55 protein-coding genes, 2 pseudogenes and 1 riboswitch (2 of these 58 only partly in view) are annotated in these 55,788 nt (G+C 55.3%); of the genes and pseudogenes, 18 read left to right on the top strand and 39 right to left on the bottom strand.

What is annotated here, in order from left to right:
* From hisZ to ACTQY5_RS00875, 4 genes are all read right to left on the bottom strand, one after another.
* On the bottom strand, positions 1-51 hold the 5' end (the start) of the coding sequence (gene hisZ, locus ACTQY5_RS00890; RefSeq protein WP_154488366.1) for an ATP phosphoribosyltransferase regulatory subunit. The gene continues 1,125 nt to the left of window position 1, outside the view; the window shows 51 of its 1,176 coding nt (coding positions 1-51); its start codon is at positions 49-51; its stop codon lies off the left edge, out of view.
* A complete protein-coding gene (locus tag ACTQY5_RS00885; protein WP_022487858.1) occupies positions 48-350 on the bottom strand; it encodes a YerC/YecD family TrpR-related protein in 303 nt (100 codons plus the stop codon). The genes hisZ and ACTQY5_RS00885 overlap by 4 nt, the downstream gene beginning before the upstream one ends.
* A gap of 238 nt (positions 351-588) precedes the next feature.
* Positions 589-2,535, bottom strand: coding sequence for an oxidoreductase (locus ACTQY5_RS00880; protein ID WP_308664663.1), 1,947 nt, complete (start codon positions 2,533-2,535; stop codon positions 589-591).
* Positions 2,536-2,650: 115 nt separating this feature from the next.
* The gene (locus ACTQY5_RS00875) at positions 2,651-3,514 is read right to left on the bottom strand and encodes a LysR family transcriptional regulator (protein ID WP_441368656.1); all 864 of its coding nucleotides are present in this window, start codon (positions 3,512-3,514) and stop codon (positions 2,651-2,653) included.
* A 1,075-nt stretch (positions 3,515-4,589) separates the two neighbouring features.
* A riboswitch (SAM riboswitch) is annotated at positions 4,590-4,700 on the top strand.
* A 72-nt stretch (positions 4,701-4,772) separates the two neighbouring features.
* On the opposite strand from ACTQY5_RS00875, the gene ACTQY5_RS00870 reads away from it, so the two are divergent.
* Both ACTQY5_RS00870 and ACTQY5_RS00865 read left to right on the top strand, forming a co-directional pair.
* The gene (locus tag ACTQY5_RS00870) at positions 4,773-5,810 is read left to right on the top strand and encodes a methionine ABC transporter ATP-binding protein (RefSeq protein ID WP_302158357.1); all 1,038 of its coding nucleotides are present in this window, start codon (positions 4,773-4,775) and stop codon (positions 5,808-5,810) included.
* Positions 5,800-6,462, top strand: coding sequence for a methionine ABC transporter permease (locus tag ACTQY5_RS00865; protein WP_154488370.1), 663 nt, complete (start codon positions 5,800-5,802; stop codon positions 6,460-6,462). The genes ACTQY5_RS00870 and ACTQY5_RS00865 overlap by 11 nt, the downstream gene beginning before the upstream one ends.
* A 43-nt stretch (positions 6,463-6,505) precedes the next feature.
* Here ACTQY5_RS00865 and ACTQY5_RS00860 read toward each other — a convergent pair whose 3' ends face one another.
* From ACTQY5_RS00860 to cpaB, 10 genes are all read right to left on the bottom strand, one after another.
* Positions 6,506-6,862 carry a DUF192 domain-containing protein gene (locus ACTQY5_RS00860; RefSeq protein WP_022487374.1) on the bottom strand — a complete coding sequence of 119 codons (357 nt, stop codon included), beginning with the start codon at positions 6,860-6,862 and terminating at the stop codon, positions 6,506-6,508.
* Positions 6,863-7,356: 494 nt separating this feature from the next.
* Positions 7,357-8,286 (bottom strand): type II secretion system F family protein, encoded by a 930-nt coding sequence (locus tag ACTQY5_RS00855; protein ID WP_012938530.1) that lies wholly within the window; start codon positions 8,284-8,286, stop codon positions 7,357-7,359.
* A gap of 2 nt (positions 8,287-8,288) precedes the next feature.
* A complete protein-coding gene (locus tag ACTQY5_RS00850) occupies positions 8,289-9,689 on the bottom strand; it encodes a CpaF family protein (RefSeq protein ID WP_012938531.1) in 1,401 nt (466 codons plus the stop codon).
* A gap of 51 nt (positions 9,690-9,740) precedes the next feature.
* A complete protein-coding gene (locus ACTQY5_RS00845) occupies positions 9,741-10,172 on the bottom strand; it encodes a TadE/TadG family type IV pilus assembly protein (protein WP_012938532.1) in 432 nt (143 codons plus the stop codon).
* Between the two features lie 134 nt (positions 10,173-10,306).
* The gene (locus ACTQY5_RS00840; RefSeq protein ID WP_281739133.1) at positions 10,307-10,525 is read right to left on the bottom strand and encodes a Flp family type IVb pilin; all 219 of its coding nucleotides are present in this window, start codon (positions 10,523-10,525) and stop codon (positions 10,307-10,309) included.
* A gap of 85 nt (positions 10,526-10,610) precedes the next feature.
* Complete coding sequence (locus tag ACTQY5_RS00835; protein WP_441368655.1) at positions 10,611-11,576, bottom strand: type II secretion system F family protein; 966 nt, start codon at positions 11,574-11,576, stop codon at positions 10,611-10,613.
* A gap of 72 nt (positions 11,577-11,648) precedes the next feature.
* On the bottom strand, positions 11,649-12,752 hold the full coding sequence (locus ACTQY5_RS00830) for a response regulator (RefSeq protein WP_441368654.1): 1,104 nt from the start codon (positions 12,750-12,752) through the stop codon (positions 11,649-11,651).
* Positions 12,753-12,765: 13 nt separating this feature from the next.
* Positions 12,766-13,581, bottom strand: coding sequence for an AAA family ATPase (locus ACTQY5_RS00825; protein ID WP_441075241.1), 816 nt, complete (start codon positions 13,579-13,581; stop codon positions 12,766-12,768).
* Between the two features lie 45 nt (positions 13,582-13,626).
* Positions 13,627-15,399, bottom strand: coding sequence for a type II and III secretion system protein family protein (locus ACTQY5_RS00820; protein ID WP_329777356.1), 1,773 nt, complete (start codon positions 15,397-15,399; stop codon positions 13,627-13,629).
* Positions 15,400-15,401: 2 nt separating this feature from the next.
* Positions 15,402-16,388: a Flp pilus assembly protein CpaB gene (cpaB, locus tag ACTQY5_RS00815; RefSeq protein WP_022487383.1), complete on the bottom strand. Its 987-nt coding sequence runs from the start codon at positions 16,386-16,388 to the stop codon at positions 15,402-15,404.
* A gap of 290 nt (positions 16,389-16,678) precedes the next feature.
* On the opposite strand from cpaB, the gene ACTQY5_RS00810 reads away from it, so the two are divergent.
* Both ACTQY5_RS00810 and ACTQY5_RS00805 read left to right on the top strand, forming a co-directional pair.
* Positions 16,679-18,262, top strand: coding sequence for an NAD(P)/FAD-dependent oxidoreductase (locus ACTQY5_RS00810; RefSeq protein ID WP_441368653.1), 1,584 nt, complete (start codon positions 16,679-16,681; stop codon positions 18,260-18,262).
* A complete protein-coding gene (locus tag ACTQY5_RS00805) occupies positions 18,252-19,937 on the top strand; it encodes a hypothetical protein (protein WP_441368652.1) in 1,686 nt (561 codons plus the stop codon). Before ACTQY5_RS00810 ends, ACTQY5_RS00805 begins: the two co-directional genes overlap by 11 nt.
* A 438-nt stretch (positions 19,938-20,375) precedes the next feature.
* Here the strand turns inward: ACTQY5_RS00805 and ACTQY5_RS00800 are convergent, their stop codons facing one another.
* From ACTQY5_RS00800 to ACTQY5_RS00780, 5 genes are all read right to left on the bottom strand, one after another.
* Positions 20,376-21,719 (bottom strand): pilus assembly protein TadG-related protein, encoded by a 1,344-nt coding sequence (locus tag ACTQY5_RS00800; protein WP_441368651.1) that lies wholly within the window; start codon positions 21,717-21,719, stop codon positions 20,376-20,378.
* A gap of 36 nt (positions 21,720-21,755) precedes the next feature.
* Entirely contained in the window at positions 21,756-22,394 is a 639-nt protein-coding gene (locus ACTQY5_RS00795) for a prepilin peptidase (RefSeq protein WP_441368650.1), read from the bottom strand.
* A gap of 620 nt (positions 22,395-23,014) precedes the next feature.
* On the bottom strand, positions 23,015-24,934 hold the full coding sequence (locus tag ACTQY5_RS00790) for a PTS fructose transporter subunit IIABC (RefSeq protein WP_441368649.1): 1,920 nt from the start codon (positions 24,932-24,934) through the stop codon (positions 23,015-23,017).
* A gap of 1 nt (position 24,935) precedes the next feature.
* Positions 24,936-25,838: a 1-phosphofructokinase gene (gene pfkB, locus ACTQY5_RS00785; RefSeq protein WP_288274301.1), complete on the bottom strand. Its 903-nt coding sequence runs from the start codon at positions 25,836-25,838 to the stop codon at positions 24,936-24,938.
* Positions 25,839-26,167: 329 nt separating this feature from the next.
* Positions 26,168-27,019, bottom strand: a complete 852-nt coding sequence (locus ACTQY5_RS00780; protein ID WP_302158281.1) for a ChbG/HpnK family deacetylase — start codon at positions 27,017-27,019, stop codon at positions 26,168-26,170.
* 215 nt (positions 27,020-27,234) lie between these two features.
* On the opposite strand from ACTQY5_RS00780, the gene ACTQY5_RS00775 reads away from it, so the two are divergent.
* Positions 27,235-27,840, top strand: a complete 606-nt coding sequence (locus tag ACTQY5_RS00775; protein ID WP_154488769.1) for an ECF transporter S component — start codon at positions 27,235-27,237, stop codon at positions 27,838-27,840.
* A gap of 481 nt (positions 27,841-28,321) precedes the next feature.
* Complete coding sequence (locus ACTQY5_RS00770) at positions 28,322-29,290, top strand: lactate/malate family dehydrogenase (protein WP_441368648.1); 969 nt, start codon at positions 28,322-28,324, stop codon at positions 29,288-29,290.
* A gap of 31 nt (positions 29,291-29,321) precedes the next feature.
* Here the strand turns inward: ACTQY5_RS00770 and ACTQY5_RS00765 are convergent, their stop codons facing one another.
* Positions 29,322-30,602, bottom strand: coding sequence for a M18 family aminopeptidase (locus ACTQY5_RS00765; RefSeq protein ID WP_441368647.1), 1,281 nt, complete (start codon positions 30,600-30,602; stop codon positions 29,322-29,324).
* Positions 30,603-30,727: 125 nt separating this feature from the next.
* Here ACTQY5_RS00765 and ACTQY5_RS00760 point away from each other — a divergent pair, with 125 nt between their 5' ends.
* The gene (locus tag ACTQY5_RS00760) at positions 30,728-32,176 is read left to right on the top strand and encodes an amino acid permease (RefSeq protein ID WP_441368646.1); all 1,449 of its coding nucleotides are present in this window, start codon (positions 30,728-30,730) and stop codon (positions 32,174-32,176) included.
* Positions 32,177-32,524: 348 nt separating this feature from the next.
* Here ACTQY5_RS00760 and ACTQY5_RS00755 read toward each other — a convergent pair whose 3' ends face one another.
* The 7 genes from ACTQY5_RS00755 to ACTQY5_RS00725 all read right to left on the bottom strand — a co-directional run bounded on the left by ACTQY5_RS00755 (position 32,525) and on the right by ACTQY5_RS00725 (position 42,006).
* Positions 32,525-33,835, bottom strand: a complete 1,311-nt coding sequence (locus tag ACTQY5_RS00755) for an aminopeptidase C (RefSeq protein ID WP_441368645.1) — start codon at positions 33,833-33,835, stop codon at positions 32,525-32,527.
* Positions 33,836-33,862: 27 nt separating this feature from the next.
* On the bottom strand, positions 33,863-34,783 hold the full coding sequence (locus tag ACTQY5_RS00750) for a DMT family transporter (protein WP_022486631.1): 921 nt from the start codon (positions 34,781-34,783) through the stop codon (positions 33,863-33,865).
* Positions 34,784-34,811: 28 nt separating this feature from the next.
* Positions 34,812-36,449: a DUF4153 domain-containing protein gene (locus tag ACTQY5_RS00745; protein WP_441368644.1), complete on the bottom strand. Its 1,638-nt coding sequence runs from the start codon at positions 36,447-36,449 to the stop codon at positions 34,812-34,814.
* A 447-nt stretch (positions 36,450-36,896) separates the two neighbouring features.
* A complete protein-coding gene (locus ACTQY5_RS00740; protein WP_308664540.1) occupies positions 36,897-37,265 on the bottom strand; it encodes an endonuclease domain-containing protein in 369 nt (122 codons plus the stop codon).
* An 847-nt stretch (positions 37,266-38,112) separates the two neighbouring features.
* Positions 38,113-38,361: a YdbC family protein gene (locus ACTQY5_RS00735; protein ID WP_308664539.1), complete on the bottom strand. Its 249-nt coding sequence runs from the start codon at positions 38,359-38,361 to the stop codon at positions 38,113-38,115.
* A gap of 145 nt (positions 38,362-38,506) precedes the next feature.
* Positions 38,507-40,249 carry an ABC transporter ATP-binding protein gene (locus ACTQY5_RS00730; protein WP_441368643.1) on the bottom strand — a complete coding sequence of 581 codons (1,743 nt, stop codon included), beginning with the start codon at positions 40,247-40,249 and terminating at the stop codon, positions 38,507-38,509.
* Positions 40,249-42,006, bottom strand: a complete 1,758-nt coding sequence (locus ACTQY5_RS00725; RefSeq protein WP_441368642.1) for an ABC transporter ATP-binding protein — start codon at positions 42,004-42,006, stop codon at positions 40,249-40,251. Before ACTQY5_RS00725 ends, ACTQY5_RS00730 begins: the two co-directional genes overlap by 1 nt.
* A gap of 108 nt (positions 42,007-42,114) precedes the next feature.
* Here ACTQY5_RS00725 and ACTQY5_RS00720 point away from each other — a divergent pair, with 108 nt between their 5' ends.
* From ACTQY5_RS00720 to ACTQY5_RS00705, 4 genes are all read left to right on the top strand, one after another.
* Positions 42,115-42,969, top strand: a complete 855-nt coding sequence (locus tag ACTQY5_RS00720) for a LysR family transcriptional regulator (RefSeq protein WP_022488287.1) — start codon at positions 42,115-42,117, stop codon at positions 42,967-42,969.
* 227 nt (positions 42,970-43,196) lie between these two features.
* Positions 43,197-43,421 carry a type II toxin-antitoxin system RelB family antitoxin gene (gene relB / locus ACTQY5_RS00715; RefSeq protein WP_022488288.1) on the top strand — a complete coding sequence of 75 codons (225 nt, stop codon included), beginning with the start codon at positions 43,197-43,199 and terminating at the stop codon, positions 43,419-43,421.
* 1 nt (position 43,422) lies between these two features.
* Positions 43,423-43,686, top strand: a complete 264-nt coding sequence (locus tag ACTQY5_RS00710) for a type II toxin-antitoxin system RelE family toxin (protein WP_022488289.1) — start codon at positions 43,423-43,425, stop codon at positions 43,684-43,686.
* A gap of 449 nt (positions 43,687-44,135) precedes the next feature.
* Positions 44,136-44,840: a DUF2249 domain-containing protein gene (locus ACTQY5_RS00705; RefSeq protein ID WP_154488279.1), complete on the top strand. Its 705-nt coding sequence runs from the start codon at positions 44,136-44,138 to the stop codon at positions 44,838-44,840.
* On the opposite strand, the gene ACTQY5_RS00700 is transcribed toward ACTQY5_RS00705, so the two are convergent.
* Entirely contained in the window at positions 44,764-45,231 is a 468-nt protein-coding gene (locus tag ACTQY5_RS00700) for a low molecular weight protein-tyrosine-phosphatase (RefSeq protein ID WP_154488278.1), read from the bottom strand. The two genes, ACTQY5_RS00705 and ACTQY5_RS00700, sit on opposite strands and share 77 nt — an antisense overlap.
* Before the next feature lie 300 nt (positions 45,232-45,531).
* On the bottom strand, positions 45,532-45,993 hold the full coding sequence (locus ACTQY5_RS00695; RefSeq protein ID WP_022488291.1) for an Lrp/AsnC family transcriptional regulator: 462 nt from the start codon (positions 45,991-45,993) through the stop codon (positions 45,532-45,534).
* A gap of 136 nt (positions 45,994-46,129) precedes the next feature.
* Between ACTQY5_RS00695 and ACTQY5_RS00690 the strand changes: the two genes are divergently transcribed.
* The 3 genes and pseudogenes from ACTQY5_RS00690 (at position 46,130) to ACTQY5_RS00680 (ending at position 48,080) form a co-directional block, all read left to right on the top strand.
* Positions 46,130-46,990, top strand: coding sequence for an MBL fold metallo-hydrolase (locus tag ACTQY5_RS00690; protein ID WP_154488276.1), 861 nt, complete (start codon positions 46,130-46,132; stop codon positions 46,988-46,990).
* Positions 46,991-47,539: 549 nt separating this feature from the next.
* Positions 47,540-47,809 (top strand): type II toxin-antitoxin system RelB/DinJ family antitoxin, encoded by a 270-nt coding sequence (locus tag ACTQY5_RS00685; protein WP_154488275.1) that lies wholly within the window; start codon positions 47,540-47,542, stop codon positions 47,807-47,809.
* Positions 47,802-48,080 (top strand): annotated as a pseudogene (locus ACTQY5_RS00680) (type II toxin-antitoxin system YafQ family toxin). The gene ACTQY5_RS00685 and the pseudogene ACTQY5_RS00680 overlap by 8 nt, the downstream one beginning before the upstream one ends.
* A 405-nt stretch (positions 48,081-48,485) precedes the next feature.
* Here the strand turns inward: ACTQY5_RS00680 and ACTQY5_RS00675 are convergent.
* Both ACTQY5_RS00675 and ACTQY5_RS00670 read right to left on the bottom strand, forming a co-directional pair.
* Positions 48,486-48,776, bottom strand: a complete 291-nt coding sequence (locus ACTQY5_RS00675) for a hypothetical protein (protein ID WP_229778480.1) — start codon at positions 48,774-48,776, stop codon at positions 48,486-48,488.
* 69 nt (positions 48,777-48,845) lie between these two features.
* Positions 48,846-48,953, bottom strand: a pseudogene (locus ACTQY5_RS00670) (ATP-grasp domain-containing protein); the annotation flags it as partial.
* A gap of 321 nt (positions 48,954-49,274) precedes the next feature.
* Between ACTQY5_RS00670 and ACTQY5_RS00665 the strand changes: the two are divergent.
* Genes ACTQY5_RS00665 through ACTQY5_RS00655 form a run of 3 tightly spaced genes read left to right on the top strand, consistent with a single transcriptional unit; the run spans position 49,275 to position 49,917 of the window.
* Positions 49,275-49,502, top strand: a complete 228-nt coding sequence (locus ACTQY5_RS00665) for a DUF1659 domain-containing protein (RefSeq protein ID WP_441368641.1) — start codon at positions 49,275-49,277, stop codon at positions 49,500-49,502.
* 14 nt (positions 49,503-49,516) lie between these two features.
* Positions 49,517-49,765 carry a DUF2922 domain-containing protein gene (locus tag ACTQY5_RS00660; protein ID WP_441368640.1) on the top strand — a complete coding sequence of 83 codons (249 nt, stop codon included), beginning with the start codon at positions 49,517-49,519 and terminating at the stop codon, positions 49,763-49,765.
* Positions 49,766-49,767: 2 nt separating this feature from the next.
* Positions 49,768-49,917 carry a YvrJ family protein gene (locus ACTQY5_RS00655; protein WP_441368639.1) on the top strand — a complete coding sequence of 50 codons (150 nt, stop codon included), beginning with the start codon at positions 49,768-49,770 and terminating at the stop codon, positions 49,915-49,917.
* Between the two features lie 131 nt (positions 49,918-50,048).
* Here ACTQY5_RS00655 and ACTQY5_RS00650 read toward each other — a convergent pair whose 3' ends face one another.
* Entirely contained in the window at positions 50,049-50,849 is an 801-nt protein-coding gene (locus tag ACTQY5_RS00650) for a DAPG hydrolase family protein (RefSeq protein ID WP_441368638.1), read from the bottom strand.
* 107 nt (positions 50,850-50,956) lie between these two features.
* Between ACTQY5_RS00650 and ACTQY5_RS00645 the strand changes: the two genes are divergently transcribed.
* Positions 50,957-51,511 (top strand): TetR/AcrR family transcriptional regulator, encoded by a 555-nt coding sequence (locus ACTQY5_RS00645; protein WP_022488297.1) that lies wholly within the window; start codon positions 50,957-50,959, stop codon positions 51,509-51,511.
* A 92-nt stretch (positions 51,512-51,603) separates the two neighbouring features.
* Here the strand turns inward: ACTQY5_RS00645 and ACTQY5_RS00640 are convergent, their stop codons facing one another.
* From ACTQY5_RS00640 to ACTQY5_RS00610, 7 genes are all read right to left on the bottom strand, one after another.
* Complete coding sequence (locus ACTQY5_RS00640; RefSeq protein WP_326831123.1) at positions 51,604-51,906, bottom strand: nucleotidyltransferase domain-containing protein; 303 nt, start codon at positions 51,904-51,906, stop codon at positions 51,604-51,606.
* Positions 51,885-52,211 (bottom strand): hypothetical protein, encoded by a 327-nt coding sequence (locus tag ACTQY5_RS00635; RefSeq protein WP_229778485.1) that lies wholly within the window; start codon positions 52,209-52,211, stop codon positions 51,885-51,887. Before ACTQY5_RS00635 ends, ACTQY5_RS00640 begins: the two co-directional genes overlap by 22 nt.
* 261 nt (positions 52,212-52,472) lie before the next feature.
* Entirely contained in the window at positions 52,473-53,177 is a 705-nt protein-coding gene (locus tag ACTQY5_RS00630) for a radical SAM protein (protein ID WP_195839634.1), read from the bottom strand.
* A gap of 298 nt (positions 53,178-53,475) precedes the next feature.
* Positions 53,476-53,778, bottom strand: a complete 303-nt coding sequence (locus ACTQY5_RS00625) for a peptide deformylase (RefSeq protein WP_441368637.1) — start codon at positions 53,776-53,778, stop codon at positions 53,476-53,478.
* 261 nt (positions 53,779-54,039) lie between these two features.
* Positions 54,040-54,624 (bottom strand): hypothetical protein, encoded by a 585-nt coding sequence (locus ACTQY5_RS00620; RefSeq protein ID WP_441368636.1) that lies wholly within the window; start codon positions 54,622-54,624, stop codon positions 54,040-54,042.
* A 390-nt stretch (positions 54,625-55,014) separates the two neighbouring features.
* Positions 55,015-55,257 (bottom strand): hypothetical protein, encoded by a 243-nt coding sequence (locus ACTQY5_RS00615; RefSeq protein ID WP_154488269.1) that lies wholly within the window; start codon positions 55,255-55,257, stop codon positions 55,015-55,017.
* 94 nt (positions 55,258-55,351) lie between these two features.
* Positions 55,352-55,788: the 3' portion of a hypothetical protein gene (locus ACTQY5_RS00610; RefSeq protein ID WP_441368635.1), read on the bottom strand. The gene runs 106 nt beyond the window's last position; 437 of the gene's 543 nt are visible here — the last part of the coding sequence; its start codon lies off the right edge, out of view — the gene reads right to left on this strand; the stop codon is at positions 55,352-55,354.

Here is a 55,788-nt window from a genome sequence, read left to right as displayed (position 1 = left end):
CAGGATATCTTTGGTCCCGTAAGGGATCCGCAGTGCAGTACTGTTGCTCATTTCTCTTTAGCTCCTTCAGTCAAAATGGGGATCAGGGTTCGGTATCCACCTGCTCCATAGTTCAGACAGCGATTTACCCGGGATACCGTAGTGCTGCTGGCGCCCGTATCTTTGACGATCTTTGCATAGTTTTCGCCCCGGTGAAGACGCACCGCCACTTCCAGCCGCTGGCTCAGAGCCTTCAGCTCGTTGGGGGTGCAGATGTCTTCCAGGAAGGCCAGGCTCCCGTCCACATCCTTCAGCAGAGTGAAAGCCTTGGCAAGCTGTTTCAGTTCCCGTTCGTTCAATCCGGCTACCATGATCGTAACCCCTTTCTGTATCATAGGAATCCATGCGGTGCCGGTGTTCCGGCACAACCGCTTTACTGATTTAATACTTTACTACGATGATGCGATAAATGCAAGTAGTTTTTTTGAATTTGTGAAAATTTTTTTGGCCGGCCAGCCCGTCCCGGCCTCCGGTTTTCTCCATTAAAAAAAGACCTGGCAAAAACCAGGTCTTTTCCATAGGCCGCTGACCGTTGACAGCTGACCGCCTTTAAATATCCATCCCCGCCCAGTGTCCCCAGTACACTGCATTGGTGATGGTGGATACTTTGGCGGCGTCTCCGATGACTCTTACGAAGGGGGCACAGTCCCGTAAAGCATCCACCACATCCGTCCGGGAGCGCTGGCCCAGAGCGCAGATCACCGTATCCCCGGGCACCAGCACCTGGGCCCCGGAGGGATCCGTACACAGGATCCCTTCTTTGGTCACTTCTACCCCTTTGTAGCCCGTATGGACCCTGGCGGTTTTGGCAATCTCCGCCAGCAGCAGGGGACGATGGCGCACATTGGCGTCCGGAGCCAGGGTGGGCCGCATTTCCACGATTTCCACCTTTTTCCCTTCCCGTCCCAGGTGGATGGCACATTCACACCCGGCCAGGCCGCCGCCGAACACCACCACATGGTCTCCCACCTTGTCCTTTTCCCTGTAGTAGTTGTTCACGATCACCACATTGTCCCCGTCCAGGCCCTTGATGGGCGGCACCAGGGGCCGGGAACCGGCGGCGATGATCAGGGCATCGGGCTTTTCCGCCTCCACGGTTTCCGGGGTGGCTTCCGTGTTCAGCCGGATCTCCGCCCCTGCCTTCCGGGCCAGCAGCTCGTAGGTATGGGCCAGTTCGTACATCTCCCGTTTGAAGGGAATGGCCTGCTCACTTTTCAGGATGCCCCCCACTTCTCCTTCTTTTTCCATCAGGATCACCCGGTGGCCCCGGCGGGCAGCAGTATAGGCAGCGTACAGGCCCCCAGGGCCTCCGCCCACCACAACCACTTTCTTCTTCACCGATGCCGGCTGGACTTCTGTCCCGTCCAGCTCCCGGCCAATCAGGGGATTCACCGTGCACCGGCGGGTGCTGGTGGCCGCCCGTTCCGCCATACAGGTGAAGCACCGGAGACAGTGGACGATTTCTTCATCCCGGCCTTCCTCGATCTTCCGTGGCGTTTCCGGGTCCGCCAGCAGCTGCCGGGCCATGTACACCACATCCGCCTTCCCGGAAGCGATGATTTCCTCCATCATGGCCGGATCCGTCAGGCCGCCGATGGTGGCCACCGGTTTGGACACATGCTTTTTGATTTCCGCCGCCAGGTACACGTTCCGGCCGTGGTCCTCGAACATAGAGGGATGGGTGATCCCGAAGGTCTTCTGGTAGGTGCCGGCGGAAACATGGATCAGGTCCGCATAAGGTTCGATGGCCTGGGCAATCTTCACCCCTTCGTCCAGTCCGTAGCCTCCTTCCGCAAATTCCGCCCCGCTCATCCGGAATTCGATGGGGAAAAAGGGCCCTACCGCAGCCCGCACCGATTTCAGCACTTCCACTGCAAACCGGGTCCTGTTTTCCAGGGATCCCCCGTATTCGTCCGTCCGGTGGTTGAACAGCGGGGACAGGAACTGGTTGATCAGCCACCCGTGGCCCCCGTGGATCATCACCATTTCAAAACCCGCCCGTTTGGCCAGGCTGGCGGCATGGCCGTAGGCTGCCACAATGTCGTCGATCAGATCTTTGGTCAGAGCCCGTACCGGCACCCCGTCGGCCCGGACCCCGTCGCTGGGGCCCCACTGGTGGAGATTGTGCTGTTTGGTCTTGTCCGTCATGTAGGTGCCGGCAAACTGGCCGGAATGGGACAGTTCGATGGAAGGGATGGCTCCGTGCCGGCGGATGGCGTCGGCGGTATAGGTGGCGCAGGCCAGGGAATTCAGGATGCTTTCATCCAGATGATAGGCGTGGGAACCGTCGGTGGCCGGATGGACCATCAGTTCCGAGACGGTCACCGCCCCGGCCCCGCCTTTGGCCCGGAGTTCGTAAAAAGCCGTGGATTTGGGGCCGATGCACCCGTCGTTGGTAATATCGGTACCGCCCATGGGAGCGGAAAAGATCCGGTTCCGGAAGGTGGTGCGGCCGATGGTGATGGGGGTGGACAGATGGGGAAATTTGCGCAGCATGGTATAGTGCCTCCTAAAATATTTTCCAGTTTTTTCCGCCTTTCACCCTACCATAAAAAAGAAGCTGCCGTCCAGCAAAGAAACAGCAGTAGATATAAATAAATCATTGATAGGACTATTTCCCCTGGGGGCACACCGCCAGCAGTTCCTGAAACAGGGGTTCTTCCGCCCGGTTTTGGGGGCACACAAAGGACACCTGCCAGGGGGAGGTCTCCCGGAGGGGAATCTGCCGGAGAGGAGCCTCCACCGGATGGATGGCCGCGTCGATGCCGATGCCCCGGCCTTCCTGGCAGAACTGGTAAATCAGGCTGCTTTCCATGGTCTTCACTGCAAAATGTGGGGTAAAGCCAAAATCCCCGCACCGTTCCACCACATTGTGGTAAATGGAAAAATGCTCGTTCAAACACAAAAGAGGCTCCCCCTTCAGGTCTTCCAGGGACAGGCTGTCCCGGTCATAAAGAGGATGTCCCGGGTACACCACCGCTTCCACCGGCGCCTGGAACAGTTCCCGGCGGAAGAAACCTTCCGGAGCCCGGGACCCTACACAGAATCCGCAGGACAGGGTCCCTTCCCGGAGCAGCTCAAGGATGTTTTCGTTGAAATCCTCCGCCCATTCCAGCCGGAATTCCGGGTGCCGGGCCGCTGCGCCCTGGAGTTTCTCGATGGAAATCACATGGAGCACCCCGCAGGCAAATCCCACCCGGAGCCCCTGCTGCTGGCGCTTCAGTTCCTGGATCCCCAGCTGGAGCCGGAGCAGCTGGGCGGAGAAGGAACGGCTGTGTTCATAGAAATAATCCCCCTCCCGGGTAGGCACCACCCCTTTGGGAGTACGGACAAACAGCCGGGCCTGGAGCTCCCCTTCCAGCACCCCGATGATCCGGCTCACCCCCTGGGGCGTCAAAAACAGCACCTTCGCCGCCTGGTGGATGCTCCGTTTCTCATAAACCTGCAGAAAACACCGGATAGCCCGGGTATCCATGGCAATCCCCTCCTTTGGGAGGATTGTAACACGGGTGGAAGAGGGTGTCAACGGAATGGGGACAGGTGGTTGATAGGTCTTAGTGTAAAATAGTTCTCGGTGAAATGAATAATCCCTTATAAACTTGCAAAAAGGAAGACCTTCATCCTTTATAGTATTAGTTACCACACCACTACAGATAGGAGAGAAGGTCTTCCGTGAATTTCATTGTATAAGAATTCATTAACTTAATAAAGGGGTGTTCCAACGGGCAGCAGTCCCATGGGACAGTTGGGAACAGCACTGAACTGGTGATAAGGACGGTCCCAAAGTCCGCCCTGTGAGGGGCGTAAGCAGGCGCCCGACGCTTCAGCGGCGTTGGCGGTCGCTTATGCCGTAGCTGGGGACCGTGCGGAGCACGGTGGTGGGGGCATCGGCGACAGCCGATATTTTGCAGGACCGGCCGAAAACAAGAAAGCGTATGGTAGGAGCAGGAATATGATGATTTCAGTTTTCGTTGCTGCATTCCCAGCTGATGAGCCCGTACCACCGTCAAGGTATTCGGTCCTTTCAGGACCTCATGCCCCCACCACCGGGCAAGCCCGGTCCCCCGCCCCTGCAGGGCGGACTTGGCCTCCGGCCTTGCTGGTACTTTGTACGAGTATACATCGATTCTCCGGGAGCCGGGAGGGCAGGCCCAGGAGGAGTCGGCGGGACAACATCGGGTGTTGTCGCTCCTGGGGTGGAGCACGCGGGCGATAGGGTCCGGCTTCCTGGTCCGTAGCCGCTGCCTTTGACCGTTAGGGCAAGGCGATAGGCTGTGAGCCTCCCGCCAGGGACGAACGGGTCTGCCCTCCCGGCGGAGAGCCCTCGCGGGTGTATGGGTATAGAAGTTTTTGCCCTCTGGGCGGCCGGGACGGGTTTGCCTTCGGCAACCCCCTACATCGTTGGGGTCAGAGATTCGTACATCTGGCGAGCCGCCGGTTGTGCGACCTCTACGGGCCCCTGCTCTTTACTCTTCACTCTTTACTCTGCACTTATGCCCCAATTCCCATTGACAAACTGTACTTTATACGGTATCATTTAATACGCACAGAATTCATCCAGAGTAACGGAGGGACTGGCCCTATGAAGTTACGGCAACCATCAGCGGCTTTGGCCGGCTGAACGGTGCTAAGTCCATCAGGCGTGGCCTGAAAGATGAAGATGAGTGAGCCAATCTGATTCCTCTTCATTGCTGATGAAGAGGAATTTTTATTTTTTACGGAGGTGAACCCCCTTGATAGAACTCCAGCACATTGACAAAGTCTATCATACGGCTTCAGGGGACCTGCATGCCCTGAAGGATATCAATCTGACCATCAACGAAGGCGAGATCTTCGGCATCATCGGCCTGTCCGGGGCCGGCAAAAGCACCCTGGTCCGGTGCATCAACATGCTGGAAAAGCCCACCAGCGGCAAAGTCATGGTGGACGGCCAGGAAATGACCGCCCTGGGCGAGGAACAGCTGCGGAAGGCCCGGCAGAACATCGGCATGATCTTCCAGCATTTCAACCTGCTGTCCAGCCGCACCGTATTCGGCAACATTGCCTTCCCTCTGGAAATCCAGGGAATGGACAAAGCCGCCATCCAAAAGAAGGTGGAACCCCTGCTGGACCTGGTGGGCCTGAAAGACCGGGCGGACCACTACCCCAGCCAGCTGTCCGGGGGCCAGAAACAGCGGGTGGGCATTGCCCGTGCCCTGGCCAGCGACCCCAAGGTGCTGCTTTGCGATGAAGCCACTTCCGCTCTGGATCCCCAGACCACCGAAAGCATCCTGAACCTGCTCCGGGACATCAACAAACGGCTCCACATCACCATTGTCATGATCACCCACCAGATGAACGTGGTAAAGGAAATCTGCGACCGGGTGGCCGTGATCGAAAACGGGGAGATCATCGAACAGGGGTCCATGGTGGACATCTTCACCAATCCCCAGAAAGCCACCACCAAAGAATTCGTGGCCAGCATCCAGCACAACGACCTGCCTGATTTCGTCAAGAAGCTGGACATCCACAAGGACTACAAAGCCGGGGACAAGGCCCTGGTGAGCCTGAGCTTCATCGGGGACAGCGCCGGAGAACCCATTGTATCCGTGCTGATCAAGGAATACGACACCAATGTGAACATCCTGACGGCCAACATTGAAACCCTGCAGGATACTCCCTTCGGGACCCTGCTCATTGAAGTGGAAGGGGACGAGGACCATTTGAAAAAAGCCCTGGATTACCTCCACGAAAGAAAAGTGAAAGACGAGGTGATCGGTTATGTCTCCTAATATGATCCATCTGCTGATCAAGGCCCTGGGCGAAACCCTCTACATGGTAGCCCTGTCCGCCGCCATTGCTTCTCTGTTCGGGATTCCCCTGGGGGTCATCCTGACCATTACCGGCAAAGGCCACATCAAGGAAAATGCGGCTCTCCACAAGACCCTGGGCTCCATTGTGAACGCTCTCCGGTCCGTGCCCTTCATCATCCTGATGGTGGCCATTATCCCTATCACCCGGATCATCGTGGGGTCTTCCATCGGCACCACCGCCGCCATCGTGCCTCTGACCATTTCCTGCACTCCGTTCATTTCCCGGATCATTGAATCCTCCCTGCTGGAAGTGGATCCCGGGGTCATCGAAGCGGCCCAGAGCATGGGGGCCTCCCCTCTCCAGATCATCTGGAAGGTGCTGCTGCCGGAAGCCATGCATTCCATTGTGCTGGGCATCACCCTGGCGGTGATCAGCCTGATCGGTTCCAGCGCCATGGCCGGTGCCCTGGGGGGCGGCGGCCTGGGTGACCTGGCCATCCGTTACGGGTACCAGCGGTTCCAGGCGGATACCATGGTGGCCACGGTCATCGTCCTGATTGCCCTGGTCCAGTTGGTCCAGACCATAGGGAACAAGATTTCGGCGAAGCTGAACAAGACGAAGATCAAATAAAAAAATCCCACCCCTCGAGGGTGGGATTTTTTTTGCCCGGGACTCACGGCTCGCGGCCTGCGGCCTGCAATCCTACTTTCAGCCCCAGCCGCTCTGCCTCTCCTGCTTTCAGTTCCAGTACGGAACTGGCTTTCAAACAGGCGGAAAGGCCCAGCCACGGATGAAGGTTCCGGACGATTTTCACGATTTCCATATTTTTGTTGAAATACACTGCATCGATGGCAAATCTCATGAAGCACATATGGATGCTGTTGGTGGGGTTCAGCCACAGGCCGGCGGCCGGAGGCAGCGGCTTCCGCAGCATAAGCCCCCGGAACCGTCCCCACCAGGTGTCGGCGATTTCCACATCAATTTGTATTTGGGAACGGTCCCCGAAGGACCAGGTTTCATGGTTGGACAATTTGGATTCTCCTTGGAGGGCTGCTGAAAGCAGCGCCCAGCTTGCAGTCAATAGTCAGCAGCAAAAGGATACCATCTGCCAGAGGCAGATGCTTTTGAACAAAAACGCAGCCGTACGGCTGCTAACCCACCACCATTGCGCAAGCGCAACGGTCCCCCGCCCTTGTAAAGGGCGGATATACGCTCGGGCTGACGCCCATTGCTTTTGGCCGCCAGTACAAAACCTGTGTGCCTTAACACGAGGGACTTTATGTCCCAAGTTTTTATCCGCCCTTTTCAAGGGCGGATATACGCTCGGGCTGACGCCCATTGCTTTTGGCCACCAGTACGAAACCTGTGAGCCTTAAAACGAGGGACTTTACGTCCCAAGTTTATATCCGCCCTTTTCAAGGGCGGGGGACCAGCCGCAGGATGGTGGTGGGTTAGCAGCCCCCGCTGCGTTTTTCTTCATAGGAACCCGCCTGCCGCGGGTTCCCTCCTTCTGCTTCAGCCCCCTCATTTCATCCCCTGCATCAGAGAAATCAGCGACGGCAGGAGGACCACTACGAATATGGCGGGGAAAATGCAGAACACCAGGGGGAAGATCATCTTCACCGGTGCCTTCATGGCCTGGGTCCTGGCCCGCTGTCTCCGCAGGTCCCGCATGTTGTCCGCCTGGATCACCAGGGTATCGGACATGGAAGCTCCCAGCCGTTCTGACTGGACCACGGACATGACGAACAGGTACACATCCTGCACATCACACCGCCTGGCCATCAGCTGCATGGACCGGCGGCGGGTCATGCCCATCCGCACATCCCGGAGCATCCGGCGGAATTCATCGATCAGAGGGCCTTCCATCCGTTCCACCACTTTTCGCATGGCCCCGTCCAGCGACAGACCGGCCTGGACGGAAATGGACAGCAGATCCAGCACATCCGGCAGCTGCCGGATAATCTTCGTCTGCCGGTTCCGGATGATATGGTTCAGCACCCCGAAAGGCAGCATGGCTCCGAACAGCAGACATCCCCAGATCAATACAAGGCCCCCGAAGGTGCTCATGGGATGGCCGGTGGTGTACCGGAACCCCTGGAACCCCCAGAAAATCATGGAAACGAACCAGATGCCCACCAGGGTCCGGGGCTTCCAGATCCCCTGCTTCCCGGCCAGGATGATCCGCTGTTCCATCATCTGGGGCAGGGCTGAAGGAGCGAATTTGGAGAAAAAGTCCATGGCCTGGGCCAGCAGCCGGCCAATGGTCCGCTGGTACAGGGGGATCTTCTTCAGGTCATTGGGATTGTCCTCTGCTTCCTGGGGCTTTTCTTCTTCCCGGAAGGTTTCCAGCCGGCGCTTCACTTCTTCGCCCTGGATCTTCTTCAGGGCCAGCACCGACAGGGATAGATAGAAGAACAGCGCCAAGGCAATGGAAAGAGACAGTGCCAGCATGGTCAGTCACCTTCTTCCCAGTCAATCCCCGGCCGGGCCTTCTGCATAAAGGCCGGATATTCCACATTGTGAGATTTGAACTTGCTCAGGAACTGGGGCTGGAGCCCGGTGGGACGGAATTCCCCCAGAGCCTTGCCGCTTTCGTCAAACCCGGTCTGGACATACCGGAACAGGTCCTGGAGGACGATCACATCCCCTTCCATCTTCTGGACTTCCGTAATATAGGTGATTTTCCGGGATCCGTCCTGGATCCGCTCCTGATGGATGATCAGGTCCAGAGCCGAAGAAATCTGGTCCCGGATGGCCCGTACCGGCAGGTCCAGGCCGCTCATGAGCACCATGGTTTCCAGACGGGACAGTACATCCCGGGGGCTGTTGGCGTGGGCGGTGGTCAAAGACCCTTCGTGGCCCGTATTCATGGCCTGGAGCATGTCCAGGGCTTCGCCCCCGCGGACTTCCCCTACGATGATCCGGTCCGGGCGCATCCGCAGGGAGTTCTTCACCAGGTCCCGGATGGTCACGGCCCCTTTGCCTTCAATGTTGGCAGGCCGGGCTTCCAGGGTCACCACATGGGGCTGTTCCAGCCGCAGTTCCGCCGCGTCTTCAATGGTCACGATCCGTTCATCATGAGGGATGAAGGAACTGAGCACGTTCAGGGTGGTGGTTTTACCGGAACCGGTACCGCCGCTGATCATTACATTCAGTTTGGCATTCACGCAGGCCCGGAGGAAAATGGCCATTTCTTCCGACAAAGTGCCAAAGGATATGAGATTCTCCACAGAAAGTGGCGTCCGGGAGAATTTCCGGATGGTCACACAGGGGCCGATCAGGGAAAGAGGCGGGATCACCACGTTCACCCGGCTGCCGTCCTGGAGACGGGCATCCACCAGAGGCGAGGCTTCATCCACATGCCGGCCGATGGGGGTGACGATCTTGTCGATGATGGCCATCAGATGATTGTTGTCGTGGAACTGGGCTCCCGTAAGGTGGAGTTTCCCCATCCGTTCCACATAGATCTTCTTGGGCCCGTTCACCATCACTTCGGTGATGCTGTCGTCCTTCAGGAAGGGTTCGATGGGCCCCAGGCCCAGGATTTCGTCGCAGATGTCCGATACCAGCCGGGCCCGTTCCCCCCGGGGCACCACAAAGGGATTGTGCTCCAGCACCCGCTGGACATAGCCGGAAATCACATTTTCGATTTCCTGGCGGCTGTGGGTGGCAGAATCCAGTACCCGCTGCTGTTCCGCACTCATTTCATCCACAATGGCCCGGTGGACGGTAACCTTCAGGTTCTGGTATTCTTCTTCCCGGGCATCTGCCGCCCGTCCGGCAAATATGGGATTCTCCCGGACCTCGGGCTTGCCTTGTTCAGTTTTCCGTCCCAGCCGTTCCAGCAGTTTCAACGCCGTATCCCCCTTGTTTCCGCCAGGTCCCCGGATCCGGCGGTTCATTTCTTATTTTTGCTGATTTTCGTCGTACATGGTGTAGGTAGCCTTCATGGTCTTCAGGTCGCTGCCCTGGAGCAGCCCTGCCCAGGCCAGGTTGGAAAAGAAAGCCCCCTGGGTTTTGATGGGGGCCTGCACCGTCACCGTCACCGAAGGAGACCCATCCACCGTAGTCTGCTGGATGGTGATGTTGTCCACACTGGTCAGATTGTACAGGTTCCCCACAGTTTTGTATTCGTCGAAGTTCCGGTTCCGCACATTGTCCCAGTTGTCCCCGGGCTCCCGGACCACCGCCTCCCGGGCCACGGACCGGGCCACATTGTTGAAGGTGATGTAATCACTGAAGAACATCCCGAAAGCACACATGGCAAGCAGGATGAGAAAAAAAAGAGGGACCAGAATGGCAAATTCGATGATATCCTGTCCCCTTTGCCGTTTCATGGTGGTTCCCCCTTTCGTTGTTATTTTTCTACTGTTCTTTCGAAAAGGCACCAGCCGGAGCTGACGCCCTTTCGAAAGAACTCCTGCAAGAGCAGGAGTTCTTTGGCTGTAAAACCAATGCGACAATCAATAGATCATTGCCCTTTAGAGTTTTTAGCTGCCTCTGTCATCAGGTTGCCGGCATTGTTAAATACATTGTTGATTTGACCAGCCAGGTTAGTCTGCTGATAAATCAGCCAGCCAATCCCAACGATGATGGCCAGCATCAGGGCATATTCCACCATGTCCTGGCCTTTTTCACCCAGACGGGGTTTAATGTACATATCGTACATCATCTTTGCCATGGTAATCATAGTTTTCACCTCCTTGAGTAAGTTTGTACAATTGCAGTATTTATAAAAAGGGAAAGTCCCTTTTTACCAAAATTCAGGGGACATGTTAAATCTTGATGTCCACGATCCGGCTGATAATCAGGTAGCCAATGATTTCCATCACCACGGCTGCCCCAATGGCCATTTTGCCAATGCTGGTGGTCAGCAGGGGTTTCAGGTATTCCGGAGAACTTATGGCAAAAAACAATCCTAAAGCCACAGGAATACAGGTCAGCACAATTCCGGAAAGTTTTCCCTGGGCCGTCAGTGTCCCCACTTCCCGGCGGAGCCGGATCCGTTCGCTGATGGTTTCCCGGATGGTATCCAGGATGGTGGCCAGGTTGCCCCCCACCTGCTGCTGGATCAATACGGCGGTGATGACCAACGAGAAGTCCTCGTTCCCCACCCGCTGGTCCATTTCCTGGAGAGCATCCTCCACGGTCCGGCCCAGGGCCGTGTTCCGCATTACATTGGCGAATTCCGTGGACATAGGAGGCTGCATTTCTCGGGAGATGATTTCCATGGTCTGGAGAAATGAGAACCCGGCCCGGAGGGAGTTGGATACCAGGGTAAGGCAATCCGCCAGCTGCCGTTCAAAGGCTTCCTTCCGGCGGCTGATCCGCCTTTTCAGGAAGATCAGGGAACCGAAGATGGCCATGATGCCTCCCAGCAGCCCGGTCACCAGGCTCCGGCCCATAAGGGCCGTCACCAGGAACACCAGCACCGCAAAGCCCCCGGAAATGGCCAGGTATTCATTCCCCAACAGGGGCAGCCCGGCCTGGATCATCATCAGGTCCAGTTTTTTCCGATTCCAGGGCCGTCCTGGCCGCCGGACCCGTTCCGCAAACAGTTCATGGAACCTGGTCCGGAGGATTTCCAAAAAGCCTGCCCGACGGACCTCTGCAGGAGTGTATCCTGCATACTGCTGGATCCGCTGGGACACTTCCCGCCGCCGCTGGATATAGACGGAAAGACCGGCGTAAAGCCCCAGGAAGAACAGAAAGGCAAAAAGCAGAGCTACCAGACCAATCATGCTTTTTTACTCCTTTCTATCTGTATTATACCATGGATGAGCCTGTTCACAACTGTCAAGATGGAAGAAAATTCACCAGTTTTTTATGGTCCCGGCCATCTGCTCCACCGCCTGGGAGAAGGGATTCTCCGGGGCCTGGGTGAGCAGCAGCCGGCCGTTGTCCGCAGCAGAAGACACTGCCAGATATTCGTTGGGCAGCACCTGGAACACTGGGAAGCCCAAGGCTTGGGAAAATTCCTTCCGGTCTTCTTCCGTGCAGGGATTCACCCGGGTGAACACTGGCTTCACCCGCCGGTCACAATCCTCCCAGGCCTTGAAAATCTCCAGGGCCCGTTTCATATGCTCCACTTCGTAGCCCCCGTTCACCATGGCCATTACCAGGGTCTTGTCCGCCAGTTCGCAGGCAGTGCAGGCCACATCGGAAAATCCCGAAGACAGATCCACCAGCACATACCGGAAGATTCCCCGGGCCATTTCGATCAGGCTGGTGATGCCTTCCATGGTCACCGTTTCCGCCAGGTCCGGTTTGGCCGCCCCGCACAGTACGGACAGTTCCTCATTCACCGGGACGAAATAGGACTTTAAAGTAACCGGAGACAGGAAGGAAATATCCCGGATGGCCTCCACAATGGTGCTCTGGGGGGTCAGGTTGAAGAACACCCCCATATCCCCGAACTGGAGATCTCCGTCGATGATGGCCACCGGTTCCCCGGTCTGCTGGGCCAGGGCCGCCCCCAGGTTGGCAATCAGGGTGGTTTTCCCGCTTTTCCCCTTGGGGCTGAAGAAGGCAATCACTTCCGAATTTCTGGAAGCCGAAGTGTTCTGGAGGTTCTTCAGGGTTTCCTGGAGTTCTTCTCCGGAAAAAGGCTTCACCATAAAGCCCCCGGCCCCGGATTGGAGCAGCCGGGACTGGGCCTCTGCATCCCACCGGCGGCTCATGCCGATGATCACCGTATGGGGATAGGCTTTTTTAAGGTCCGGCAGCAGAGTGCTGTTCCGGTCCAGGTCGATATCCAGCAGGATCAGTTCCGGCTTGAAGGCCTGCATCTGTCCCAGGGCATCCCCCGCATTCCGGTACCGGGCGCTCAGCTCGAACCCCGGCGTATTCCGGATGACGCTGGAAAGCCGCTCCTGCATCACCTGGTTTTCTTCTATAAGGACGGTTCTGTAACCCACGGTTCATGCCTCCTCAGGAAAAGATACGGCTCAGCCAGCCGCCGGAATTGTCCCCCCGGCTGTCCCGGGCTTCGTTTTCCGGATGCACATACCCATCCACCATGGAAGCCATTCCCTGGGCCAGCAGGGTATGCCGGCTGCCCAAAATACAGGGCACTCCGGTGCGGATGGATTCCTGGGCAGTCTGGAAGTCATTGGGCAGCACATAATCGAAATGCTTCCCCAGGATGGATTCCACATCCTCCACATCGATCCGGGTCTTGGCATTGTTCCGGTTCAGTACATAGCGGATCTTGCTGTCGTCATATCCCAGTTCCTTCAGGGTATCCGATCCCCGCTTCATGTTCTTGATGGTGGGAATGAAGTCCACGATCCCCACAAAGTTGATCAGGGTGGACAGGTCCATTATGGACAGATTCAAAGCACTGAAAGTGGAGGTGGTGTCCAGGATCACATAATCATATTCCAGCTGGAGCTGGAGCACCAGGGATTTGATGATATTGTTGTCCATGTTGTAGGCCTCTTCCAGCAGTTTGGGATTGGCCAGCACATCGAACCCGGTGTTCCCTTCCTGGTACCGGGTCAGGTATTCCACCGCCACCGTATCCTTGGGATTCTTTTCCATGGATTTTTGGGCGTCTGCAATGGTCCGTTCCGGGTTCAGCTTCAGATAATAGCACACATCCCCGAACTGAAGATCCAGGTCCACCAGGCACACTTTCAGTCCCTGCCGGGCCAGTTCCGCTGCAATGTTGATGGCCAGCAGCGTTTTGCCCACGGCATAGGCCGTGCTGAAAACCGTAAATAGGGTCCCTTTCCTGCCTTCCATAGCTTCAAGCCTCCTGCTGTTTCTGGTTCTTTATCATGCAATCATTCAGGGCCGGGTGGGATTCTGCCACTGGTCACGGTACTCCTGCTGGAGCTTCCGGACCCGTTCCCTAAAGCTGGTGGTCCGCCGGGGTTCCGGCTTCTTCTTTTCCACCAGCAGAGGTTCTTTCCCGGTATTCCGGCCCTTATTCTCTGCTTCCCGGGCTTCCGGTTCGTCCAGCTGGATTTCCCCGTTGGGCTTTTCAACCCCTACCACTTTCAGGTTTTCTTTCCGCAGCTGGTAATCATCTTCAGAAAGAGGCACCAGCACCGTTTCGCCCTTTTCGTCGGTGGTCTTCAGCAGCCGGGAAGGCGGTTCCGGTGCTTTCTTTTCTTCCAGGATCTCCGTATCAGGATGTTCTTCCGGACGGCCGCCCCAGATATCCCGTTCCTGCTTGTCGTTCCCCGGTTTCACAGGGGTATTTACATCCACTTTTTCCGCATTCCGTTCATACCGTTCGGACGCCTCGTAATTCTCCTTCATCCGCTGGCTCATGGATACCGGGGAATCGTCCCCTACCAGGAGCGGGGTGATCAGGATCAGCAGTTCCCGGTTATCCCGGGTGGTGGAAGTATGCCTGAAGAACTGGCCGATAATGGGAATATCCCCCAGGAGCGGGATCTTGGAAACGGACTTGCTGTCTTCGGAATTCAGCAGGCCCCCGATGGCCATGGTCATGCCGGAGCGGACGTTGATCATGGCTTCCGCTTCCCGGGACGCAATGGCCGGAATGGAAAAGTCGTTTTCCTTCACACTGTGGCCGTAATCCAGGGTGGATACTTCCGCATGGACCTTGGAGGTGATCTTGTTGTCCGCGTCCACCACCGGCTCGATGTCCAGCTTCACCCCGTAATCCCGCCAGTCAATGGCGATCTGCCCGTCACCGGCAGAGGTGGGAATGGGGATCCGGCCCCCGATCAGGATCTTGGCCTTCTGACCGCTCATGGTGGTAATGGAAGGCCGGGACAGAATCCGGGCCTTGCCGCTGGTGACCAGGGCCTGGAGAGAAGCGTTCAGGTTGGACAGATGGCTGCCGAACCAGCCGAAGCTCCCCCGCTGTTTGTAGAAGTTTTCCCCGGCGTAGAACAGACCGGGCGTCCCCCTGGTAATATCCGAGGAATTGCTGTCACCGGTCGTACTGTCTCCCAACGTGGGGGACCAGTACTGGATCCCCAGGTCTTTTTCCGCCGAGGTGTTGATTTCGATGATCTGGGCTACCAGCCGCACCTGGGTGGGCTCGGTCATATCCAGCATATCGATGATGTTGGAATCGGTACTTCCTCCCTGGGCTGCGGTGCCTTCCTTTCCTCCCGCCTGAGCGGTGGACGTGCTGCCGCCCCCGCTGCCCAGATACATCTGGGCCACCTTGATGGCGGAATCGTGTTCATACTGGTTCTGGACCCGGCCCCGGAGCAGCACCTTGCCGTTCATCATCTGTACCTGGATCTCCGGATAGCCGATGGCTTCCTGGATGGCCTGGGCCGTCCCTGCATCACTGCCGGATACATATACATTGTATTCTTCCCGGCCGTTGTCGCTCCACACCAGCAGGGTGGTGGAGCCGGGCTTTTTCCCCACCAGCAGGAAATCGTTCCCAGAAAGGAGCCGTACATCGGCGATTTCCGGATTCCCCACCGCCAGCCGGGTGATCCCGGAGGCTTCCATATATCGGGACCCGTTCACCGCCACACTCAGGGTGGTGGCAGCCAACGCCTGTCCCGTCATTCCCAGAATGGCCGCCGTAACAAGGAGGCCCATGCGTTTACTGTAATTGATCATGTTCATTTCCCCCTGGTAGCACTGGTTCCCCGGATGACTTCAATTCCCGACAGTCCGTCAGCATCTCCCCCACCGTCTCCGGAAGGAGCTGCCGGTGCCTGGGGAGCCGGCCGGGGCGTATAGTCACGCTGGACAGCCGGTGCCGGTGCCGGCGCAGGGGCGCTGGCCTGGCTGTTGGGCAGAGGGATCACATAATATCCAATGGATTTGTCTTCGGCAGAGCCGTCCGCCGGCCGGAGCATCATCTGGAGCTGGCCGATCCGGGAGGAGCCGATCAGTTTGGCTGCATCATAGGGAGTCAGGGCCACGGTCACTACAGAAGGCGTCCCCATGGATCCGGTGCTGCCGGTGTTCCCTGTGGGCTGGCTGCCGTTGGGCATGGTCTGTTTCCCGTTGCTGCCGCTGGTCTGGGTAGTGGTACCCTGGGGCCGGTCGGAGCTTTTGTTCACTGCCAGGATCAGTACATCCTTCAGCAGGGTCTTGGAAACGATCCCGTTCCCTTCCTTGTCCGTCACCAGCAGGATATCCACTTTGTCCCCGGGTTTGGCAAAGCCGGAGACCCCGGTCACGTCATTGACCCCGAAAGAAACTGCCCGCATCCCATCGGGAATCATCCCTACAAAGCCACCCCCGTGGGAGGTGAGCTTCCGTTCCGTCAGGATATCCCCGGCAAACAGGTCGATACCGGTTTTCTTGCCCAGGGCCTGTTTCTTGTCCGTCAGGGCACCGGCGGGCACCAGGTTGGCGGGCACTTCCACGGTTTTCAGCATATCGTCAGTAAGGACGGTCTGGGGCGCGATGTCCCGGGCCGCTTCCACCACGGTTACATTCCCTGCCGCTACCTTTCCGTTGTTCTGGTCCGGAAACAGGGCGGACAGGATCACATACAGCAGCAGGAACACAGCCAGTGCTGCGGATCCGCACAGAAGCAGCAGCTTCCGGGGCGACATTTTTTCGATGATTTCAGTGAGTTTCTCCAGCTTTTTCACGACGTTCCCCCTCGGTTCCCCCAGAAAAAGGACTAAACTTCCCTTCCTTCGTCCCTATCCAGTCATGTATTGTCACAACCCGTCCACAGCCCGGATTTGTGAATATTTCTTTATATTTTATCACATTTACACCAGTTATACCACTTTTTAGTTGATCAACCGTGTGTGAAAGATCTTCGCCCGCCGGGAACCCCGCCCACCTCTCTCCCCCTTCCTTCTTTCCCAACAATCGTATATAATGAAATAAGTTTTGACTGCTATGTAAACTACTGACAAAAGAGGGACCGCACATGACAAAACAGGCTGTAATCATTGGGGCCGGGCCGGCAGGGCTTACGGCTGCCTATGAACTTCTGCGCACCACATCCATCCGCCCCCTGATCCTGGAATCCGACACCCAGGTGGGCGGTCTTTCCCGCACCGTCAACTTTTCCGGCAACCGGATGGACATCGGCGGCCACCGTTTCTTCACCAAAGACCCCCGGGTCCAGGCCCTGTGGGACAGTCTCATGCCCCGTGCTTCCGCCCCGGCTCTGGACGACCGGCTGCTCCACCGTTCCTGCACCCTGGATCCCCAGGGCGTGGATCCGGAAGAGACGGACCGGGTATTTTTGGGCCGCCAGCGGGTATCCCGGATCCTGTACCGGCACAAATTCTTCGATTACCCGGTATCCCTGAACCGGACCACTATCTGGAACCTGGGGATCCCTGCCATGGCAGGAATCGGCTGTTCCTACCTGTATTCCTGCTTCCACAAACGGCCGGAAAACACCCTGGAAGATTTCATGATCAACCGGTTCGGAGAAAAACTCTACCGGACCTTTTTCGCCGGTTATACGGAAAAGGTCTGGGGTCTTTCTCCCAAAAACCTCTCTGCCGACTGGGGCAGCCAGCGGATCAAGGGCATTTCCATCGGCGCCGTGCTGAAGGACCTGTTCCAGCGGACCTTCCACATCCAGCCCAAGGAAGTCCAGACCTCCCTTATCGAACGGTTCCTCTATCCCAAATTCGGCCCCGGCCAGTTCTACGAAACCCTCCGGGACGAAGTGCTCCGTCTGGGCGGAGAGATCCGCATGGGTGCCACAGTCACCGGGTTCATCGGCGGAGGGGACAAGGCCCTTTCTGCCGTCCAGTACCGGGACCGGGAAGGGAACCTCCAACAGGTGCCGGCAGATTTCGTCCTGTCCACCATGCCGGTAAAGGACCTGGCCGCCGGCCTGCCTCAGGACTGGCTTTCCCCCCAGGCCCGGGAAACCGCTGCTGCCCTTCCCTACCGGGATTTCGTCACGGCCGGTCTTTTGGTGGACCGGTTGGAACTGAAAAATGAGACGGATCACCCTACCCTGAACAACAGGATCCCGGACTGCTGGATTTACGTTCAGGAACCGGACGTAAAATTGGGCCGGCTCCAGATCTTCAACAACTGGTCCCCCTACCTGGTCCGGGATCCCCTCCACACCCTGTGGATCGGCCTGGAATATTTCTGTCAGGAAGGGGACGCCCTGTGGTCCATGACCGACAGTGATTTTATTTCCTTTGCCGCCAAAGAACTGGAAACCATCCATGTGATCCGGCCCGGGGCGGTGCAGGAAGGCCATGTGGTGCGGATGAAAAAGGCCTATCCTGCCTATTACGGCAGCTATGGGGATTTTCCCCGGCTCCGGCAGGAACTGGACACCATCCCCAATCTTTACTGCATGGGACGGAACGGCCAGCACCGGTACAACAACATGGACCATTCCATGCTCTCCGCCATGACCGCCGTGGACCTGATCCGCCAGGGGAAAACTGACAAAACGGCCCTTTGGCAGGTGAATACGGAGCAGGAATATCAGGAAATGGAAACACAGGAAGGACAGAGCCATGAAAAATAAACTTTTTTCCTTTATTTATGCCATTTTCCTGATTCTAGTGGTTGTGCTTTTCACCAATCGCTTTGACAACGATGGCTGGTTCCTGCTGAACAGCGGACGGTATGTGGAACAGTTCGGCATCCCCCATGTGGAGCCATTTACCATCCATCAAAATTTTCATTTTGTCATGCATCAATGGCTCTTTGACCTGGGGTTGTGGAAACTGTACAAACTGGGTGGTCTGAAAGCCATGCTTGCTTACAACTGGATTATGGCAGCCCTTTTCTTTTTTGTCTATGTCCGGCTGGTAAAGTTGAAAATCAGACAAATTTCGGGCCCTGTCCGTTTTTTCCTGCTGCTTTGGCTTTTCCTGCTGTCCGCAGGCTATCTGTTCCAGCGTCCCCAGACCATGTCCGGCCTGATTTTTCTTCTGGGAATTTATCTGCTGGAAAGATCTGTCAGCCAGCCCCGTATGCCCCGGTTCCTGATTCCTTTGTTCTTCCTTCTGTCCGCCCTGCTGGTGAACCTTCACGGAGCCATGTGGCCCATGTTCACGGTTTTCCTGCTGCCCTATGCCTTCGAAGCCTTGGTGGGTCCCCATCTTCCCTTTGGCAAATGGGAACTGACCTGGAAAGCCAAAGATTTCCTGTTGCTGTTTGCCTCCATTGTGGCAGGCGGCTTCTGCAGCCCGTATGGAACAGAATCCATGACCTATGCCTTCAATTCCTATGGATATAAGGACATTAACCGATTGGTATCCGAAATGCATCCTCTGAGTATGGATCCAGGATTCCCCTATCTGGTCATAATACTTGTTCTTCTGTTTTTCTGCACCGCCATCTATGCCCGCCATTCTCTTCCTCTGCGGCAACAGCTGCTGGCTCTGGGCACCGGGTTCATGGCACTTCAGGCCAACCGAAGTTCCTTTCTTTTCTTAGTGGCCGGACTTTTTCCCTTGGCTGACATTCTGGCCGATTACGAAAATCTCCATGCCACTGTCAGTGTTTCTTCCTGGCCCCGGACCCGCCGGATGATTCTTCTGTTGGGAACGGCGGCTTTGTTCGGTACTTGGGCACTGTTTCAGCAAACAAAGGTAACCTCCGACCGCTGCCCTCTGTTTTTGGGTGCTTTTGGAATCCTGTTGCTGATGGCAGTATGGAATTTCCGGATACTTTGGGAGGAACGGATGAATCCCCTTACACTGCGTCCAAACCTCCGGACACTGTTTGCAACTCTTGCTTTACTGCTGCTGGTTCCTTTTTCCATAGCAAAACTCCAACTGCCCCGAGAAGATTTCGTTCTTGCCAAAAGCGTGGATGTGATTCAACAGGACGCCAATGGAAGTCCCATCTGCCTGTGGACAGGGTACAACGATGGTCCCTACGCAGAATTCCAGGGAATTCCCTGCTACATGGATGCCCGTGCCGAAGTCTTCAAGCCCAAACTGAACCACCAGAAAGACGTGATGGAAGAATATTGTTCCCTGATTTTCGGAAAACTGGATTACCGGGATTTTGTCACCCGGTATCCCTTCACCCATTTCCTCACCACCGATCTGGACCCCCTGTATGTGAACCTGAAAAATGATCCCCGGTTCGAACTGCTGTGGGATTCAGAGGAAGATGAAGAAGTGCAGGAAAAGGCCACGGAGGTGGAGAAGAAGAAAAAAGTACGGGTATATAAATGGAGAGATTGAGGCAGAGCCTCAATCTCTCCATTTTGTCAACGGTCAACGGCCGGCGGACCCGTCGAAAGGGCGGATAGAAAAGCAGCCCCCCGCACCCCACCGAACCTCCGACCGTAACGGCGTAGGGGCGTGCCGTAGGCGCGCCCTTCCCTGGCCTGCGGGTTTGAAATTAAAAAGCAGCCGCACTGGCGGCTGGTTTCCTTTTGGTGGTTTGGACGTGGACCCAGGTGGTATGGCGGCCGGGATGGGCTCCCCTTTCGGGGAGCCCCTACGGCGTTGGGGTCATGGGTTATCATACTGACGGTTGGACGTGGTTGGCGTGGGGACGTGCAGGCGGGGCGCCGGGCCTGGGTCCCCTACGGTTCCGCAACGGATCTGTCGGCCCGGCCGACCCTTCTCTTCACTCTTTACTCTTCACTCTTCACTCTTTACTCTGCACTGGGTTTCTCACCACAGGCTGTTGTCCACCAGCCGGGGTTTGACGGCCGGGGTGCCGCTTCCGCCGCCACTGCCACCGGGAAGAGAGAACTCTTCGAATTTGAAGTTGGCATGATTCGAATTAAACAGAATTTTATCAGCATAAAGAGATCCTGTAAAATTACCGTATTCATAATTGAATGGTTCTATTTTTGCCGTTGGTGTGTAAATACTTCCTCTAAAACTGTGATAATTGCTCATAAATCTAATCGTTGTCCTGGTATCAGGAGGTGTATACCATGGGTTGCTGGGAAATTTACCAAAATAGCAGAATATGATCGGCCGCACAATATCTTCACGCAGTTGTATTTCTATTGATGGGTAATCATTGGGAATATAGATATAAACTGGTTCATCCTGATTTCCACCAAAATTATACAAGTTAATCGTAAAATTATTGCTGTCACTAGAGGTCAATTTGTAATAATTGCTGGATGAACCAGTATCTTGCGGCAAATTATATGTTTGTCTGTCATTTTTTACAACAACATTATTGGCATTATCAAATGCCTGTTTTACAGATTCAGCATCCTCAGCAATGATGGCATTCCGCTGATTCATCAAGGCCTGATCATCCAATCCCGGATACTCATTCCCTACCCATATTGGTTCTTTATATAAGCCAGCCTGTATCGCTTGTTTCCTGGTGAGAAACCTGTCTGTTGCTTCTTTCATAAAGAATTTGGAATCCTTCTCATTTTGCATCATTTGCTGATAGGTATTTCGATTCCAGATCGCAACATCCCCATCGAAGACACTGCCATATATAGCTGCATTGTTGGCTTCATTAACAGAACCTGAGAATTCTGATCCAATGCTTATCATCTTTCCCAGTTTTTTGCCCTCTCCACCTCCACTGGTCCCTTCCTTCCCAATCAGCGCCACGGCAGTGGCCTTTACCAGGAACGTGGGCCGGTGGAGCCAGGCGGCGGTGGCCTGGATCAGGGGGATTTCTTCTTCCAGATGGACCCGGTAGTAGGATTTTTCTCCTTCGCTGCCGGTGGCGGCTTTGGTTTTGGCCTGGAACTGCTGGAGGTTGGGGCTGCTGGTCAGGTTGTGGCCCAGGTTGGCAGTTACGTACCGGTCGGCGAACAGATCGGCATTGGGATGGGAATCGATGGTGTCCCCGTTGACGAAGTTGGCGGCTCCGGCCAGGGCGGCGGCGTCGGCAGCGTTCTGGAGCTTGGTGTGATAGGCCCAGATCCGGCCGATTTCGCTGACCAGGGCCACCAGCAGCAGGAACACGGGCAGCAGTACGGCAAAGAGCACCAGGAAGGCCCCTTTCTGTTTCCGGTTATGGGTAAAAGGCTTCATGGGAAGCGCCTCCTTCAAGGACAGGAAAATGAAATGTTACAATCCCCGGACCAGCATCAGGGCCAGGGCGGTGAGCATGAAATAGGGTCCGTAGGCAAAGGAACTTTTCCGGTTCTTCTGCCCGGCCAGGAGCAGCACCAGGGCGGCCAGGCCTCCCAAGACGGTGCCGGCGGCCGCTGTGAAGACAAGGCTCTGGGGACCCATCCACAGGCCCAGGGCGGCCAGGAGCTTGATGTCTCCCCCGCCCAGGGCGCCCCGGGACAGGATTCCCAGCACCAGGAACACCAGTCCCCCTGCCAGGCCGGCCAGCAGGTGGCTCACCAGCATGTCGGGATAGGTGGCCAGCATCACCAGGGCGGCCAGGGCAAAGGGAAGCATCATGGAATCGAACAGGCAGTACTGTTCAAAATCCGTGGCGGTCATCCACAGGAGAAAAGCGGTGAACACCAGCATGAGCACCAGGGGCAGGCCGGAGGCAAGCTGCAGCAGCCGCAGTCCGCAGCCCAGGAACCCGATAAAAAGCAGGGGCTTCCGCCAGCGGCTGCGGGAGGCAATGGCGTCGGGGAAAGTAAGGATGGAAGGATCCCGGTCATAGAGCCGGTCGATCCAGAAAGACCCACCCCAGGCCACCCCCAGAGCAGCCAGGAGCAGCAAAAAGACAAAGAAAAGTGTCATGGCAGGTGTACGCTCCTTTTTAGTACTATTATACAGGAAAAGCGGTCAGCTGTCAGCTGTCAAGGGGCAGCGGACGAAGGAAACCATCAGCCGCAGGCAGATGCTTTTGAATGGAAACGCAGCTAACGCTGCTAACCCACCACCAGCCTAACGGCTGGTCCCCCGCCCTTGCAAAGGGCGGATAAAAACTCGGGACGCAGGTCCCTCGTTTTGGGACACGCAGGTTAACAAGCCCTGGTACCAAAAGCAATGGGCCGATTGCCCGAGCGTATATCCGCGCCGAACCGTGGTCACTGCGAACGCCGACAAGCAGCAATGGGCCAAAGGCCCGAGCATATATCCGCCCTTTGCAAGGGCGGGGGACCGTTGCGCCTGCGCAATGGTGGTGGGTTAGCAGCCCTGGCTGCGTTTCCCTTCAGGGGCCGGCGGCAGCCGGGCCTCCTTCTGCACAAGGGCTTCTGCCCGCCGTGCCTTTATCCGCCCTTTTCAAGGGCGGGGGACCATTGCCCCTGCGCAATGGTGGTGGGTTAGCAGCCCCAGGCTGCGTTTCTCTTCAAAGCCAGCGCAGCTGGCATCCGACCGCCGCTGACAAAAAAAGAGGGGCCCGCGCCCCTCTTTTTTCACTCTCTATTCTTCTTTAACATACCCAGCAGCACCGCACCCACTGCCGTCCCTACGGCCAGGGAAGCCAGGTACATGGGCCAGTTGTGGACTACGCCGAACACGAAGATGCCTCCGTGAGGGGCCGGGATGGTGCAGCCGAACACCATGGACAGGGCCCCGGCCACGGCGGACCCGATGGCACAGGCGGGAATCACCCGGGAGGGATCTTCCGCTGCAAAGGGGATGGCCCCTTCGGTGATGAAGCTGAGCCCCATGATGAAGTTGGTCACGGAAGAGTTCCGTTCCTGTGCCGTGAACTTCTTGGGGAACAGCCGGCAGGCCACGGCAATGGCCAGGGGCGGCACCATGCCCCCGATCATCACAGAGGCCATAAAGGGAGAGGACACGGCCTGTCCGTCAGCCCCGGCCAGGGAGGCAGTACCGAACACATAGGCGGCCTTGTTGAGAGGCCCGCCGAAGTCGATGCTCATCATACCCCCCAGCACCAGGCCCAGGAGTACTTTGCTGCCCCCGCTCATGGCGGTGAGGCCCCCGTTGACCCAGTGGTTCACCGCACCCATCACCGGGTTGATCAGGACCACCATCAGGGCCCCCATGATCATCAGCCCCAGCACCGGGTACAGCAGGATGGGTTTGATGTTTTCCAGGGATTCCGGCAGGAAGGCCAAGGCCTTCTTCAAAGCCAGGATCAGATACCCGGCGGCAAAGCCACCCACCAGGGCGCCGAAGAAACCGCTGCCCCCGGCAGAAGCCATGGCCCCGGCCACGAACCCGGCCAGGAGCCCGGGACGGTCAGCGATACTGGCGGCAATGAACCCGGCCAGCATGGGCATCATGAAGCTGAAAGCCAGGCCTCCCACGTTCTTGAAGAAGGCGGCCAGCGGGGTACTGGACCCGAACTGGGCGGTACCGGCGGCTCCCATGTCGAACAGGAAAGCCAGGGCGATGAGGATGCCCCCGCCGATGACGAAGGGCAGCATGTGGGACACCCCGTTCATCAGGTGCTTGTAGGCCTTCCGGGCGCCGCTTTCTTCCGCCACCGGTTCTCCGGCTGCTTCCCCGCCGGCTTCCCCCTGATAAATGGGAGCCTGGCCGCTGAGGGCTTCGTCCAGCAGCTGGTCGGCCTTGTTGATGCCGTCGGCCACTTTCACGATTACCACCGGTTTCCCTTTGAACCGGTTCATGGGCACGTATTTGTCCGCGGCCACGATGATTCCGGTGGCCCCGGCAATGTCTTCCGCCGTCAGGGCGTTCTTCACCCCGCTCTGTCCGTTGGTTTCCACTTTAATGGAAATGCCCCGGCGGGAGGCGTGCTGTTCCAGGCTTTCGGCAGCCATGTAGGTATGGGCGATGCCGGTGGGACAGGCAGTGACCGCCAGCACCTGGTACCCTTTGGGGGCTTCTTCCGGTGCAGGGGCTTCTTCCGCCGGCTGTTCTTCCCCGGCTTCGTCCGGGAACTTCTCTTTTTCCGCCTTGCCGATCAGTTCATAGAGGGCATCCACACTGTCCACAGCCATGATCCCGTCGATGAAATCCGGATCCATGAGCAGGGTGGACAGACGGCTGAGCACGTCCAGGTGCACATTGTCCTTGGTATCCGGTGCGGCGATCAGGAAGAACAGTTTGGCAGGCTGTCCGTCCAGGGAATCGAATTCCACCCCGTCACTGCAGCGCATAAAGGCCAGCCCCGGACGGGTGACCGCTGCCGTCTTGGCATGGGGAATGGCTACCCCTTCCCCAACCCCGGTGCTCCCTTCTTCTTCCCGGGCAAAGACCTTTTTCCGGTATTCTTCCGGATCGGCGATGTTCCCCTGTTTCACCATAAGCTGGATCAGTTTGTCCAGCGCTTCTGCCTTGCTGCCGGCGGAGCCGTTCAGTTCCACACTTTCCCGTTTCAGTAGATCCGTGATCTGCATATCAATTCCCCTTTACCAGTTGTTCAATGGCTTCCTTTTCCGCCAGATGCATGGTGAACGCCGTGGCGCTGCCGGCGCAGATACCCCAGTGGAGGGCTTCTTCACAGTTTTTGTTCCGCAGGTATCCTGCCAGGAAACCGGCCACCATGCTGTCGCCGGCTCCCACCGTGTTGACCATGGTCCCTTTGGGGGCCAGGTGACGGTGGACTTTCCCCGTTTCGTCCACCAGGAGGGCACCGTCGCCCCCCAGGCTGATGAGCACGTTCCGGGCTCCCTGCTGCTGGAGTTCCCGGGCCCCCTGGATCAAATCCTGCTCCGTGGGCAGCTTCCGGCCCAGCAGGTCTTCCAGTTCCTCCCCGTTGGGCTTTACCAGGAAGGGATGGGCAGAAAGAGCCCCGGCCAGGAGTTTGCCGGTGGCATCCACCACACAGGGGATGTGCCGCTGCTCCATGGCCCGGGCAATGTCCCCGTAGAGAGAAGGGGCACAGCCGCTGGGGCCGCTGCCGGACAGGACCAGGATATCCTCGGACGTAAGCTCCCGGAGCTGGGCCTGGAGCCGGTCCAGATCGGCGGAAGTGACTTCCGGCCCTTTGCCGTTAAGGGCGGTTTCTTCCCCGGCCCGGATTTTTACGTTGATCCGGGAAAAGCCGTTTGCCACAGGCAGCAGGCTGCAGGGGATGCCCCGCTCTTCCACCAGGCGCTGGATTTCGTCTCCGGTGAACCCGGCTTTAAAGCCCAGGATCCGGGTGGGGACCCCCAGGTTCTGGAGGATCCAGGATACGTTGATGCCCTTGCCCCCGGGGAAGATTTCCTCGGCCTGGTTCCGGTTGATGGCCCCCACCTGGAGGCGGGACAGGGTCACCACGTAGTCCAGGGAGGGATTGAAGGTGATGGTATAGATCATTTTGGATGGTGTTCCTTTCTGTGCAGGATGGAAAAGGGCACGTCGGGCCTTGGGGCCCTGGTGCAGAAGGAGGCCCGGCATCCGCCGGCCCCTGAAGGTAGACGCAGCCGGGTGGCTGCTAACCCACCACCAGCCTTGCGGCTGGTCCCCCGCCCTTGTAAAGGGCGGATAGTAAGTACGCGGGCTAACGCCCTTGTACTTACCAAAGAGCGACGGGCGACAGCCCGAGCGTATATCCGCCCTTTTCAAGGGCGGGGGACCGTTGCGCCTGCGCAATGGTGGTGGGTTAGGCGCCGCTTTTTGTTCGGCGCCGTTTCCTTTTTTCTTTTTTACAGGTCCCTGAAATTCTGGACCGTGATATTCTGCTCTTTTACCAGCTGGAGGATTTCCTGATCGGTTACAGCGTCCAGTTCCCCTTCGAAATCGTGGTCCCACTGGGTGGCGGGGATCAGGATGCCGTTGCTGGTGCCCGGGTGGAGCATCACTTCAGTGGTGCCTTCTTTCAGGTGGAGCAGGATGGTACGGAGGGCTTTTTTGTCCACTGCTTCCCCGGCCACAATGCCCCCGAAATGGTCCGGGGTGCGGATTCCCTGGGCGTGGGCCTTCTTCCGGGCCCGTTCCGCCAGCACATGGAGACCGGTGCGGCCCACCTGTTCTCCCAGGTTGGAGGGCCGGGTGGCCAGAAGGCTCACCGGGATGGCCGGGATCCGCACCGCCGGGATCCCATGGTCCAGGCACAGGTCCAGGATAATGTCGATGATCCCGGGAAGCACGTGCATGTGCTGATGGCTGTCGGCGTGGGTGGGCACCAGGCCCGTATCCAAAAACCGGTCCAGCTGAGCGGTGCATTCCCGCTGGACGTCCTGGAGCCGGATTTTGCCGGTCAGGAACCGTTTCACGAACGCACCATGGTCCGGGTACAGTTCCCCGGTGGCCGGGTCCACCAGGCTGGGGATGTCCGAGGCCGGCAGCACTGGTTTGGCGTTCACCAGGGTGAAATGGATGCCCAGGCCCAGGGCGGGAGTACGGCGGGCCAGGGCCACCGCCTCCTCAAACGCGGCGCCGGTGACCATTACCGTGGCCGACCGGATCAGTCCCTGTGCCACCCCCCGTTCCACCGCCCGGTTGATCAGGATATGACGGCCAAAATCATCAGCATTGACAATCAGTTGTTTGGACATGACAGAGATCCTTTCAAAGAAAAACAGCCAGGATTGGCTGGAACGAATGTTGTTGTGACTATTTATTATATCAGATGGGGCAGGAAATTTGTAGGGGATTCAGGAGTTAGGTGGTTAGGTGATTAGGTGGATGGTTGGGTGGCTGGTACCTCGTTGACATCCCCCACCCCTTTTGTTACACTGGACTTGCTCTTATTTGGAAAGGAGATTTTCCCATGAATCGTGCTTTGACTCCCCGGGCTATGGTTTTTATTGCAATACTGGGGGCTTTGTCTTCTCTTTTGATGGCTTTTGAGTTTCCCCTGCCGTTTGCCCCGGCGTACATGAAATTCGAGATTTCGGACCTGCCGGCTTTGTTTGCCGGATTCTTTATCGGGCCTCTGGCCGGGGGCCTGACGGAACTGCTGAAGATCCTTATCAAACTGGTGCTGGTGGGAAGCTCTACGGCTTTTGTGGGGGAAGGGATGAACCTGTTGTGTGCCCTGGCCTATGTGCTGCCCTCCACGGTGTTCTATCACCTGCACCGGACCCGCCAGGGTGCCATGACGGCACTGGTGGCCGGCAGCCTGGTGGCCAGTGTGTTCGCGGTTCTGGCCAACAGGTTCCTGGCCATCCCGCTGTACGTAAAGCTGTACAAAATCCCTCTGGAGGCGATCCTGAAAATGGCCAGTGCCACCAATCCCCTGGTCCACAGCCTGACGGATTTCCTACTGCTGACGGTGCTGCCCTTCAACCTGCTGAAGTACGCGGTGGTGTCAGGGATTACGTATCTAATCTATAAGAAGGCCAGTCTGGCGCTGACGGAGATCATTAAAAAGTAAATAAGGGAAGCCCGTCATCTGCCGGGCTTTGAACGTGGACGCAGCCAGAAGGCTGCTAACCCACCACCAGCCTTGCGGCTGGTCCCCCGCCCTTGAAAAGGGCGGATATATGGCACGCGGGCTATCGCCCTGGTGCCCAAAAAGCAATGGGCGTCAGCCCGAGCGTGTATCCGCCCTGAAAAAGGTACTGATAAACAGCACCCGTTACTATCCTTATAAAAAGCAATGGGCCATAGGCCCAATCGTATATCCGCCCTTTGCAAGGGCGGGGGACCGTTGCGCTTGCGCAATGGTGGTGGGTTAGCAGCCCCCTGGCTGCGTTTCCCTTCAGAACCATCTGCCCCCGGCAGATGGTCTCCTGCGTCCGCTGACCGTCCCTGTATCCAGTATACATTTTCAAATGTCCTTTCAGCTGTCACAGAACCATGCTACAATAGATTGGTAAGGGATTCTATTACTGCCAAATCAAGGAGGTTCTGCCATGATTGAAAAAAACGCTGTAGGCATCGTCGGTGTTGGCCATGTGGGCGCCCATGTGGCTTATTCCCTGGGAATGATGGGGATCGCTGACGAGATTCTGCTCTGCGATATTGATGACAAAAAACTCACCAGCGAATGCAATGATCTGAACGATGCTGTCCCTTTCATGCCCAACCGGGTAACCTACCGGACCACGGACTATGCCGGTCTCAAGGACTGTGCCATTATTGTGATCGCCGTGGGGGATATTTCTCTGTGCCGGAACTTCAACCGGGACGATGAACTGAAAAACAGTGTGATCCAGGTGGCCCGGTTCATTCCCCGGATCATGGATGCCGGGTTCGATGGGATCTTTGTGAACATCACCAACCCCTGTGACCTGATCACCGGGGAAATCGCCAATCTGTCCGGTCTCCCCCGGTCCCAGGTGCTGGGTACAGGGACGCTTCTGGATTCGGCCCGGCTGCGCCACGCCATCAGCGATTTTACAGGGCTGGACAGCCGGAGCTTCAGCGCCTTTATGCTGGGTCAGCACGGGAATTCCCAGTTCGTCCCCTGGTCCCTGCTGAATTTTTCCGGGATGACCGTGGACCAGTATGAACAGCACACGGGACGGAAGTTCGACCGGACCAGAATCCAGGAACAGGCTATCAAAGGAGGCTGGGTTACGGTCTCCGGCAAATGGTGCACGGAATACGGCATTGCCGGCGCGGCAGCCACCCTGGTGCGGACCATCCTCCGGGACGAAAAGCGGGTGCTCCCCTGCTCGGTGGAACTGGACGGGGAATACGGCCAGCAGGACTTGTTCATCGGCGTACCGGCGGTAATCGGCAAGGAAGGCGTGGAAAAGGTCCTGGATCTGCCCCTGACCCCGGAAGAACAAAAGCAGTTCCAAGCCTGTGCCGCTGCCATCCGTGAGAATGTGAGCAAGGCGTATGATATCATATTAAAGGAAAAAGAAAAGGTGTGACCGCGGTCACACCTTTTCTTTTTCTCACGTTTTATCCAAAGAACACTGTAATCAGATCTTCCAGTGCCTTCTGGTCGGCGGCTCCCATGGTTTCCCGGGCGCTGTGCATGGCCAGAAGGGCCACACCGATATCCATGGTCCGGATGGGAGTCAGGGCCGATGCCATGGACCCCAGGGTGGATCCCCCTTTGATGTCGCTGCGGTTCACAAACAGCTGGCAGGGAATCCCGTTGGCGGCGCAGAGGCCTCTCACAATGGCCACCGCTTCCGCATCCCCGGCATACGCCTGGCTGCAGGCCTGTTTCAGCACCACACCCTGGCCCAGTTTGGGCTTGTTGGTGATGTCGCATTTGTCCGTATAGTTGGGATGGAGGGCATGGGCCACGTCCACGCTGAGCATGAACCCGTTGGCCATGTCTTCATACAGAGCTTCTTCCGTCAGGCCCAGTTTGGTGTAGATCCGGTGGAGCAGGTTGTTCAGCACCAGGGAATCGGCTCCCTGTTTCGTGTTGCTGCCCACTTCTTCGTTGTCGAACAGGCAGGCCACCCGCAGTCCTTCGGTGCCTTTGCCGTTCATGATGCCCTTCAGGCAGCCCATGCAGGAAGTCAGGTTGTCCAGACGGCCGGAGGAGATGAATTCATCCTTCAGCCCGAAGGTGCAGCCTTCTTCCACCGGATAGGTGGACAGTTCAAAGGACAGGATGTCTTCCGGTTTCACCTGGAGTTCCTTGGCCAGGAAGTTGGTGAAGAAGTGCTTGTCTTCCGGGTCCTCGCCCAGCATGGTGGCCAGGGGCAGCACATCTTTCTGTTTGTTCCATTTGTAGCCGTCGTTCACTTCCCGGTTCATGTGGATGGCCAGGCTGGACATGCTCAAAAGAGGCCGTTTGAAATCCACCAGGTGGGTCCGGGGCTTGAAGGGATCTTCCGTCCGGGTGACGATCTTCCCGGCCAGGGACAGAGGACGGTCCATCCAGGTGGATACGATCATGCCGCCGTATCCTTCCACGTTCAGGGTGCCATAGCCCTGGGTATCCACTTCCGCCGCCGGTTTCAGCCGGAAGCAGGGAAAATCCGTATGGGCGGCTGCAATCTTCAGCCCCCGGGATCCTGCTTTACCGGTACGGAAGGCAAACAGGGATGAATCGAAGCATGTGACAAAGTACTTGCTGTCCGGGGCCAGGGTCCAGTCCCCGCCCAGGGGGAGTTCAACAAAGCCGTCTGCCAGCAGCAGGTCACGGCTGGCCGCCACCGTATGGTACGGAGACGTGCTCTTTTGGATCAGGTTCAGTAAATCTTTCGTAGTTTGATTCATTTCGACACCTCCTGTTGACATTGTATCATAAGGTACAAAATTGTTCAAAAACTTTTTTATTTAACTAGCCAGATAATACCGCTGCATGATATAATGGAACCATCTTTTGTAAAGGAGGCTTTCCAATGGCTGAAAAAGAAAAAACACTCAACAATGGAAGCAACAAAGTTTTATCCTGGCAAGCGCTGGGCCTGATGACCTTTACCTCCGTGTGGGGGTTCGGGAACATCGTCAACGGCTATGCCAACCAGGGTCTCAAGGCCGTAGTGTCCTGGATCCTCATGTTCGCCCTGTACTTCATCCCTTATGTGCTCATGGTCGGTGAAATGGGTTCCACCTTCAAGAACAGCGCCGGGGGCGTATCCTCCTGGATCCGGTCCACTTCGCGCGCCAAGCTGGCCTACTTCGCCGGCTGGACCTACTGGATCGTCCACATGCCCTACCTGGCCCAGAAACCCCAGAACATGCTCATCGCCTTCGGCTGGGCCTTTTTCCAGAACGGATCCCTGACGAAAATGATTTCGCCCCTGGTCCTGCAATGCATCGCTCTTGTGATTTTCTTTTTCTTCCTGTGGTACGCCTCCAAAGGGGTTACGGCCCTGAAACGGATCGGCGCCCTGTCCGGGAGCTTCATGTTCGTCATGTCCATCCTGTACATCCTGCTGGCCCTGGCGGCTCCTCACCTGACCACCGCCAAGACCTTCAGCTACAGCCTGAACTGGGAAACCCTGATGCCCACCTTCGATTTTGACTACATGACCACCCTGGGGATCCTGGTGTTTGCTGTTGGCGGCTGCGAACGGCTGAGCCCCTATGTAAACAACCTGAAGAAACCTTCTTCTGAATATCCCAAATCCATGATCTTCATGGCCATTATGGTGGCGGTGACCGCCCTGCTGGGGACCTTTGCCATGGGGCTGATGTTCGACCCCAACAACATCCCCAAGGACCTGATGATGAACGGGGCCTACTACAGCTTCTCCAAGCTGGGTGAATACTACGGCATCGGCCAGACCTTCGTGATCATCTACGCCATCTGCACCGCCCTGGGACAGGCCGCCACCCTGGCCATTTCCATCGATGCCCCCATCAAGATCCTGCTGTCCGACGTGGATCCCCAGTTCGTGCCCAAAGTGTTCACCAAAGTGAACGCCAAAGGGGTGCCTGTAACCGGGTACAAACTGACCGCCATCCTGGTTTCCATCCTGCTGATCGTACCGGCGCTGGGGATCGGGGACATGACCAGCCTGTACAACTGGCTGATCCGTCTGAACGCGGTGTGCATGCCGCTCCGGTATCTGTGGGTGTTCTTTGCCTACATGATGCTGAAGAAACATGCGGACAACTATGTTTCTGAATACCATTTCGTGAAGAGCAAGGGCCTGGGCATGCTGGCCGGGTTCTGGTGCTTCGCCTTCACCGCTTTCGCCTGCATCATGGGCATGTTCCCCCGTGGGGTCCAGAGCGGTACCGACACCTGGTACTTCCAGTTCGCCATGAACATCCTGACCCCGCTGGTACTGATCGGGATCGGGTTCATCCTGCCGGAACTGGCGAAGAAGGAACGGGAGTAAGAAAAACAGGGTGCTGCATAAAACATGCAGCACCTTGTTTTTTTGTCAGCGGGCAGCGGCCGAAGGAGACCATCTGCCGAAGGCAGATGGTTCTAAAGGGAAACGCCGCTGAAGCGGCTAACCCACCACCAGCCTCACGGCTGGTCCCCCGCCCTTGTAAAGGGCGGATAGTAAGTACGCGGGCTAACGCCCTTGTACTTACCAAAGAGCGATGGGCGCCAGCCCGAGCGTATATCCGCCCTTTACAAGGGCGGGGGACCGTTGCGCTTGCGCAATGGTGGTGGGTTAGCATCCAACGGATGCGTTTACCATCAAAGAAACCGGCTTGCTGTGGGTTTCTTCCTTTTTTCATACATCCTCATCCCAGGGATTGATCCGGATGGGTTCTTTTTTCAGCATTTCTTTTTGTTCCGGGGTAAAATGGCATTTTCTGATCACGGCTTCGTAGACGTATTCTTTGAAATACTTTTCGGAGCAGACGAAATAGCCGTTCTTCCCCACTTCCTTGCCCCAGGAATTCTCGATTTTCCAACGGGTGGGACGGCCATTGGCATCGAAATCCACCCCGGTCAGTAGCATGGCATGGGTGGCGGAGCTGGCTCCGTATTCCAGCCGCTTCCCTTTGGGCATATCCCAGGAAAATCCTCCCAGGAGCTTTTCCACCTGGACGCTGTCCGGATCCCAGATCCCTTCTTTCCGGGCTCCGTAGGCACCGGCGTCGCAGGCGAACCACACCGGTTCTCCGGCCTGGAGCTGGCGGACGCACAGGTCTTCCAGGGCTTCCTGGGACAGGTTCAGGGCTTCCATGTCCTTCCCCACCATGTTTTCCACAGCGTGGAAGGCCACCGGGGTATCCATTTCCTTGTCCGGGGTGGGTTCGTTGATCACGGGCATGTAGTCTTTCAGGACAAGGCCCACGTATTTGTCGTAGAATTCCCTGGGGGTCAGGTTCCGGTCACAGTGGTAGTTCTTGTCCTTGTCCCGCCAGGCAAAATCGAAGGTCTCCACCGGCGCCCCGAAGGCGATGCATTCCGCTTTGTACACTTCCGCCAGCATTTCCTTCTTCCGGGGATAGGGATCCTTTCCGGCAGCCACCAGTTCCCGGAGCTCCAGGGCATCTTTCCGGAGCAGCCGGTTCATGGCAGCCAGGAACCGGTCCGTATGTTCCGACTGGTAGGATTCCGGGTTGGCGGCTTTGGGCACCACCCCGTATTTGGCCGCCAGATGGGCCGCTTCACTCCAGTAGCCCCCATCCACCATGCCCCGGAGCACGTACTGCATGCTCTGGCCTTTCACCGGCTCCCCGGCCTGTTCGATGACCATTTCCAGGAAGTTGTTGGCCTTTTCCAGCTTGTCGTAAAAGCTGAGATAGTTCTGGGACAGTTCGAATTCCTCCAAGCCACACTTTTCCGCCACGATTTCCCGCATGATGTTGAGAGCCGCAAAGAGCCAGCACCGGCCGGACTTCTGCTGGGCGGTGATTCCCCGGGTCTTCACTTCCACCGCAAAGGGTCCCTGGTGGAGGGCCGCCTGCATGGGCACAAAAGACAGGTCCGCCAGGTCGGTTTTGGCCAGGGCACTGTTCAGGGTCCGGGCGGCTGCATCCCGGTCATAGGCAGCACGGAATTCTTTCAGCAAGGTATTGTTGATTTCTTTCATTGGATATCTTTCCTTTCTCGACAAAGGTTATTTGATTAGGGCGATCCGGGCCCCCAGGAGCATGAGCCCCATGCCCAAGGCCATCTGGAAGGTAATGGCCTCCCCCACAAAAAGCCAGGCGAAGAGAGGGCTCAGGGCCGGCTTGATGAAATAGGTCAGGCTCCCCAGGGTGATGCTCCCCACCTCCATGGCCCGGAACCAGCACAGGAAGGCCACCAGGGTGATGCCCAGGTACAGGGTGAGCACCCAGGGCAGGTTGGCCCAGGTGTAGCCGGTGAGAAGCGGGATATAGGCATAATTTCCCAGGCCGTGGGCAGTGAAAAAGGCCGCCACAGCGGGGATGTGGGACAGGAAGGCCACAAACAGCAGCTGGAGCCCGCCCCAGAAGAACGTCCAGGCAGTGACCGTCACGCTGCCCAGGGCCGGCATGAGCTTCTTGCCTCCCACCGCATACAGGCTGTACCCGAACACGCAGACCATGAGCCCCAAAAAGCCTCCCGGGTCCAGGGACATGTGGAATGGGTCCACCAAAACGGCAATGGCCAGCACCTGGAGCCCCAGGGCGGCGATTTCATACCGGGTAATGGGGGTCCCCAGGATCAGGGCCGCCAGCACCGTAATGAAAAGAGGCGTGCTGGAAAAGATCACCGCCGTATGGCTGGCTCCCAGCACCACCGAAGCCATCTGGTACAGAGGCCCCACCATGGCAATGCCCATGAATCCCAGGAAAAAGCAGAGTTTCTGCTGGGCAAAGGTAACCCGGGCATGCCGGGCCAAAAGCTGCTTCCGGCTCCAGGGCATCAAGGCCAGCCCGGCCAGGGTGTACCGGGTGGCATTCACCTGGACCCCGTTCAGGTCGCCATTGATTTTTTTCATGCATACTTCCGTAAGGCAGAAAAACAGCGCAGCCACCAGCATGCACAGGATGGCTTCACGGTGTTTGGTCATAAGGGGACACTTCCTTTGAATTGGAATTTTACTGTTCCAGCAGGTATCCATCGACTCTGACGGAATTCTTCTCTTTTTGGTCAAACCCGTCCTGGCTCCCTGCAAGCTGGGTAAAGATCAGCAGTTTCCCATCCTCCAGCTGAAGCTGGAGATCTTTTCCCTCCACCAGTCCATTGGAAGGATATTTTTCCCGCAGCTGCTGCAGGTACGCATCATCTATGGGCAGGCTGTATGCAGTATTTCCCTCTCCGGAAAAACGCAGCCGGTGGTACTGGATATGGGCCCCCTTGATGATTATTACCCTGGAATAACCGCTGACCGGCAGTGTTGCAAGTTTTTGGCTGTAGTTATAATACCCGATACCGGTATGACCTTTTCCTTTGGGCGGACGAGGCAGGGTGGCCAGGAAGGGAGATTCTTTGATTTGTTCCACCAGAGGATACCGCCACCGGCCGGCGGAACCGGCCAGATAACCATAGCTGCTGCGGATCCGCTCCGCTTCCTCTGGAGAAATCTCTCGGGCGCTGACCAGTTTCCCCTTCTGGATCAGCTGATTCCGGGTGATGGTTTCTTCCAGGCGCCGTGCCTGGGACCAGGCAGGGAGGTCCACCAGGTTCAGGGGCGAAAATGCCAGGATCCCGCTGAGGATTCCGCACAACAGGTATATTTTCCGGGGTTTTTGCCTTGTAATGCCCCCGAGCAGGACACAAAGCCCCACGAAGGTGCAGCAGAGGGACAGATACCGGAGGGTTGTGAGCCCGTAGGCTTCCAAACGGATCCAGACGCCTCGGAGCTGAGCCGCTGCTATGGGAACCAGAAGGAGTGCTCCCCATTTCAGGACTTTCCGCACCCAGAGCGGCTGCTCTTCCGGGTAGGATAAGCAGAACAGGGCATAAAAAGCCAAAGCACAGGATCCAAAGGGATTCATGATACCATTTGGCAGAGCTCCCTCCCGGAGGCTTTTGGCCAGATAGAAATAAAGGATGACCACAAGGAGCGCGGCCGCCGGAAGAAGAAGGTTCCGGCAGAGTGATGAATACCAGTCCGGTATCGCCAGAGGTTCGTTTTCCCGGGGAATCTGGGCCAGCAGGACCTGCCAGGATACCACCCAGATGGAAAATACACAGGCCAGCTCCAGCCATTCCAGGGACAGTTTGGGGTACAGGAGCATCCGGATGCCGGAAAAGCAGAGGCCCAAAAGGGCAAAGGACAACCCTCCCAGGAGCAGGCTTTTGCCAAGGGCCAGCAGAAAAGCGGGAAAAAGCCCCTTTCGTCCCTGGGGTGTATCACAGAAAAAAAGGGTAAGCGCTGCGGACAGGGCGGCGGTGCCCCAAAGGCCCAGGAACAGGTAGTCATTAAAGGACGGGACCTGTTCCAGGCTCCGCCAGAGCAGAAGGAAAAGCAGGAAATTGGCCGCTTCCCGCCGGGGCTCGATCCTGCCGTATTTTTCGTTGTACAGCCGCCAAGGCACGGAAAGAAACATTACCAGCTGTACAGCCAAAAAGCCCTGACTGATTACCGTCCATTTGCTCCACTGGTCCCCCCGCCCGATGACAGTGAGCACCAGGAATACCAGAAAAAAGCTCCAACTGCCCAGAAAAGCCGTCTTGAAGCGCTGGTTCCGCTCCCAGATTTCCCTGCACAATCCTTTGAACCTGCTCAGCATAAAGGATGCCTCCCCTTGGATGTTCATTCCTTATGATTATAGCATGGATGGGAAGTGGGAGCGAGGCGGAAGTTGGTGTGGAGGGATAGAGGAAGACGGCGCCGGGATTGCATGGGGATCGCCACCGCCTGCACCAGCGGAAGTTGGTGCGGGGGCGAAGGACGACGGCGCCGGGTATCGCGGCGCCTAACCCACCACCATTGCGCAGGCGCAACGGTCCCCCGCCCTTGAAAAGGGCGGATAATAAGTACGCGGACTAACGCCCTTGTACTTATTTTAAAGCAATGGGCCGCAGGCCCGAGCGTATATCCGCCCTTTACAAGGGCGGGGGACCAGCCATTAGGCTGGTGGTGGGTTAGCAGCCCCCAGGCTGCGTCTCCCTTCAAAGCCATCTGCCCCCGGCAGATGGTCTCCTTCTGCACAAAGGCCCCTGGCCCGCCGTGCCCTCTACTGCTTCACCCGTTTCCGTACTTCCTTATCGATCACGTACTGCACTCCGGAAAAATTTCTCCATATGTCCCGATTGCTGAACCGGAGCACTTTCATGCCGCAGGCCATAAGCCGCCGGGTCCGTTCCAGATCGTAGGCTTTTTCCGCGGGATTGTAATGCTGACTGCCGTCGATTTCTACCACCAGCCGGGCTTTGGCGCAGTAAAAATCCACAATGTATCCCCGGATGGGTTTCTGCCGGAGAAAACGGATAGGATACTGCTGCAAAAACTGGAACCACAAATGCCGTTCTTCGGCAGTCATGTTTTTTCGGAGATGATTGGCAAGGTGTTTGAGGTGACGGTCTCGGGTGGTTTCGTAGTACATGGGTGAGGTCCTTTCTGTTGGATTGTTTTGTGGCAAATTGTTTGTTGGTGCCAAAATGGCAGAGTGGACTGGGGATGGTTGTTGGTGCGGGGGGATAGAGGAAGACGGCGCCGGGTATCGCGGCGCCTAACCCACCACCATTGCGCAGGCGCAACGGTCCCCCGCCCTTGTAAAGGGCGGATAGTAGTGCGGGCTGGCGCCCTGCACGATTAATGGCGACTGTCCGATTAAATCTGCAGTTGTGCAGCAATACGACAGCTGTAGTTTTGCAATACATTAAGCAATGGGCCGCAGGCCCGAGCGTATATCCGCCCACGCAAAAGAGTGAACAAGAAGTACGCGGGCTAACGCCTTAGCACTTGCCAAAAAGCAATGGGCGCCAGCCCGAGCGTATATCCGCCCTTTGCAAGGGCGGGGGACCAGCCGTTAGGCTGGTGGTGGGTTAGCAGCCCCCAGGCTGCGTCTCTCTTCAAAGCCATCTGCCTCCGGCAGATGGTCTCCTTTTTGCATAAGGGCCCCTGGCCCGGTATGCGCCGTATATATCCGCCCTTTTCAAGGGCGGGGGACCGGCCGATAGGCTGGTGGTGGGTTAGCAGCCCCCAGGCTGCGTTTCCCTTCAAAGCCATCTGCCTCCGGCAGATGGTCTCCTTCTGCACAAGGGCCCCAGCCCACCGTGCCACATATCCGCCCTTTTCAAGGGCGGGGGACCGGCCGATAGGCTGGTGGTGGGTTAGCAGCCCCCAGGGCTGCGTTTCCCTTCAAAACCATCTGCCTCCGGCAGATGGTCTCCTTTTTGCCGCTGACCGTTGACAAAGGGGGCTGCTGCTCCCGCAGCAGCCCCCTCCTCTTACCTCCCTGCCTGTTCCTTGAAATACTGGAACAGGATCTTGCACAGGGTTTTGGCTTCTTCTTCGCTCAGGGTCACTCCCCGGCCCATTTTTTCTCTTCCCGGGGCCCATTCCCGGATGTCGAATTTGGGTGTCCGGCCGTTGTAGGAAATCCGGTTCACCTCTTTGGTCCAGCCTTTGGGGCTGGTGGAAAGGGTTCCCAGTTCCTGGGTGATTTCGTAGCTGAAGTCGGAATTGTTTCTGTCCATGTTGGTGCCTCCTCGGTACAGGTAATTTCCCCTCAGGTCCCATTATACCGGAGTTTCCAGATTTGAGAACCCCCTGTGGGATGAATGGGCGTTTTTGGGTGGTGAATGGAAAACAGGGTGTTGCACGTTCTGTGCAACACCCTTATCACCCTGCAAACTGACTGTTGTACAGCTCCTTGTAAAACCCTCCCTGTTCCATCAGGCTCTGGTGGGTGCCCTGCTCTATGATTTTCCCGTCTTTCATCACCAGGATCCGGTCGGCGCTGCGGATGGTGCTGAGCCGGTGAGCCACGATGAAGCTGGTGCGGCCTTCCATGAGCTTGGCAAAGGCGTTCTGGATCTGGATCTCGGTCCGGGTGTCGATGCTGGAGGTGGCTTCGTCCAGGATCAGCATGGGCGGCAGGGCCAGCATCACCCGGGTGATGCACAGGAGCTGTTTCTGTCCCTGGCTCAGGCTGTCGTCGTCCACCACCGTATCCAGCCCCCGGGGCAGCCGGCGGATGAATTCCCAGCTGTGGGCTTCTTTGGCGGCCTGGATGATCTCTTCTTCGGTGGCTCCCGGCTTCCCGAAGGCGATGTTCTCCCGGATGGTCCCCTGTTTCAGCCAGGTTTCCTGGAGCACCATGCCGTAAGTCCTCCGGAGAGAATGCCGGTCCACTTTCCCGGTATCCTGGCCGTCGATGGCGATGGTCCCCCGGTCCACATCGTAGAACCGCATAAGCAGGTTGATGAAGGTGCTCTTGCCGCAGCCGGTGGGCCCTACAATGGCGGTGGTCTGGCCCGGTTCCACCTGGAAGTTGAAGTCTTCGATCAGAGGGCGTTTTTTATTGTAGGAAAAATACACATGGGAAATGTCCACGCGCCCTTCCCGGAACACCAGTTTCCGGTCCGGATCGGCGCTCTGGGGAGTCTCTTCGATGAGAGCGAACACCCGGGCAGCGCAGGCCAGGGCATTCTGGAGCTCAGTGACCACGGAGCTGATGTCCGTAAAGGGCTTCATGTACTGGTTGGCGTAGTACAGCAGCACGGTGAGCCCCCCTACGGTAAGTCCTCCGCCCAGGATCTCCCAGCACCCCACCAGGGCCACCAGGGCATAGATGGCGTTGTTCACCGCCCGGGTGGACGGGTTGGTGAGGGAGCTGTAGAACAGGGTTCCCTGGGTGGCCTGCTGCAGCTCTTCGTTAAGGCTCCGGAACTGGTCTGAAGAACGTTCTTCATGGCAGAAGGCCTTCACCACTTTTTCGCTGCCGATGGTTTCGTTAATCAGGGCGGTCTGCTTCCCCCGGATGGCGGTCTGGTTCTGGAACAGCCGATAGGACCGGCTGGCGATGAACCGGGCCACCAGGAAGCTCACCGGGGTCAGGACGATCACCATGAGAGAAATGTTCCGGTGGGTGGAAAACATGAAATACAAAGTGAGCACAATGGTCACCAGCCCGGAAAACAGCTGGGTGAACCCCAAAAGCAGCCCGTCGGAAATCTGGTCCACGTCGGCGATCACCCGCTGGACCAGGTCACCAGTGCTGTGGCCGTCCAAAAAGGACAGGGGCAGCTGCTGGATCTGACGGATGGCCCGGCTCCGGATATCCCGGACGGTGTTGAAGGCCAGTTTGTTGTTGATGAGATTCATGGCCCAGGTGGCCAGGCTGGACAGGACCACCAAAAAGAGGATCTGGGAAGCATAGCGGCCCACCAGGGGGAAATCCACCTGTCCCGGTCCCAGGATCCCGTCAATGGCCCGGCCGAACAGGATGGGCACATAGAGCTGGAGGGCTACAGAAGCCCCGGCCAGCACCAGGCTCCCTATAAGGAGCATCCGGTAGGCGTCGATGATTTTCCAGACTTTTTTCAGGGTAACCCAGCTGGAATTGTTTCTATCCATGGACATCAGGCTTCCTCCTTTCCCTGGCGGATTTCTTCCGCCCGGCGGCCGGGATACTGGGAATCGAAGATTTCCTGGTACACCGGGCAGGTTTCCAGCAGCTGGAGATGAGTTCCCTGGCCCACCAGTTTCCCGTCATCCAGCACCAAAATCACATCCGCCTGGCGGACGCTGCTGGTCCGCTGGGACACGATGAATACGGTCATTTCCCCTTCCAGGGCCTTGATGGCCTGGCGGAGATGGAGGTCTGTGGCAAAATCCAGGGCACTGGCGGAATCGTCCAGGATCAGGATATCCGGTTTCTTCACCAGGGCCCGGGCAATGGTCAGCCGCTGTTTCTGGCCTCCGGACAGATTCCGTCCCCCCTGTTCCACCAGAGCATCCAGCCGGCCTTCTTTCCCCAGCACCACATCTTTGGCCTGGGCGGTTTCCAGGGCCTGCCACAGTTCTTCGTCGGTGGCATCTTCTTTGCCCCAGCGCAGGTTGTCCCGGATGGTGCCTTCAAAAAGCACTGCCTTCTGGGGTACCAGGGCGATTTTTTCCAGCAGATGGCCGGCCGGGTACTCCCGCACGTCCCGGCCTTCTACTTCCACCTGGCCCCGGGTCACATCATAAAAACGGGGAATCAGGTTCACCAGGGTGGTCTTGCCGCTGCCGGTGCCCCCGATGATTCCCACAGTACTGCCTTTGGGGATGGCAAAATCCAGATCTGTCACTGCTTCGGCGCCTCCGGCATAGCCAAAGGACACGTGATGGAAAGCCACGGCCGGTCCCCCGCTCACCGGTTGAAGGGGTCCGTAAGCAGCGGGACTGGTCATGGAACTTTCCACCTCCAGGATTCCCTGGATGCGGCTTGCACAGGCTGCCGATTTATTCAATGTAATCATCATACTGCCCAGTTTCACCAGTTCAATGATCATCTGGGCCATATAATTGTAAAGAGCCACCACATCCCCCTGGGCCATGGCCCCCAGTTCCACCCGTAGGGCACCCTGGCGGATCAGCACCACCGTGGCCAGGTTCACCAGCAAATAAGTGCCCGGTGTCATCAAAGCGGACCATCGGCCCACATGAAGGTTCTTCCGGGTCAGGTCAGCATTCCGGCTGTCGAATTCCCGGATTTCCGCCTGTTCCCGGCAGAAGGCCCGGATCACCCGGACCCCGGTCAGGTTTTCCCTAGTGGTCTGGAGCAGTCTGTCCAGAGTTTCCTGGACCCGTTTGAACAAAGGGATGCTCCGGAGCATGATCCCCAGCACCACCACCAGCAGCAGGGGGATGGCCACGGCAAACACCAGGGCACTGGGCACATCGATGAAAAAGGCCATGACCATGGACCCGAACACAATGAAGGGACTCCGGAGCAGCAGCCGCAGAGCCATGTTCAGCCCGGTCTGGACCTGATTCACGTCACTGGTGAGCCGGGTGATCAGGGTATCGGTGCCCAAAGTGTCCAGTTCCCTGTAGGACAGTCCCTGGATATGGTCGAACAGAGCCTGCCGGAGCCGGGTAATGACCCCCACGCTGCCCCGGGCGGCGAAATACTGGGCGGTAAAGGAAAAGCCCATGCCCAGCACCATGAGCCCCATAAGCACCAGGAAGCAGCGGAACAGGAAGCCTTCGTCTCCGGTGGAAAGTCCCTGGTCGATCATGGCAGCGATCACCAACGGCACCGCCAGATCCATCAGGGCTTCCAGCAGTTTGAACAAAGGGGCCAGGATGCAGTCCCAGCGGTACCCCTTAAAATAAGAAAGAAATTTTTTCATAATCAGCACCTCATTGCTTGAACTGTCTTTATCTTACCACCGGAAATACTATATAATAAATATTGAATCTATTGAGAACCATATATTTTCCATATAGGAGGATGCATTATGAACCTGGAACAGCTGAACTGTCTCATTGCAGTGGTGGAAGAAGGGTCCATTTCAGCAGGGGCCCGGCGGCTGAACCTGACCCAGCCCCCGGTGTCCCTCCAGCTCCAGCGGCTGGAAGCCCAGTGCGGGGTACGGCTGCTGGAACGGGGCGGCCGGAAGATCCGTCTCACGGAAGCGGGGAAAAGCCTCTATGACACGGCCAAACGGATCCAGACCCTGACCCTTGCGGCCCAGGAGGACATGAAGAATTTCCAGCTGGGAAAAAAAGGCAGTCTCCATCTGGGGATGATCTCTTCTGGCGCCGGAGAACGGTTTTTCCGGGGTGCCCGGTATTTCGCCCAGAAGTACCCGGAGATTTCCATCCAGCTGTACGAAGGGAACACCTACCAGCTGCTGGACGCCCTGGAAAAGGAAACGGTGGATCTGGCCGTGATCCGGACCCCCTTTTCCAAAACCCGGGTGGAAGGAAAGGTGCTGTGCCGGGAACATTTCTGCGCCCTGGGGAGCCAGGACCTGTTCCCCCAACACCTGCCGGAGGCCTTTACCCTGGAAGATCTGGAGGAGCTGCCCCTTCTGGGATACCGGCGGTGGGAGCGGATCATCCAGGAAATCTGCCGGGGCCGGGGTTTTTCCCTGTATTTCCGGTGCCTGGCGGATGATGCCCGGAGCTGCCTCCAGTGGGCCCAGGCGGGACTGGGGGTGGCCCTGGTGCCGGAAAGCGTGGTGAACCTGAGCCAGAACCTGAATGCGGTACCGGTCCGGGAAGAAAAGCTGGAAAGCCAGGTGGTGCTGGTCCGGAAAAAAGGCCGGCCTCTTCACGAAACCGCCCGGCTGTTCTGGGAAAATTACTGAGGAGGGCGGTACCATGAAACTGTCTGCACAGGAAAAATGCAAACTAGCAGGCCTGCTGGCTCGTCACCAAACCCCCGACCCTGACGCGTAGGGGCGCGCCAGAGGCACGCCCTCCCCGGCCTCCCGGAGGGATCTTCCCTTTCCCCCTTCTCTTCTCTTGCTTTTTCACGCATTTTTGCTATACTTATGGTAGAAGGTATTACATGTATTACGAGGGAGGATTTCCTATGAGCACCATTTCTCTTCGGGTCAGCGATGAAGAAAACAAACTGATTCAAAATTATGTGGCCGCCAATAATCTGAATCTTTCTTCTTTTATCCGCAGCCTGGTGCTGGATAAAATCGAGGAGGATATGAAACTGGACGAGGACCGGATCCTGCGGGCCCGGGCACTGCTGAAGAAAGAAAAGACCTATGATCATACAGAGGTCTGGAAAGAGCTGGGCATTTAATATGTACCAGGTACGGTTCTCTGAACACGCGGTAAAAGAACTGAAAAAACTGGATAAACAAACGGCCCGTGTCATTAAAAACTGGGTGGTTAAAAACCTGGTGGATACAACAGATCCCCGACAGCATGGAAAATCTCTTACGGGAAACTTGAAAGGGGTGTGGCGATACCGGGTAGGAGATTACCGGCTGTTTGCCGAAATCCAGGATGATGTGCTGATTGTATTTCTTTTTGAAATTGCTCACCGACGGGAAGTTTATCGGTAATCAAATGAATTAGAGCTGTTGCAGGTATATGCAGCAGCTCATTTTTTTCAATAGGTAACAGTGAAAACCGGCGGCCGGGACGGGCTTCCCTGCGGGCAGCCCCTACCACGTTGGAATCGAGGGATCTCCTTCAATCGGATTGGACGTAGTTAGCGTAGGGATGATTGCTATTACGCCCGTACAATCGGTGTTTTTTGCGGGCTCCCCGGCGTGGAGCCCCTACGGTACCGATTTACGCACCGAAATACAGACCGTGCACCGAACCCCCGACCCTGACGCGTAGGGGCGCGCCAGAGGCACGCCCTCCCCGGCCTCCCGGAGGGTTTCCTGTGCCAATTTTCGTTGTAAAAACAACATACCGGTTTCTTTTTCCATGCTATATTGTTTCCAGGAAGACGAAGAACGTAACATTATCCATGGTAACAGGAACAAATGGAAGGAGAATCGGTATGAAAAATCTGGAATGGAACGATAAAATCAGCAGCTTTAAAAAAGTCGACGTGCGGGGCATTGCCGGGAATTTCCTGGAAGGCCTGAAAAAACAGGCGGCCAAGCTCCCTGTGGGCCAGGGACTGGAAGTAATCCAGACCTTCGAACCCATCCCCCTCTACGAAGTGATGGAAATGCTGGGCTATGAACATGCCACTGAGAAAAAGGCCCCCAACGAATACCACGCCTATTTCTACCGGACCGAAAACAAAGGGAACACGGAAGAAGCCCCGGAACGGCCGGCGGTGATCACCAACTACCCCATGATTGACGAAAAACTGGGCGAACTGGCAGTGGAATTCTGGGATATGACCTGGAAAAGCGAAAAACGCTACCTGGATTACAATATCCGGCTGCTGCTCTCCCTGGCCAATGCAGTAGGTGCCGGGCGGATGCGCCAGGCCATGCGGGAACTGCTGAAGGCCTATGCCAACGGCCTGGATTCCCGGGCCCTGGATGATGTGTTCGAACAGCTGGCCTGGAACATGGGCATCGGCTTCTTCAGCTCCGAAATCGCCCCCTCCCCCCTGTTCCACGCCTACAAACTGATCAAACAGATGGAAAAGCAGGGCAAAGAAAGAGCCGAAATCAACCAGCTGCTGAAGGAACATTTTTCCGACAGAAAAGGCTCTCACACCCTTCCTTCACATCCCGGTACGTGCTGACAAAATCCCCCGTATACCAGGGGTCGGCGATTTCCCGGGGATGATCGGTGAAATCCAGCAGCAGGTGGATTTTGCCATCCGGGTCTCCCCCGGCGATCCGGCGGATCTCCCGAAGGTTCTCATCATCGAACCCAATGAGCAGATCATAGTACCCATAATCTCCCCGGGTCATCTGCCGGGCCTTCCGGGGCGCATAGGGAATATGGTGGAGATCCAATTGCTCCCTGGTCCCCCAGTGGGTGTCATTGCCAATTTCCTCCCGGCTGGTAGCCGCCGAAGCGATTTCATAAGCATCGGCACAATGATGACGCCGAACCAGCTCCTTCATGACAAATTCCGCCATGGGGGAACGGCAGATGTTGCCGTGGCAAATAAAAAGTATCCTAGTCATGGACACAAAACTCCCTTCTATGCCAAAATATGCCGAATTAATGCGGGTTTGCAGGTTTCATCTGTTCACGAAGAAAAGGACATAATTTTGCAAAAAACGGCACAACTTTCCCCGTTGTAGTAGTAAAACGGTAGTAAAACGAGCTGTTCTTACTACTGCACTTTTTGTGGGGTGAAATTTTCTCTGTTATTATAGCAGATAAATAGTATCACTGTCGGCTTTGGTGTTTGGGAAAGCCTGACGGAAACCACACAAAATCTTATGTCTGCAGATAGTGAGTGTGTCTGTTACAGAAAAAAATCATTCATCACCTTCAGAGAGTAAGATGTCCCTTAATACCAATTCGATTTCATAATCCCCCCATTTTTGGATTGTGTCAATAAATTCCTGCAATTCTGCCTCGTCCGTAAAATAACTGTCGATGGATAGTGTTTGAGCACCAGTTATCTGATAACAGTGGTTGATATGGCTGTGGCACTGAGTAAGATAATCCAACAGGGACTTCATAAAACCGCTGTGTGGGGTTATTTTTATAAGGGCATGTGTTTTATAACCATATATGGGGCAGTTGACATTCACGGTATAGTGATGGACAACGCCCAAATCAGTCAGGCGGTCAAGACGATTCTTGACCGCCTGACTGGTTAAGTGAACGCGTTTTCCCAGTTCAGTCATGGAAATTCTGGCCTCTTTATGCAGAATGCTGAGGATTTCATGGTCAGTTTTGTCAATTTTTTTGTTGTTGGCAGGTAAAAAATTCATGGCAATGCTCCTAACTTGAAAACTTGAAAATTTCAAGTGATTTGTCTGCATCTCTTGAAATCCTGTATCGTAAGTAAAATTCTAGCAAAGTATAATCACAATGTAAATTAAATTGTGATTCAGAGGAGGAAATGAAATGAAGTGGAGAAAAACTTTAATGGCTGCATTCTTGGGAATGACGATGATGACGGGCAGTGCCTTTGCACAGGTTTCTTACCAGCATGTACGCAATGCTACGGGCAAATTGGCGTACAACGATACGGTATTTTTGATAGACCCCATGCTGGCAGAAAAAGGCCGTTATGAAGGCTTTGCTGGTTCTTTTAACAGTGAGGTGCGCAATCCCAAGGTGGACTTGCCCGAATCAAAGGAGGATGTATTAAAGAATGTTGATGCGTTAATTGTCACGCATACCCATCTTGACCATTGGGATGAAGTAGCTCAGCAGTTCATCAACAAAGATATTCCTGTATTTGTGCAGGATGATAAGGACGCTACTGAAATTCGCAAGGAAGGTTTCCGCAATGTTCAGGTGCTGGATCGGGATATCGAGTTCCAAGGGGTGCGCCTGACCAGAGTAGAAGGCACGCATGGTACGGAAGAGATGTATGCCAATCCCGCTTATAGCGTACTGCTCGGAGAAAGTATGGGCGTGGTCTTTGCTGCTCCCGGTGAAAAAACTACTTACCTGATGGGCGATACGGTCTGGACGGCCCGGGTTGATAAAACGCTACAAAATCGTCAGCCCGATATTCTAATTATGAATACTGGTTATGCTAAGTCCATCTGCTACAATGATTCCATTATTATGGGTACAGAAGATGTAGGCAGAGCGGCAACGAGAATGCCAAAGGCCAAAATTGTAGCGGTGCATATGGATGCCATTAACCATTGCACAGTATCACGCAAAAATATGCGCGACTTTGTCCATAGCAGAAAGTTAGACAAACAGGTAGCTGTACCGGATGATGGACAGATCATAAATTTTGATAAATAAGAACGTAACAAAGTGAGCTGTTGCATGTGAAATCGCGTGCAACAGCGTGATAAAATGGGGCTGTTGCACGTAATGTGACGTGCAGCAGTCCTTTTTCATGTACAAAAAGATAATCCCGGGGCTTAAATACCTCGGGCTGTTGCCGGATAATTACAGAGCAGGCCCGCAATCTTCTTAAGACGGAGGGCCTGCTTTTTTGCCCTCTGGGCGGCCGGGGATGGGCTCCCCTGCGGGGAGCCCCTACCACGTTGACGTCGGTGGCTCGTGCATCTGGCGGGCCTCCCGGCGTGAGGCCCCTACGGCATCGCAATGGACCATTTGCACCTTCCGTCCCGCTCTGCACTCTTCGCTCTTCACTCTGCACTTAGCTTTGGCAACCGGATTACCTTGGGCTGGATCTCGCCCACCTGCTCCAGTTCTTTCCGTTATATCCCTATTGTCTTCCAAAAAAACTGACAAAAAGAAGACTTGCAGGCACGCGATAAAAAGTAATTTTCTTTACATTTTCCTTAATTAACGTTACAATAGCTATGAAAGGAGATGATTGCTATGTCCGATACAAAGACCCTGAATCTTCGTGTCGATGCGGATCTGAAGCATCAGGCGGAATTGATTTTTTCTGACCTTGGTATTCCTACCTCTACGGCCATCAATATGTTCCTGCGTTCGGTTGTACGTCATGGAGGAATTCCTTTTGACTTGCGTCTTTCTGCCAACCAACTGGAGACTCTGCAGGCAATCGATGACGTAAATCATCATCGGAACCTGAGTAAAACCTATGATTCCGTAAAAGACCTTATGGAGGATCTGAATGCTTAAGATCCGCTACCGCAAGCAATTCAAAAAGGATTATAAAAGGACTGTCCAGCGTCCAGGACATAAACCAGAGCTTTTCCAGGATGTTCTTGAAATCCTGGTTAAAGAACAGGTACTGCCGGTTAAATATCGAGATCATGCCTTGTCTGGAGATTATATCGGATTCTAGGAATGCCATATACTGCCGGATTGGCTGCTGATTTACAAAATCGAAGAAGATATCCTGACATTGACTCTCACCCGTACAGGAAGCCACAGTGATTTGTTCGGATAATCAGCAGGTACTCTTTGTGACACAATATTTACCAAGATAAAATCCCTGTTGATAAAATGGGCTGACCTCCAATCATCAAGAATAGCTCCATGTCTTTTCTTGCAAAAAAAGGTCCGCAATCTTCTCAAGACTGCGGACCTGCTTTTTTTGCCCTCTGGGCGGCCGGGACGGGCTCCCCTCCGGGTAGCCCCTACGCCGTTGGGGTCAAAGAACCAACGGAAAATCAGAGAAACGGGATCGTCGAAACATCCGTTTTTAAGACGGCTGGATCAAACATTCGATTGCAGCGCCGTAGGGGCGTGCCGCAGGCCCGCCCTTCCCCGGCCCTCCCGGAGGGTTCTGTTCGGGAAAATCCCCTGGATTTTTGTCCTTTTGTTTTCCTGAACGCTGCTGTAAAATAGTATATCAACGATACCTTTCAATAAATGCCTCATAAAAATCGCTACGCCGGCCTAGATCTTCAATATCTGCATCAATGAAAGCCTGTAAATCTTTTTTCATCATTTCATAAAGATGCTGGGATACTAAAGGATCCGAATAGACAGTATGCACCATGTCACCATATACACCACAAGTAATGGCATCATATGGCCGACAGCGTTCCAATGTTATGCGGCACGAACCTTCATATTCTTCATCCTGAAGAATGATTCCACCCTCTGAACCAATAAGATCATTTTTAATTGACTTCCACATTTCATTTTCTCCCTTACTCGGTTCGCAAAAATAATTCATGATAGGCGGTTATCTCAACAGCTCAGATATTTAAAAATCTTCATACTCATCCTTCGTCCCGGTCAATTCTGCCCACCGGGCTGCCAGAAGTTTTGCATAGTCAACATAGAACAGCCCGTAACTCCCCAGTGCATATCCAAACTTTCATTTTGTTCACTTCCCTTGCTTTCTGGTGATATCCAAATCTTTCTTATTCTCAGTATATCATATGAGCTGTGCAAAAAAGTGGACAGAAAGCAGGCCCGCAATCACTACGACTGCGGGCCTGCTTTTTTTGCCCTCTGGGCGGCCGGGAGGGGCTCCCCTGTGGGGAGCCCCTACGGCGTTGGGGGCGGTCCCTCTCGTTTGATCGATTGGATGGTGATTACGTGAGAACCGGCGTTGGCAGCCGGCCCGCATGGGCCGCCTCCTTACACTCTCTGTCCTGAATCATCTTGTAAACAAAGGAGGAATGAACCAATGGCAGCAGCGAAAGACCTGACTGCAGTGACCCTGCAGCTGGAAGTGAAGAATGGGGTGGATAAGAATGACCAGCCCAAATTCAAGAACATCAGCTATGACAACCTGGACACCAAGGCCACAGCGGACCAGCTGGCGGAAATGGGCAAAGAATTCGGCGGGCTGATGGAAGAAGCTCCCCACGGACTGTACGTGGTGGAACGGCATCAGCTCACGGAAGAAGCGTAAAGGAGGCATGACAGATGGCAGATTCCCGGAAATTGGACCTGATTTTCAAAGACAGCAAAAAAGCCACCAAGAACATCCGCATCCCCAATCCCCGTACGGACGTGGATAAGGAAGCGGTGCTCCCGGTGATGGAAAAAGTAGTGGAAAGCAAGATTTTCCTCTCCCGGAACAACCTTCCGTTGGAAACCGTCCAGGCAGCCAAGGTGACGGACGTACAGGACCTGTTGGCGGACCCGGCCGCTGACGAAAGCGCCGAGGGCTGACCATGGACAACCTGACCCTGCTGGCCGACCAGGCTGCTCAGTACGGCTTCCCCATGGTCATCTCCTGGTACCTGTTGGTACGGATGGAAGAGAAACTGGAGAACCTGTCCCAGAGCATCGAACGGCTGCGCATGGCAGTGAAGATGGAATAGAGAAAAAGCGTGCTGCGAAAAAAAATCTCAGCACGCTTTTTTGTCAATGGTCAAGAGAGATATCGGACCGGCTCTTGCGGGCCTATCAGATTTAAGACGTCAGACCGGCCCTACCGGACCTGACGTCTTGTTCAAAAATTCTCCTTATTCTCCCTGTAAACTTCCGGCAAAATAGCGGCCAGGTTGGTAAATTCCTTGATATTGTGGACAAAAAGGCCCCGAGCCACTTCCACCGGTACCGAATCCCCTTCCGGCAGAGCCTTGATAATCTCCCCCTGGTGCAGGGCATATCCGATCCAGAACCGGGAACAGAACAGGACACCCTCTTTATACGGGAACCATTTATGGGTCATGGCCGCCCCGCAATCCCCTGCCCCAATGGCGCAGACCAAGGACTGACAGGCTGCAGTCCCCAGCAGGGATTCATCATACCCGAAATCTCTGGGCCGCTTGAACTGCAAATGCAGGAAGGACGTTCCGAAGCCGATATCTTCCATAATGTAATGATCCACATCCCAAGTCTTTTGGGAAACAGGGACGGAAGGGTCGCAAACGTATGCCGCATTGTTGGCACGGGCAAAATAATGATCCTCCGGGTCCCAGATTTTGTAACGGAGGTCAGAGCCTACGCTGTGCCAGGGGAACCACCAGTCCAGCATATCGCCGGTCACTCCGGGCATATAGGTTGCATTGCAGACAAACCCTGTCCCGTCAGCAGCCACGCCATAGCCCACCTGACAGAATTCCTTGTCCATCCCCTGGAGGAAACGGTTCCGCTCTGCAAAAGGAACGGCAGGGACCGGAGAAGGTTCCTCGATCAGGGCCAGTTTCGCAGCCGGCACCTCCGTCATTTTCCGCTGGAACAGGGGATAATAGGAAAGGGTTTTCTCTTCCTTGCTGACGCCCACTTTTTTCCCAGTATACAATGTCATAAAAAGACCGCCTTTCTTGTTCTGTTTGCTGACTTGTGATACGATTGTATCACAGTAAACAGGCTCCAACTACCCACTCCTGGGATATAGAACAGAAAGGCGTAAAAATGTATCATATTGCAAATGATCCCCGGGCCAGGAAAAGTGCGGAACTGATTGCCCAAAGCGTCCTGGCTCTTTCCAAGAACAAACCGGCCGACCGGCTTTCCATTGCAGCCATCCAGCGGGCATCCTCGGTCAGCCGCAGCACTTTTTACCGTCTCTTCGACACCCCGGTAGATGTGCTGCTTTGGCAGATGGACCAACTTTTTGCCGGTTTTGTCAGGGAATTGCCCAAACAAGGAACCCGGAAAGCCGTCCTTTTCTCGTTTTTCCAAACCATTATGGAACATGCAGAATTGTTTGCCGCACTGGAAAAATGCAACCGGCTGGATGCCCTGGCCCAGAATCATCGGCGGTATTTCAAAGATATGGGCTCTTTGCTCGGCATTCCTTCCCAACTGGAAGAGGCAAGTCGAGAATACCTCATTGACATCATGAGTTACCTGCTGCCGGTTGCCATTTCCACCTGGATCCATCGGGGACAAAAAGATACTCCCGAAGAAGTCTATCACTACTTTTGGCAAAGCATCCGTACCATCGCCAACCTGGATGCATTGTAAGCCGGAGGGGAATAAGACGTCAGAAACGGTCCTGCGAGCCTTGAGATGTCAGACGTCAGCTTTGTTCTGACTAAGTAGAAAGACCGATCTGCTCATCGCCAACCAGCTGACGTCTGACATCTGATAGGCCCGGATGAGCCGATCTGACTTCTTTCTATTCCATCCTCTAAACCAAACGTGTAAGGCAATTGACTGTCTTCCAATGCCGTCTGCAAAGGAGTGAGTATATCTGTTTTACTGGCAATCGCCAAATCCACATCCGAAGTTGTTTTGTAATCTCCTCTGGCTCTGGAACCAAATAGTTTGACCCATGATAACGTATCTCGAAATCGGTCAAAAATGCGGCCGGGATGGGCTTCCCTGCGGGGAGCCCCTACACCATTGGGGTCGGGCACTCTCGTTTGATCTGTTGGACGGTGACAATATGGACATCGGGGGTACGATAAAAAACGAAACTCCCTGCCCTCCCTGGTCCCCCGACCCTGACGCTGTAGGGGCGCGCCGCAGGCCCGCCCTTCCCGGCCGTCGGTTTTCCCACGTTCAGAAGCATCTGCCCCCGGCAGATGGTCTCCTTCTTCCCAAAGTCACTCTCCTCCGGCAGCCATCTGGCCCTGATGATATCCCCGGTTTCAGAACGGATGACCATTGGTTTTATCCTGACGATTTTTCCAATTAGATTTTCCAGACCCTCTATGCTCATGGTTCTTTTCCTTTTCTACCGTTTTTAGAATATTGTCTTTCCAACTTTTCCTGCAAATCCTATTCTCTAATAAATATTATGTGTGTTGTCAAAGAATAATTGCAAACATACATAGTTAAATACAGTATAACATATTATCATGGTGCCATGGTGCTGGGAACGGTGCGGCTCTCCTTCCATTACCGTGGAGTCCATCCTTTGTTTCCATAAAAATGGAAGCTGTGAAAAAATGGGCATCCCATTTTTCACGGCTCCCTGTATTCATGCGCCAAGGCTCTTTTGCAGCTCCCCGGCAATCGCCTCCAGTCTGTCCTGGGGAAGTCCCAGTACTTTGTCGAAGGGGGCTTCCGGAGTGACGACCTGGAGCACATCCGGCTTGATGGCAGCTACGGCATCTCGGAAGACACTGAGGGATGCGGAATCGTCGCTGTACCCTCTGACTACAGTGATTTCCAGGTGGAAGCGGCCCGGGTAGGATTTCCGGAATTCTGCCATATTCTCAATATGCTGACGGACCGTATAGCCTGCAAGAGGTCTCTGGGCTTTCTGGAAAGCTTCTTCCCGGCCCATTTTCAGTTCACCGATTACTTCTTCACAGGTGCCGGCGAGGGCCGCGTACTTCTGGTTTCCGTACAGATAGCCATTCGACAGGAGGCGAACAGGGACATTTTCCTTGTGGATGGTATGGATCACCTTTTCTAGGCCTATTAGAAGCAGTGCCTCGCCCAGTGAATTGATGAAAACCAGGTCCGGCTTCACCGCACGGATCTTCTGCTGCAGGTCCAGAATGGCCGCGTCCAGATTCCCCACATTCACCGGGTCCTGGGTCTGCTGATGGGGCAGCTTCCGGCTCACAGGGCAGAAAATGCAGTTAAAATTGCAGTATTTGCCAGGGAACAGGTTCAGTTCGAGAATGGTTTTCCCGTTTTCTTCATAGGGATCTTTGTAAAAAAATGATTCCATCATGACCTCCTGTAATAAAAAATGCCGCATCCTCATCTGCTAAGACCTGACGATGGGGATACGGCCCTACTTCTGACGACTCGGCAGCCGTCAGCACCGGATTTTTCAGTTACCGAAAGAGATTATAGCAGATTCTCCTTCTAAATTCAAAGGAAATTAGAAAAATTGGTTTTTGCAGATTGCTAGCGTTCGTTTTCCTGGTACTCAGTCCTGTATCAGTCCCTCAAACCCATGGCTCTCGCCTGTTCCAAGTCTTTCTGTGACTGTTTGGCCGGATATCTGTCGACCGCTGACAAGACTGTTAAATCAATACGCCCTCCAAATGATCCACTTCATGCTGGATAATCTCTGCCGGGGAATCTTTGAAAGTCTTTTTCTGCTTTTTGAATTTCATATCCTGGAATTCCACTTTGATTTCCTGATACCTGGTGACTTTTCGGGTCCCTGTGAGAGACAGACAGCCTTCTTCTGTTTCGTAAGGCCCTTTCTTCTGTGTGATTGCCGGGTTGAACATCACCAGGTCCATGATTCCCAGGCTCACCACAATGATGGTCTTTGGTACTCCGATCATATTGGCTGCCAGTATAACAAATAGCCTATCCAAAAATCCCGACAGAAAAAGGTCCGCAATCTTCTCAATATTGCGGACCTGCTTTTTTGCCCCCTGGGCGGCCGGGACGGGCTCCCCTGCGGGTAGCCCCTACCACGTTGGGATTGAAGTTACAACGAAAAATCAAAGAAACGGGATCGTCGAAATATTCGTTTTTAAGACGGCTGGATCAAACATTCGATTGCAGCGCCGTAGGGGCGTGCCGCAGGCCCGCCCTTCCCGGCCTCCCGGAGGGTTTTCGTAAGGTCTTAAATCTTATCCAATATAAATAATGTCTACATATGGTAACACTTCTTTCAATGTTCGATGCCCAATCATAAAATTGTTTAACATTTCCTCAAAACTTTTAAAGTCTTGAGTTGGTTCATCCGTTTTTCCATAAATATCAGTCGTACACGAATATGAAAAGCCATCCTTGATTCCAGGATAAATGGCAAATTGTAAAGTTGGAGAATCGTATACGAAATCATCCAACATATACGATTTCAACTCATCAGCAGTCATTAAATTCACCGTCCTCTCCTGTAAATCCTTTGGCACCAGGAGACACTTATCCCCATGAGATCGAGCCCCACATTGCTGGCATTCTATGGTGAGGCATGATTCTGATTTTTCAAATCTTACCGTTAAGGGTCCACCGCACTTGGGACATTTTAAATTTTCAACATCTTGGGCAGACCCATAAAAAATCGTATTTTCCAATTCGTCCCATGAATTCAATGGAGCACCTTTTTCCTGTTCAATAGAGTAGATTTGATGATCCGTCAGACTCTTAACCTGCTGTGAAGGTCCAACATATCTTACCTTCATTTTTCTCTCCCTCTGGTTCTTTTTACCCACAGCTGAATTTATCTTCCTGCGTTATGTTCATTATAGCAAATGCCCTATCCAAAAATCACGACAGAAAAAAGCCCGTAATCCCTCGACTGCAGGCCTGCTTTTTGCCCCCTGGGCGGCCGGGGATGGGCTTCCCTGCGGGGAGCCCCTACACCGTTGGGGTCATAGGTTCGTGCATCTAACGGGAACGCCGGGCCTGCGAGTCCTACGGCATTGCAATGGCTCGCGGCTCGTCTTTCTGCACCCAACTCCGACGCAGACGTGGTAGGGGTTCAACCAAGGCAAATCAATCCTGGCCACCACAAACTCAAAGTCAAAGATTCAGAATTAGGAATGCCAGTTTTCCTGTCTTTCGCCAGGTCAATCATGGATGTTCACCGTAATCTTTTTTGTTCAATACCAGAGAACCGTATATTTTTCAGGGTAAAATCCCTGTTTGTAAAATTTATGAATCGTTAAAACTGCATGCCTTGCATAAGCATCCCACTTCTGTGGATCTCGTTGAACCAGTTCTAGTTCGCCGGTTGTTTTATCGATAGCAATCAATCCATACCCGTATTCATTCTCTTTACCTTCTGGGACATATTTATAGGCAACTTTTTCCTCCGTAATTTCCTGCAAAAATAAATCGACCATTTTGCTATGCTCCTGCTTGACACGCCTTACCCTGGCCGGCCAGCGGCCGAAAGTCTTTATTCGATTGAGGTCCTAGTAACTGAGTGGCGAAGATTTACAATCCTATCGTTGGGTCTGCCCCATACCAGGTTTCAACATCCCGTTTACGCTTGTCTTCAGTATGATCGTTCCAGACTACGTTATCAATCCAGGATATCCCAAACACATAGTGTTTAGTTTTTGTATTCCTGTCAATCAGGAAAGTCATTCCATTTTTCAGATATTCCACATCATAATCATATCGATCAGAGAACCGTACATTTCCTATGTATCCTGACTCACATTCAAGACCGATGGACATTTTAAACCCGCAATCATTATAAAAGCTTTGACATTCCAGACAGTCACCACTTTCCGACATTCTTTCATAGGATAAACCAGTTTCAAAAACACATGCCAGGGTATGATTCTCTCCATCAGGGGTAAAATGGATGGCAATCTGATATCTTCCCAGAACATGAGGACACTTTCCTTCCAAATTCCTTCCCCTTT

Origin of the sequence: Acidaminococcus sp. HCP3S3_H5 (assembly GCF_052122235.1) — a bacterium.
In the GTDB taxonomy this organism is placed as follows: Bacteria; Bacillota; Negativicutes; order Acidaminococcales; family Acidaminococcaceae; genus Acidaminococcus.
This window is presented reverse-complemented; position numbering and strand designations above follow the sequence as displayed.

Excerpts from the sequence above, each read along its gene's own strand:
- ACTQY5_RS00885 (WP_022487858.1), bottom strand. The coding sequence starts at position 350 with ATGGTAGCCGGATTGAACGAACGGGAACTGAAACAGCTTGCCAAGGCT.
- ACTQY5_RS00880 (WP_308664663.1), bottom strand. The coding sequence starts at position 2,535 with ATGCTGCGCAAATTTCCCCATCTGTCCACCCCCATCACCATCGGCCGC.
- ACTQY5_RS00875 (WP_441368656.1), bottom strand. The coding sequence starts at position 3,514 with ATGGATACCCGGGCTATCCGGTGTTTTCTGCAGGTTTATGAGAAACGG.
- ACTQY5_RS00865 (WP_154488370.1), top strand. The coding sequence starts at position 5,800 with ATGTCTCCTAATATGATCCATCTGCTGATCAAGGCCCTGGGCGAAACC.
- ACTQY5_RS00855 (WP_012938530.1), bottom strand. The coding sequence starts at position 8,286 with ATGCTGGCACTGTCTCTTTCCATTGCCTTGGCGCTGTTCTTCTATCTA.
- ACTQY5_RS00845 (WP_012938532.1), bottom strand. The coding sequence starts at position 10,172 with ATGAAACGGCAAAGGGGACAGGATATCATCGAATTTGCCATTCTGGTC.
- ACTQY5_RS00840 (WP_281739133.1), bottom strand. The coding sequence starts at position 10,525 with ATGATTACCATGGCAAAGATGATGTACGATATGTACATTAAACCCCGT.
- ACTQY5_RS00835 (WP_441368655.1), bottom strand. The coding sequence starts at position 11,576 with ATGATTGGTCTGGTAGCTCTGCTTTTTGCCTTTCTGTTCTTCCTGGGG.
- ACTQY5_RS00825 (WP_441075241.1), bottom strand. The coding sequence starts at position 13,581 with ATGGAAGGCAGGAAAGGGACCCTATTTACGGTTTTCAGCACGGCCTAT.
- ACTQY5_RS00820 (WP_329777356.1), bottom strand. The coding sequence starts at position 15,399 with ATGATCAATTACAGTAAACGCATGGGCCTCCTTGTTACGGCGGCCATT.
- ACTQY5_RS00810 (WP_441368653.1), top strand. The coding sequence starts at position 16,679 with ATGACAAAACAGGCTGTAATCATTGGGGCCGGGCCGGCAGGGCTTACG.
- ACTQY5_RS00805 (WP_441368652.1), top strand. The coding sequence starts at position 18,252 with ATGAAAAATAAACTTTTTTCCTTTATTTATGCCATTTTCCTGATTCTA.
- ACTQY5_RS00800 (WP_441368651.1), bottom strand. The coding sequence starts at position 21,719 with ATGAAGCCTTTTACCCATAACCGGAAACAGAAAGGGGCCTTCCTGGTG.
- ACTQY5_RS00795 (WP_441368650.1), bottom strand. The coding sequence starts at position 22,394 with ATGACACTTTTCTTTGTCTTTTTGCTGCTCCTGGCTGCTCTGGGGGTG.
- ACTQY5_RS00790 (WP_441368649.1), bottom strand. The coding sequence starts at position 24,934 with ATGCAGATCACGGATCTACTGAAACGGGAAAGTGTGGAACTGAACGGC.
- pfkB (WP_288274301.1), bottom strand. The coding sequence starts at position 25,838 with ATGATCTATACCATCACCTTCAATCCCTCCCTGGACTACGTGGTGACC.
- ACTQY5_RS00780 (WP_302158281.1), bottom strand. The coding sequence starts at position 27,019 with ATGTCCAAACAACTGATTGTCAATGCTGATGATTTTGGCCGTCATATC.
- ACTQY5_RS00775 (WP_154488769.1), top strand. The coding sequence starts at position 27,235 with ATGAATCGTGCTTTGACTCCCCGGGCTATGGTTTTTATTGCAATACTG.
- ACTQY5_RS00770 (WP_441368648.1), top strand. The coding sequence starts at position 28,322 with ATGATTGAAAAAAACGCTGTAGGCATCGTCGGTGTTGGCCATGTGGGC.
- ACTQY5_RS00765 (WP_441368647.1), bottom strand. The coding sequence starts at position 30,602 with ATGAATCAAACTACGAAAGATTTACTGAACCTGATCCAAAAGAGCACG.
- ACTQY5_RS00760 (WP_441368646.1), top strand. The coding sequence starts at position 30,728 with ATGGCTGAAAAAGAAAAAACACTCAACAATGGAAGCAACAAAGTTTTA.
- ACTQY5_RS00755 (WP_441368645.1), bottom strand. The coding sequence starts at position 33,835 with ATGAAAGAAATCAACAATACCTTGCTGAAAGAATTCCGTGCTGCCTAT.
- ACTQY5_RS00750 (WP_022486631.1), bottom strand. The coding sequence starts at position 34,783 with ATGACCAAACACCGTGAAGCCATCCTGTGCATGCTGGTGGCTGCGCTG.
- ACTQY5_RS00745 (WP_441368644.1), bottom strand. The coding sequence starts at position 36,449 with ATGCTGAGCAGGTTCAAAGGATTGTGCAGGGAAATCTGGGAGCGGAAC.
- ACTQY5_RS00740 (WP_308664540.1), bottom strand. The coding sequence starts at position 37,265 with ATGTACTACGAAACCACCCGAGACCGTCACCTCAAACACCTTGCCAAT.
- ACTQY5_RS00735 (WP_308664539.1), bottom strand. The coding sequence starts at position 38,361 with ATGGACAGAAACAATTCCGACTTCAGCTACGAAATCACCCAGGAACTG.
- ACTQY5_RS00730 (WP_441368643.1), bottom strand. The coding sequence starts at position 40,249 with ATGTCCATGGATAGAAACAATTCCAGCTGGGTTACCCTGAAAAAAGTC.
- ACTQY5_RS00725 (WP_441368642.1), bottom strand. The coding sequence starts at position 42,006 with ATGAAAAAATTTCTTTCTTATTTTAAGGGGTACCGCTGGGACTGCATC.
- ACTQY5_RS00720 (WP_022488287.1), top strand. The coding sequence starts at position 42,115 with ATGAACCTGGAACAGCTGAACTGTCTCATTGCAGTGGTGGAAGAAGGG.
- relB (WP_022488288.1), top strand. The coding sequence starts at position 43,197 with ATGAGCACCATTTCTCTTCGGGTCAGCGATGAAGAAAACAAACTGATT.
- ACTQY5_RS00710 (WP_022488289.1), top strand. The coding sequence starts at position 43,423 with ATGTACCAGGTACGGTTCTCTGAACACGCGGTAAAAGAACTGAAAAAA.
- ACTQY5_RS00705 (WP_154488279.1), top strand. The coding sequence starts at position 44,136 with ATGAAAAATCTGGAATGGAACGATAAAATCAGCAGCTTTAAAAAAGTC.
- ACTQY5_RS00700 (WP_154488278.1), bottom strand. The coding sequence starts at position 45,231 with ATGACTAGGATACTTTTTATTTGCCACGGCAACATCTGCCGTTCCCCC.
- ACTQY5_RS00695 (WP_022488291.1), bottom strand. The coding sequence starts at position 45,993 with ATGAATTTTTTACCTGCCAACAACAAAAAAATTGACAAAACTGACCAT.
- ACTQY5_RS00690 (WP_154488276.1), top strand. The coding sequence starts at position 46,130 with ATGAAGTGGAGAAAAACTTTAATGGCTGCATTCTTGGGAATGACGATG.
- ACTQY5_RS00685 (WP_154488275.1), top strand. The coding sequence starts at position 47,540 with ATGTCCGATACAAAGACCCTGAATCTTCGTGTCGATGCGGATCTGAAG.
- ACTQY5_RS00675 (WP_229778480.1), bottom strand. The coding sequence starts at position 48,776 with ATGTGGAAGTCAATTAAAAATGATCTTATTGGTTCAGAGGGTGGAATC.
- ACTQY5_RS00665 (WP_441368641.1), top strand. The coding sequence starts at position 49,275 with ATGGCAGCAGCGAAAGACCTGACTGCAGTGACCCTGCAGCTGGAAGTG.
- ACTQY5_RS00660 (WP_441368640.1), top strand. The coding sequence starts at position 49,517 with ATGGCAGATTCCCGGAAATTGGACCTGATTTTCAAAGACAGCAAAAAA.
- ACTQY5_RS00655 (WP_441368639.1), top strand. The coding sequence starts at position 49,768 with ATGGACAACCTGACCCTGCTGGCCGACCAGGCTGCTCAGTACGGCTTC.
- ACTQY5_RS00650 (WP_441368638.1), bottom strand. The coding sequence starts at position 50,849 with ATGACATTGTATACTGGGAAAAAAGTGGGCGTCAGCAAGGAAGAGAAA.
- ACTQY5_RS00645 (WP_022488297.1), top strand. The coding sequence starts at position 50,957 with ATGTATCATATTGCAAATGATCCCCGGGCCAGGAAAAGTGCGGAACTG.
- ACTQY5_RS00635 (WP_229778485.1), bottom strand. The coding sequence starts at position 52,211 with ATGAGCATAGAGGGTCTGGAAAATCTAATTGGAAAAATCGTCAGGATA.
- ACTQY5_RS00630 (WP_195839634.1), bottom strand. The coding sequence starts at position 53,177 with ATGATGGAATCATTTTTTTACAAAGATCCCTATGAAGAAAACGGGAAA.
- ACTQY5_RS00615 (WP_154488269.1), bottom strand. The coding sequence starts at position 55,257 with ATGGTCGATTTATTTTTGCAGGAAATTACGGAGGAAAAAGTTGCCTAT.